This window comes from Salinispora sp. H7-4 (genome assembly GCF_013416675.1).
GTDB classification, from domain to species: Bacteria; Actinomycetota; Actinomycetes; order Mycobacteriales; family Micromonosporaceae; genus Micromonospora; species Micromonospora vitiensis.
Window position 1 is genome coordinate 1 of the sequence record NZ_JABZED010000051.1, and the last position, 57671, is coordinate 57671.

At 68.5% G+C, this 57671-nt stretch carries 47 protein-coding genes and 6 pseudogenes (1 of these 53 running past the window's edge); 27 read left to right on the forward strand and 26 right to left on the reverse strand.

The genetic code is table 11. From position 1 onward, the window contains the following. Window positions 1-378: pseudogene (locus tag H0524_RS20065) on the reverse strand (hypothetical protein); the annotation flags it as partial. A 572-nt stretch (window positions 379-950) separates the two neighbouring features. On the opposite strand from H0524_RS20065, the gene H0524_RS20070 reads away from it, so the two are divergent. The 6 genes from H0524_RS20070 to H0524_RS20095 all read left to right on the forward strand — a co-directional run bounded on the left by H0524_RS20070 (window position 951) and on the right by H0524_RS20095 (window position 7989). Continuing rightward, the gene (locus H0524_RS20070) at window positions 951-1913 is read left to right on the forward strand and encodes a MurR/RpiR family transcriptional regulator (protein ID WP_180200035.1); all 963 of its coding nucleotides are present in this window, start codon (window positions 951-953) and stop codon (window positions 1911-1913) included. 33 nt (window positions 1914-1946) lie between these two features. Beyond that, entirely contained in the window at window positions 1947-3350 is a 1404-nt protein-coding gene (gene ngcE, locus H0524_RS20075; protein ID WP_180200036.1) for an N-acetylglucosamine/diacetylchitobiose ABC transporter substrate-binding protein, read from the forward strand. Between the two features lie 23 nt (window positions 3351-3373). Then, complete coding sequence (locus H0524_RS20080) at window positions 3374-4315, forward strand: carbohydrate ABC transporter permease (protein ID WP_018728627.1); 942 nt, start codon at window positions 3374-3376, stop codon at window positions 4313-4315. 12 nt (window positions 4316-4327) lie between these two features. Further along, entirely contained in the window at window positions 4328-5287 is a 960-nt protein-coding gene (locus H0524_RS20085; protein ID WP_180200037.1) for a carbohydrate ABC transporter permease, read from the forward strand. 83 nt (window positions 5288-5370) lie between these two features. After that, window positions 5371-7149 (forward strand): bifunctional 3'-5' exonuclease/DNA polymerase, encoded by a 1779-nt coding sequence (locus H0524_RS20090; RefSeq protein WP_180200038.1) that lies wholly within the window; start codon window positions 5371-5373, stop codon window positions 7147-7149. A gap of 246 nt (window positions 7150-7395) precedes the next feature. Then, entirely contained in the window at window positions 7396-7989 is a 594-nt protein-coding gene (locus H0524_RS20095) for an NTP transferase domain-containing protein (protein ID WP_018728624.1), read from the forward strand. Here the strand turns inward: H0524_RS20095 and H0524_RS20100 are convergent, their stop codons facing one another. Both H0524_RS20100 and H0524_RS20105 read right to left on the reverse strand, forming a co-directional pair. Next, window positions 7990-8892, reverse strand: coding sequence for an amidohydrolase family protein (locus tag H0524_RS20100; protein WP_180200039.1), 903 nt, complete (start codon window positions 8890-8892; stop codon window positions 7990-7992). It abuts the gene before it with no gap. 5 nt (window positions 8893-8897) lie between these two features. Further along, window positions 8898-9707 carry a metal-dependent hydrolase gene (locus H0524_RS20105; protein WP_180200040.1) on the reverse strand — a complete coding sequence of 270 codons (810 nt, stop codon included), beginning with the start codon at window positions 9705-9707 and terminating at the stop codon, window positions 8898-8900. A gap of 216 nt (window positions 9708-9923) precedes the next feature. Here H0524_RS20105 and H0524_RS20110 point away from each other — a divergent pair, with 216 nt between their 5' ends. Then, a complete protein-coding gene (locus H0524_RS20110; protein ID WP_180200041.1) occupies window positions 9924-10625 on the forward strand; it encodes an HAD family hydrolase in 702 nt (233 codons plus the stop codon). Between the two features lie 37 nt (window positions 10626-10662). Here H0524_RS20110 and H0524_RS20115 read toward each other — a convergent pair whose 3' ends face one another. The 4 genes from H0524_RS20115 to H0524_RS20130 all read right to left on the reverse strand — a co-directional run bounded on the left by H0524_RS20115 (window position 10663) and on the right by H0524_RS20130 (window position 13553). After that, window positions 10663-10932 (reverse strand): hypothetical protein, encoded by a 270-nt coding sequence (locus H0524_RS20115; protein WP_180200042.1) that lies wholly within the window; start codon window positions 10930-10932, stop codon window positions 10663-10665. Window positions 10933-10978: 46 nt separating this feature from the next. After that, entirely contained in the window at window positions 10979-11410 is a 432-nt protein-coding gene (locus H0524_RS20120; protein WP_180200043.1) for a hypothetical protein, read from the reverse strand. Between the two features lie 192 nt (window positions 11411-11602). After that, window positions 11603-12508, reverse strand: coding sequence for a haloalkane dehalogenase (locus tag H0524_RS20125; protein WP_180200044.1), 906 nt, complete (start codon window positions 12506-12508; stop codon window positions 11603-11605). 43 nt (window positions 12509-12551) lie between these two features. After that, window positions 12552-13553 (reverse strand): 2-hydroxyacid dehydrogenase, encoded by a 1002-nt coding sequence (locus H0524_RS20130; protein ID WP_180200045.1) that lies wholly within the window; start codon window positions 13551-13553, stop codon window positions 12552-12554. Between the two features lie 203 nt (window positions 13554-13756). Between H0524_RS20130 and H0524_RS20135 the strand changes: the two genes are divergently transcribed. Both H0524_RS20135 and H0524_RS20140 read left to right on the forward strand, forming a co-directional pair. Then, on the forward strand, window positions 13757-14575 hold the full coding sequence (locus H0524_RS20135) for an HAD hydrolase-like protein (RefSeq protein ID WP_180200046.1): 819 nt from the start codon (window positions 13757-13759) through the stop codon (window positions 14573-14575). Beyond that, window positions 14562-15260, forward strand: a pseudogene (locus tag H0524_RS20140) (2'-5' RNA ligase family protein); the annotation flags it as partial. The gene H0524_RS20135 and the pseudogene H0524_RS20140, both read left to right, overlap by 14 nt. A 33-nt stretch (window positions 15261-15293) precedes the next feature. On the opposite strand, the gene H0524_RS20145 reads toward H0524_RS20140, so the two are convergent. The 3 genes from H0524_RS20145 to H0524_RS20155 all read right to left on the reverse strand — a co-directional run bounded on the left by H0524_RS20145 (window position 15294) and on the right by H0524_RS20155 (window position 18042). Further along, a complete protein-coding gene (locus tag H0524_RS20145) occupies window positions 15294-16571 on the reverse strand; it encodes an MFS transporter (protein WP_180200048.1) in 1278 nt (425 codons plus the stop codon). Next, the gene (locus H0524_RS20150) at window positions 16568-17140 is read right to left on the reverse strand and encodes a transcriptional regulator (protein ID WP_018216140.1); all 573 of its coding nucleotides are present in this window, start codon (window positions 17138-17140) and stop codon (window positions 16568-16570) included. The genes H0524_RS20145 and H0524_RS20150 overlap by 4 nt, the downstream gene beginning before the upstream one ends. Before the next feature lie 194 nt (window positions 17141-17334). Beyond that, window positions 17335-18042: an HAD family hydrolase gene (locus H0524_RS20155; RefSeq protein WP_018728612.1), complete on the reverse strand. Its 708-nt coding sequence runs from the start codon at window positions 18040-18042 to the stop codon at window positions 17335-17337. A 286-nt stretch (window positions 18043-18328) separates the two neighbouring features. On the opposite strand from H0524_RS20155, the gene H0524_RS20160 reads away from it, so the two are divergent. From H0524_RS20160 to H0524_RS20170, 3 genes are all read left to right on the forward strand, one after another. Beyond that, on the forward strand, window positions 18329-19657 hold the full coding sequence (locus H0524_RS20160; RefSeq protein ID WP_180200049.1) for an MFS transporter: 1329 nt from the start codon (window positions 18329-18331) through the stop codon (window positions 19655-19657). 70 nt (window positions 19658-19727) lie between these two features. Continuing rightward, entirely contained in the window at window positions 19728-20333 is a 606-nt protein-coding gene (locus H0524_RS25480; protein WP_180200050.1) for a TetR family transcriptional regulator, read from the forward strand. A 30-nt stretch (window positions 20334-20363) separates the two neighbouring features. Beyond that, window positions 20364-20753: a hypothetical protein gene (locus H0524_RS20170; protein WP_180200051.1), complete on the forward strand. Its 390-nt coding sequence runs from the start codon at window positions 20364-20366 to the stop codon at window positions 20751-20753. 59 nt (window positions 20754-20812) lie between these two features. Here H0524_RS20170 and H0524_RS20175 read toward each other — a convergent pair whose 3' ends face one another. Beyond that, the gene (locus H0524_RS20175; RefSeq protein ID WP_180200052.1) at window positions 20813-22222 is read right to left on the reverse strand and encodes a chitinase; all 1410 of its coding nucleotides are present in this window, start codon (window positions 22220-22222) and stop codon (window positions 20813-20815) included. Window positions 22223-22374: 152 nt separating this feature from the next. Between H0524_RS20175 and H0524_RS20180 the strand changes: the two genes are divergently transcribed. Next, entirely contained in the window at window positions 22375-23769 is a 1395-nt protein-coding gene (locus tag H0524_RS20180; RefSeq protein ID WP_180200053.1) for an MFS transporter, read from the forward strand. 13 nt (window positions 23770-23782) lie between these two features. Here H0524_RS20180 and H0524_RS20185 read toward each other — a convergent pair whose 3' ends face one another. Beyond that, the gene (locus H0524_RS20185) at window positions 23783-25705 is read right to left on the reverse strand and encodes an anthranilate synthase family protein (protein WP_180200054.1); all 1923 of its coding nucleotides are present in this window, start codon (window positions 25703-25705) and stop codon (window positions 23783-23785) included. Between the two features lie 281 nt (window positions 25706-25986). Between H0524_RS20185 and H0524_RS20190 the strand changes: the two genes are divergently transcribed. After that, window positions 25987-27372, forward strand: coding sequence for an FGGY family carbohydrate kinase (locus H0524_RS20190; protein WP_180200055.1), 1386 nt, complete (start codon window positions 25987-25989; stop codon window positions 27370-27372). 75 nt (window positions 27373-27447) lie between these two features. Here H0524_RS20190 and H0524_RS20195 read toward each other — a convergent pair whose 3' ends face one another. Continuing rightward, on the reverse strand, window positions 27448-28821 hold the full coding sequence (locus H0524_RS20195) for a GH1 family beta-glucosidase (protein ID WP_180200056.1): 1374 nt from the start codon (window positions 28819-28821) through the stop codon (window positions 27448-27450). 661 nt (window positions 28822-29482) lie between these two features. Between H0524_RS20195 and H0524_RS20200 the strand changes: the two genes are divergently transcribed. Next, window positions 29483-32374, forward strand: a complete 2892-nt coding sequence (locus H0524_RS20200) for a glycoside hydrolase family 48 protein (RefSeq protein ID WP_180200145.1) — start codon at window positions 29483-29485, stop codon at window positions 32372-32374. Between the two features lie 242 nt (window positions 32375-32616). Here the strand turns inward: H0524_RS20200 and H0524_RS20205 are convergent, their stop codons facing one another. Beyond that, the gene (locus H0524_RS20205; protein WP_180200057.1) at window positions 32617-33336 is read right to left on the reverse strand and encodes a DUF3159 domain-containing protein; all 720 of its coding nucleotides are present in this window, start codon (window positions 33334-33336) and stop codon (window positions 32617-32619) included. Window positions 33337-33743: 407 nt separating this feature from the next. Here H0524_RS20205 and H0524_RS20210 point away from each other — a divergent pair, with 407 nt between their 5' ends. Then, complete coding sequence (locus H0524_RS20210; RefSeq protein WP_180200058.1) at window positions 33744-34784, forward strand: S1 family peptidase; 1041 nt, start codon at window positions 33744-33746, stop codon at window positions 34782-34784. A gap of 132 nt (window positions 34785-34916) precedes the next feature. Here H0524_RS20210 and H0524_RS20215 read toward each other — a convergent pair whose 3' ends face one another. Together H0524_RS20215 and H0524_RS20220 are read right to left on the reverse strand one after the other, a co-directional pair. Further along, on the reverse strand, window positions 34917-35105 hold the full coding sequence (locus tag H0524_RS20215) for a DUF397 domain-containing protein (RefSeq protein WP_180200059.1): 189 nt from the start codon (window positions 35103-35105) through the stop codon (window positions 34917-34919). Beyond that, a complete protein-coding gene (locus H0524_RS20220; RefSeq protein WP_180200060.1) occupies window positions 35098-35964 on the reverse strand; it encodes a helix-turn-helix transcriptional regulator in 867 nt (288 codons plus the stop codon). Before H0524_RS20220 ends, H0524_RS20215 begins: the two co-directional genes overlap by 8 nt. A gap of 217 nt (window positions 35965-36181) precedes the next feature. Here H0524_RS20220 and H0524_RS20225 point away from each other — a divergent pair, with 217 nt between their 5' ends. From H0524_RS20225 to H0524_RS25090, 3 genes are read left to right on the forward strand one after another with little or no spacing between them, the layout of a single operon-like run. After that, on the forward strand, window positions 36182-36406 hold the full coding sequence (locus H0524_RS20225) for a hypothetical protein (RefSeq protein ID WP_180200061.1): 225 nt from the start codon (window positions 36182-36184) through the stop codon (window positions 36404-36406). Next, window positions 36406-36603: a hypothetical protein gene (locus tag H0524_RS20230; RefSeq protein ID WP_180200062.1), complete on the forward strand. Its 198-nt coding sequence runs from the start codon at window positions 36406-36408 to the stop codon at window positions 36601-36603. The genes H0524_RS20225 and H0524_RS20230 overlap by 1 nt, the downstream gene beginning before the upstream one ends. Window positions 36604-36631: 28 nt before the next feature. Further along, entirely contained in the window at window positions 36632-36856 is a 225-nt protein-coding gene (locus tag H0524_RS25090) for a flavin reductase (protein WP_255436089.1), read from the forward strand. A gap of 68 nt (window positions 36857-36924) precedes the next feature. On the opposite strand, the gene H0524_RS20235 is transcribed toward H0524_RS25090, so the two are convergent. Beyond that, window positions 36925-37959: a DUF4034 domain-containing protein gene (locus H0524_RS20235; RefSeq protein ID WP_018728594.1), complete on the reverse strand. Its 1035-nt coding sequence runs from the start codon at window positions 37957-37959 to the stop codon at window positions 36925-36927. A 407-nt stretch (window positions 37960-38366) separates the two neighbouring features. Between H0524_RS20235 and H0524_RS20240 the strand changes: the two genes are divergently transcribed. After that, complete coding sequence (locus H0524_RS20240) at window positions 38367-45212, forward strand: RHS repeat-associated core domain-containing protein (protein ID WP_255436090.1); 6846 nt, start codon at window positions 38367-38369, stop codon at window positions 45210-45212. A 602-nt stretch (window positions 45213-45814) separates the two neighbouring features. On the opposite strand, the pseudogene H0524_RS20245 reads toward H0524_RS20240, so the two are convergent. Continuing rightward, window positions 45815-46516, reverse strand: a pseudogene (locus H0524_RS20245) (ISL3 family transposase); the annotation flags it as partial. A gap of 88 nt (window positions 46517-46604) precedes the next feature. Here H0524_RS20245 and H0524_RS20250 point away from each other — a divergent pair. After that, window positions 46605-47231, forward strand: a pseudogene (locus tag H0524_RS20250) (serine hydrolase); the annotation flags it as partial. Here H0524_RS20250 and H0524_RS20255 read toward each other — a convergent pair. After that, entirely contained in the window at window positions 47180-47740 is a 561-nt protein-coding gene (locus H0524_RS20255) for an AAA family ATPase (protein WP_309225172.1), read from the reverse strand. The pseudogene H0524_RS20250 and the gene H0524_RS20255 overlap by 52 nt on opposite strands. Window positions 47741-47771: 31 nt before the next feature. Further along, the gene (locus tag H0524_RS20260) at window positions 47772-48056 is read right to left on the reverse strand and encodes a DUF4190 domain-containing protein (protein ID WP_180200147.1); all 285 of its coding nucleotides are present in this window, start codon (window positions 48054-48056) and stop codon (window positions 47772-47774) included. Window positions 48057-48371: 315 nt separating this feature from the next. On the opposite strand from H0524_RS20260, the pseudogene H0524_RS25485 reads away from it, so the two are divergent. Then, window positions 48372-48510: pseudogene (locus tag H0524_RS25485) on the forward strand (bleomycin resistance protein); the annotation flags it as partial. Window positions 48511-48600: 90 nt separating this feature from the next. Here H0524_RS25485 and H0524_RS20265 read toward each other — a convergent pair. Together H0524_RS20265 and H0524_RS20270 are read right to left on the reverse strand one after the other, a co-directional pair. Then, window positions 48601-49383 (reverse strand): DUF4239 domain-containing protein, encoded by a 783-nt coding sequence (locus H0524_RS20265; RefSeq protein ID WP_180200063.1) that lies wholly within the window; start codon window positions 49381-49383, stop codon window positions 48601-48603. A gap of 152 nt (window positions 49384-49535) precedes the next feature. Beyond that, the gene (locus H0524_RS20270) at window positions 49536-49916 is read right to left on the reverse strand and encodes a helix-turn-helix transcriptional regulator (RefSeq protein ID WP_018727925.1); all 381 of its coding nucleotides are present in this window, start codon (window positions 49914-49916) and stop codon (window positions 49536-49538) included. A gap of 158 nt (window positions 49917-50074) precedes the next feature. Here H0524_RS20270 and H0524_RS20275 point away from each other — a divergent pair, with 158 nt between their 5' ends. Both H0524_RS20275 and H0524_RS20280 read left to right on the forward strand, forming a co-directional pair. Beyond that, the gene (locus H0524_RS20275) at window positions 50075-50572 is read left to right on the forward strand and encodes a GNAT family N-acetyltransferase (protein WP_180200148.1); all 498 of its coding nucleotides are present in this window, start codon (window positions 50075-50077) and stop codon (window positions 50570-50572) included. Window positions 50573-50587: 15 nt separating this feature from the next. Continuing rightward, complete coding sequence (locus H0524_RS20280; RefSeq protein ID WP_180200064.1) at window positions 50588-51154, forward strand: DUF1697 domain-containing protein; 567 nt, start codon at window positions 50588-50590, stop codon at window positions 51152-51154. Here H0524_RS20280 and H0524_RS20285 read toward each other — a convergent pair. Next, complete coding sequence (locus tag H0524_RS20285; protein ID WP_180200065.1) at window positions 51151-51693, reverse strand: AAA family ATPase; 543 nt, start codon at window positions 51691-51693, stop codon at window positions 51151-51153. The genes H0524_RS20280 and H0524_RS20285 overlap by 4 nt on opposite strands. Window positions 51694-51746: 53 nt before the next feature. Beyond that, window positions 51747-52076, reverse strand: coding sequence for a helix-turn-helix domain-containing protein (locus tag H0524_RS20290; RefSeq protein ID WP_180200149.1), 330 nt, complete (start codon window positions 52074-52076; stop codon window positions 51747-51749). Between the two features lie 152 nt (window positions 52077-52228). Between H0524_RS20290 and H0524_RS20295 the strand changes: the two are divergent. Together H0524_RS20295 and H0524_RS20300 are read left to right on the forward strand one after the other, a co-directional pair. After that, window positions 52229-52471: pseudogene (locus tag H0524_RS20295) on the forward strand (tellurium resistance protein TerC); the annotation flags it as partial. Window positions 52472-52828: 357 nt separating this feature from the next. After that, entirely contained in the window at window positions 52829-54454 is a 1626-nt protein-coding gene (locus H0524_RS20300) for an ABC-F family ATP-binding cassette domain-containing protein (protein ID WP_180200066.1), read from the forward strand. A gap of 65 nt (window positions 54455-54519) precedes the next feature. Here the strand turns inward: H0524_RS20300 and H0524_RS20305 are convergent, their stop codons facing one another. Next, window positions 54520-55101: a TetR/AcrR family transcriptional regulator gene (locus H0524_RS20305; RefSeq protein WP_180200067.1), complete on the reverse strand. Its 582-nt coding sequence runs from the start codon at window positions 55099-55101 to the stop codon at window positions 54520-54522. 151 nt (window positions 55102-55252) lie between these two features. Here H0524_RS20305 and H0524_RS20310 point away from each other — a divergent pair, with 151 nt between their 5' ends. Beyond that, window positions 55253-56182 (forward strand): alpha/beta fold hydrolase, encoded by a 930-nt coding sequence (locus H0524_RS20310; protein ID WP_180200068.1) that lies wholly within the window; start codon window positions 55253-55255, stop codon window positions 56180-56182. Window positions 56183-56304: 122 nt separating this feature from the next. Here H0524_RS20310 and H0524_RS20315 read toward each other — a convergent pair whose 3' ends face one another. Continuing rightward, a protein-coding gene (locus H0524_RS20315) for a ricin-type beta-trefoil lectin domain protein (protein ID WP_180200069.1) crosses the window boundary here: on the reverse strand, window positions 56305-57671 show its 3' portion. Its footprint extends 229 nt past the window's final position; only the last 1367 of its 1596 coding nucleotides appear in the window; its start codon lies off the right edge, out of view; its stop codon occupies window positions 56305-56307.

The window sequence follows — 57671 nt, forward strand, 5'->3', positions numbered from 1 at the left end:
GGGGCGCTGCTGGAACAGGCCCTGCGAGTCGTGGTCGTTGCGGTCACCCAGGTGTCCCAGGTTCTCCAGCTTCGACTCCTGCAGGCTGGTGCCGATCGCCACCACGGCGGCGCGCTCGTCCATGCCGGCGGACTTGGTGGCCTCGATGATGGCCTTCACGTTGCCGGTCTGCTCGTCGCCCAGGTCGATGCGCGACTGCTCACCTTGGGTGCCGTGCGGGATCAACGTGCCCATGTCCGGCTTCTCCGCCTGCGCCACGCCAGCAGCAGCCGCTGCGGGGGTGGTGTCGGTGAGGGTGGCCAGGGGGCCGGCGACGACACCGGTGGACAGGGCCAGACCAGCGATACCAAGGACGCTACGACGCAGAATCGTGTTCATGGGGGTTGCTCCATTCGGGGGTCGACACCCCACACGCCGAAGGGGGTCAGGCGGCACGGGGTGCAAGCACCGTCCGGCGCTCAAAGAAAAGAAAGGGGGGTCGGCGACCGCGGGGCCTCACAGGGCACACACACGGCGCCGGGTCCAGATGTAACGACCGACCGGCCACCAGCATTCCCGGCGACCTCACAGGCCACCGGCATTCCCGGCGACCTCACACCCGGTGGTGTCACCCGCCCGAGCGGGGCACCTCCACGGCCGTACGCAGGATGTAACGCCCCGACGCCCGCCGGGATTCCACCGTCACCGTGCCCCCGGTCACACCCCAAACGGGAATGAATCACGCGTACCATCTGTCGGGCCTGGGAACGGGTCGAATCCCCACGCGTGCCGGCCGAGTTGTCCGGAAGTGATCATGTCTGGTCGGTGCGGTCCGGGGAGAGTGTCGGCCGGTCCGGCGGGTCGGTGCCCAAAGATAACGTTTTGAAAACTTCATCCATGGTCTTGACATGACACGGGGCTCAGTAAGAAATTTTACCAACAGTAAACTTCCTTTGCGGAAAGAGTCTCGGATGGTTGATCGCGAGGTGGGCACCACCGCGGAGACCGCGGTGGCCGACGCCGACGGGTTTGACCGCCGCGGCGTCCGTGCGGATGCTGCCGACGGGGTGCTGGCCCGGGTTCGGGCCGGCGTGGGCGACCTGACCGGAGCCCTGCGCCGGGTCGCCGAACACGTGCTCAGCGACCCGGAGGCCGTCACCCGCGCCACCATCGTCGAGCTGGCCGAGGGCAGTGGCACCTCCCCGGCCACCATCACCCGCTTCTGCCGGGCAATGGGCTTCGAGGGCTATGCGGACCTTCGGCTCGGCATCGCCGCCGAGAGCGGTCGGGCCCGCCTGGCCGGCTGGGCCGTCGACATCGGCCGCGAGATCCAGCCCGGCGATCCGCTGCGCCGGGTGCTCGAACAGATCATCGCCGCCGACACCCGGGCGATGCACGACACCGCTGCCCTGCTCGACCTCGCCGAGGTGGAGCGGGCCGCCGCGGCGATCGCCGCGGCGGGCCGGGTGAACATTTTCGGCGCCAGCGGTAGCGCCCTGGTCGGCGAGGAGATGCAGTTCATGCTGCACCGCATCGGAGTCACCGCCTGGGCCTGGAACGACGTGCACGAAGGGCTGGCCTCGGCGGCCCTGTTGGGGGCCGGCGACGTCGCCCTCGGCGTCTCGCACGGCGGCCGGACCCGGGAAACCATCGAGATGCTGGCGGAGGCCGGCAGCCGGGGCGCGACCACCGTCGCGGTGACCGGCTTCGCCCGCTCGCCGCTCGCCGAGCTGGCGGAGATCGTGCTGCTCACCGCCAGCGGTGCCACCACCTTCCGCCCCGACGCGCTGTCCGCCCGGCACCCCCAACTGGTCGTACTCGACCTGCTCTACATCGCCGTCGCCCAGCGCACCCACGACCGAGCCCACGCGGCCCTGCGGCGTACCGCCCAGGCCGTTGAGGGGCACAAGGCGGCGAAAGCGGCCAGCTCATGACCGTACCCCCGAACTACCGCTAAGGAGAGTCGCATGTCCGTTACCCCCGACCTCAACCGTCGGAACCTGCTGCGGCGCGCCGCCGCCGCGGGTCTGCTGACCATCCCGGCTGCCGGCCTGCTCAGCGCCTGCGCCGGCAGCGAGCCGGCCCAGGACGACAACTCCGGTGCCGCGAAGAGCGAGGACAACCCGTTCGGCGTCCAGGACGGCAGCTCCGTCAAGGTGGTCATCTTCAACGGCGGTCTGGGCGACCAGTGGGCCAAGGAGGACGAGGCCGTCTTCAAGGCCAAGCGCCCGAACGTCACGGTCAACATGTCTTCGACCCAGAAGATCAAGACCGAAGAGCAGCCGAAGATGGCGACCCAGCCCAGCGACGTCGTCATGAACTCCGGCGCCGACCTGATGGACATCAGCACCCTGGTCAACGAGGGCGCGATCGAGCCGCTGGAGGATCTGCTCGCCGCCCCGGCGTGGGACAGCGAGGGCACGGTGGCGGACACCCTGCTGCCGGGGACCGTCAACGACGGCACCTTCCAGGGCAAGTTCTACGTGGTGAACATCGCGTACACGGTCTGGGGCAACTGGTACAACGCCGCGCTCTTCGAGAAGGAGGGTTGGCAGCCGCCGAAGACCTTCGACGACTTCTTCGCCCTCGCGCCGAAGATCAAGGCGAAGGGCATGGCCCCGTACGTCTACGACGCGGTGCACGGCTACTACCCGCGCTGGGCGTTGATGGCGACGATCTGGAAGTCCGCCGGCAAGCAAGCGGTGATCGACATCGACAACCTGAAGGAGAACGCCTGGAAGGCCGACGGGGTGCTGCCGGCCCTGGAGGCGTGGGAGAAGCTGGTCAAGGACAAGCTGCTGCTCCCCGGCCAGCTCGACCACACCCAGTCGCAGCAGGCGTGGCTCGACGGCAAGGCCGCCTTCATCCAGGTCGGCACCTGGCTCAAGAACGAGATGGCGGAGACCATTCCCCCCGGCTTCGAGATGAAGCTGTCGGACTACTGGAGCCTGGGGGCGGGCGACAAGGCGCCGAACGACGTCTACGCCGGTGCCGGCGAGGGCATCGTCGTGCCGTCGAGGGCACCGAACAAGGCCGCCGCCAAGGAGTTCCTGCGGGCGGTGCTCTCCAAGGAGGGCTCGGCGAAGTTCGCCGAGTTGACCAAGTCTCTCGCCTCCACCCGGGGCTCCGGGGACAACGTCCAGGACTCGGCGCTGGCCAGCGCCAACGAGCTGATGAGCAACGCTCCGCAGGATCTTGTCTCGGTCAAGTTCTGGAACTTCTACGCCGACCTGGACAAGGAGAGCCAGAACCTCTCCGCGGAGTTGATGGCCGGCCGGCTGACCGCCCAGCAGTTCGTTGACGGGATGCAGGGCGCCGCCGACAAGGTCGCCAAGGACTCGTCGATCAAGAAGCAGACCCGCTCCGCCTGAGCCGAACGGAAAGAGTGAGTCCCATGCGGCATGGTGTCGCGCGTTTCGTCATGGGCTTCCTGGCCCTGCCGGTCGCGCTCTACCTCTTCTATGTGGTCTGGCCGTTCGCCCAGGCGGCCGGCTATTCGCTGACCGACTGGGGTGGATACTCCGACCGGCAGCAGTTCGTCGGGCTGGACAACTACGTCCGGCTCTTCTCCGACGAGCTGATCAGGAAGGCTTTCTGGCACAACGTCTTCTTCCTGATCACCGTGCCGCTGTTCACGATCGCGCTGGCCCTGTTCCTCGCGTTCCTGCTCAACGTGGGCGGGCGCGAGGACAGGGCCGGCATCCGGGGTGTCTTCGGTTCCGGCCTTTACAAGGTCATTTTCTTCTTCCCGCAGGTGCTGTCCCTGGTCGTCGTCGCCATCATGTGGCAGCAGATCTACCGGGCCGACGGGCAGGGTCTGATCAACGGTGTGTTGATGAAGATCGGGCTGGTTGACCCGGAGAACCCGATCCTGTTCACGTTCGACCCGGAGCCCTTCCTCGGCGTCCCCGCGGTGCTCTGGTGGCTGCTGCTGATCGCGGTCTGGAGCGGCGCCGGGTTCTACATGGTGCTCTTCTCCGCGGCGATGCAGTCGATTCCGAAGGACGTCTTCGAGGCGGCCATCCTCGACGGTGCCGGTCGGTTCCACACGTTTTTCCGGATCACGCTGCCGCTGCTGCGGGACACCGTCTCGGTGGCCTGGATCTATCTGGGCTTCATCGCCCTGGACATGTACGCCCTGGTCTTCGTGATGACACCCAGCCAGGGCGGCCCGAACCACGCCAGCGAGATTTTCGCGTCGGTGCTCAACTTCACCGCCTTCCAGAAGGGCCAGTTCGGCTACGCCTGCGCGATGGGTGTGGCTTTGGCGATCTTCACGATCCTCCTGGCCGCGGCGCAGCTGAAGATCACCCGCCGCGAGCGGATTGAGTACTGAGGAGAGTCGACGATGAGTACGGTGACCCACGACCCCGGTCCCGTCGGGCCGGATCTCGCTCCGCCGGCCGGCACTACGTCGGCCCGCCGCTTCGGGTCCGGCGGCCGACGGCCCGGCGCGCAGATCTTCAACGGCTTCTCCCACCTGTTCCTGCTGGTCTGGGCGATCATGGTCGTCTACCCGCTGATCTGGGTGTTCATGTCGGCCCTGAAGAGCGACGCGGAGGTTATCCGGCAGCCGCTGTCGTTGATCCCGGAGACGCTGCGTTGGGAGAACTTCGGCCGAGCCTGGACCGAGGGGCAACTCGGCGACTTCTTCCTCAACACCGTGCTCGTGCTGGCCGGTAGCGTCACGCTGACCATGTTGCTCGGCTCGATGGCCGCGTACGTGTTGGCGCGCTACGAGTTCCCCGGTAACCGACTGATCTACTACATGTTCCTCTCCGGCCTCACGCTGCCGATCTACCTCGCCGCCGTACCGCTGTTCAAGGGCGTCTACAACACCGGGGTGCTCTTCCCGCCGCTCGGGCCGAACAAGCACCTGATGCTGATCCTGGTGTACGCGGCATGGTCGCTGGCGTTCACGGTTTTCTTCATGCACTCCTTCTTCCGGACGCTGCCGAACGCGATCGCCGAGGCGGGCCTGGTTGACGGGGCCTCACACACCCGGCTGTTCTTCAGCGTGATGCTGCCGATGGCGAAGCCCGGCCTGATCAGCATCGGTATCTTCAACGTGCTCGGGCAGTGGAACCAGTGGTATCTGCCGACGCTGCTGATGCAGTCCGTGGATGGTGAGCCGAAGAATCAGGTCATCGCCCAGGGCCTGATCGAGCTGTCGGTCAATCAGGGGTACAGGTCCGACTGGTCCGGCCTCTTCGCCGGGGTCACCATGGCGATGTTGCCGGTGTTGATCGTGTACATCGTCTTCCAGCGCCAGGTGCAGTCGGGCTTGACCGCGGGCATCAGCAAGTAGCCCGCCGCAAACTCGGCCCACCAGCCCGGCGGAATCCGTTGCCGGCCAGTCTCGCGACTGATGTGTCGCCGGGCTGGCCGGCGATGTCGTACCGGGCGGGCAGAATCGCGATCATGGCGGCGGTGGTGGCGGTGGTGGCGGGTGCGGACCCTCGACTCCCCGCTGCTCCGGGGGCGGGCTCCGGGGTCGGCGGGGGAGTGCTGCAGCCGCTCGACGCTGCCGGAGCGCCGATCGGGCCGCCGGAGCAGGTCGCCGACCTGGCTGTCGCGGTGGCCGACCGCGAGCGAAGGGAGCGCCCCCGCTGGGTCTGGGCGTCCGGCGCGGCGCTCTACCCCATGTTGTTGCGGGCTGGCGTCCGGGTTGACCGTTGCCACGACATCGAGCTGACCGAGGCGTTGCTTCTCGGTCACGCGGGCCGCTGGGGTGAGCCGCGTTCCTTCGCCGCCGCCTGGGCGCGCCTGACCGGCGCGCCGGTGCCGGCCGATCCGCCGCCGCGGTTGGCCGAGCCCCCGGGCTACGGCCAGGGTGCGCTCTTCGAGTCACCGCCGGCTCCGCCGGGTCCCGGCATCACGGCCCTGGCCCGGGTCTACGCCGACCAGCTCGCGCGGGTCGCCGCCACCGCGCAGCCGGGCCGGTTCCGGCTGTTGGTGGCGGCCGAGTCGGCGGGGGCGCTGATCGCCGTCGAGTTGGGGGCGGCGGGGCTGCCGTGGCGGGTGGACGTGCACGACGCCCTCCTCGGTGAGCTGCTCGGTGCCCCCTCCCCGGTGGGTGGGCCGCCGCGTCGGCTGGCGGAGCTGGCCGCCCGGATCGCTGCCGCCTTCGACCTTCCGCGGCTGCATGTCGATTCGCCGCTGGAGCTGGTGCGGGCGTTCGCCCGGGCCGGGGTGGAGGTGCCGAACACCCGGTCCTGGGTGCTGCGCGGCGTTGACCACCCGGCGGCGCCGCTGGTCCTGGAGTACAAGGAGCTTTATCGCATCTGGACGGCGCACGGCTGGGCCTGGCAGGACGCCTGGGTGCGGGAGGGGCGGTTCCGCCCGGAGTACGTACCCGGCGGCGTGGTCTCCGGCCGGTGGGCGACCCGAGGTGGTGGGGCGCTCCAGATCCCGAAGGTGATCCGGCGGGCGGTGGTGGCGGACCCGGGGTGGACGTTCGTGGTCGCCGACGCGGGTCAGCTCGAGCCGCGGATCCTGGCGGCGGTCTCCGGCGACGCGCGGCTTGCCGCCGCGGCCCGGGCGGGTGACCTGTACGCCGCTCTGGCCGCCGATGCGTTCGGCGGGGACCGGGCGCGGGCCAAGGTGGCCCTGCTCGGCGCCATGTACGGGCAGACCGGCGGTTCGGCGGCACCGGCGTTGGAGGTGCTGCGGCGCAACTATCCGGCGGCCTTCGGCTATCTGGAGACGGCGGCGCGCAGCGGGGAGTCCGGCGAGTTGGTTCGCTCCTGGCTCGGCCGTACCTGCCCACCCGGCTCGGTCGAGCTTGCCGAGGTGGATCCGGTCCCGGCCGGGGGAGCGGGGGAACGGTCGGCGCGGGCACGGGCGCGGGGCCGGTTCACCCGGAACTTCGTCATCCAGGCCACCGCCGCCGAGTGGGCCGCGACGCTGTTGGCCACGCTCCGCGGGGAGCTGGCCGGCAGCGACGCCAGGCTGGCCGGTCCCGACGTGGGGCTGGCCGGCAGCGGCGCCGAGCTGGTCTTCTTTCAGCACGACGAGGTGATCGTGCACTGTCGCGTCGAGCGGGCCGCGGCGGTGGCCGCCGCGGTGACCCGGTGCGGGGAACGGGCGAGCGCGTTGCTCTTCGGGCGGACGCCGGTGCGTTTCCCGCTCGATCTCTCCACCGTTGAGTGCTACGCCGACGCCTTCTGACACCGGTCCGCGACGATGTGCGCGGCTGCCGGCCGGAGCTGCTGTTCGGCCCGCCCGGGGGACGCCGTCAGTTGCGGCCGCACGCCTGACTCCTCCTCTTTGTCGGTGATGGTCGGAATATCCGATTCATGCCCGGAACCTGAACGCTGACTGCTCGTTGGGTCCGTTGTGCGTCCCGGACCGGGCAGGTGGCCTGCGCGGTCCGTTACCAAGACGGAGGTGGCACCGCTGAACCGGACCGTAGGAATGATCATCGCCGCGGGTGGCGGGCGCCGGATCGGTGGCCCCGAGGCGCTGCTGTGCCAGGGCGAGAAGCCACTGGTGAGCACGATGGTCGACACGATGACGGCGGCAGGCTGCGAGCAGATCGTGGTCGTCCTCGGCGCCGCCGCCGACCAGGTGCAGGAAACCGCTGACCTCACCCGGGCCACCGTCGTGGTCAACCGGGCCTGGGGAACCGGAGTGGGCTCCTCGATCAAGGCTGGCCTCGCGGCCATCGACGACGACGCCATCGAGGCGGTGGTCGTCGTTCCGGTGGACATGCCGGGCCTGACCGCCGCGGCGGTCCAGCGGGTCGCCGCACTGCCGTACCCGGACGTGCTGGTCTGCGCCACCTACGGCGGACTGCGCGGCTACCCGATGCTGTTCGGCCGCCGGCACTGGTCCGGCATCGCCACGCTGGCCAGCGCGGACGTCGGCGCCCGTCCGTACCTGCTGGCACACAAGGACCAGATCGTCGACATCTCCTGTGACACCGTCGCCGACGGCAGTCGGGTCGACAGCCCGGAATTGATGGCCCTGTACGGGTTGACCGTCCCACCGCAGCGGGTCGGCGCGTAGTCAGCCCGGCAGATCAAACAGGTCGGCGGCGTTGGTCCAGCACACCGCCCGCAACCAGGCGTCGCCCAGGTCGAGTTGGGCCAGCGCGGTGAGCTGCGCGGCGTACGCGTAGGGCAGGTTGGGGAAGTCGCTGCCGTGCAGCACCTTGCCGGCCAGGCCCAGCTCGCGTAGCCGGGGCAGCTCCGCGGCGGGGAAGGGCACGGCCTGGTCGAAGAACGGGGTGAAGGCCATGGTGGTGTCCAGCCGCACGTTCTCGTACCGGTCGGCGAGGTCGAGGAAGGCCGAATAGTCCGGTGCGCCGAGGTGCGCCACCACCGCGGCGAGTCGCGGATGCCGGGCGAGTAGGGCGGCGAAGGGGCCGGGGCCGGTGTGTGCGGTACCGGCCGGCGCGTGTCCGGCGTGCACCACCACCGGCACCCCGGCGTCGGCGAGTAGCCCCCACACCGGATCGAGCAGCGGATCGGTCGGGGCGAACCCGCCGACCTGCACGTGCACCTTGAACACCCGAGCACCGGCGGTGAGCGCCTCGGTGACGTACCGGGGTGCCGCCGGCTCGGGGAAGAACGTGGCCGAGGGGAGACAATCCGGGTTCGCGCGGGCGAAGTCGAGGGTCCAGGAGTTCAGGTCGGCGGCCATCGCGGGCCGGTGCGCGTACGCCAGGGCGCTGAACGCCCGTACGCCCATCCGGCGTAGGTGCGCCAGCCGCTCCGCGTCGCTCCACCGGTAGCGGATGGGCCAGGTGGTACCGAGGAGCGGACCGGCCGCGTCGAAGTACGCCCACACCCGACGCAGCAGTCGGGGCGGGAGGAAGTGCACGTGTACGTCGGCGAGGCCGGGTAGGCCGAGCCCCTGCCAGAACGCCGGGACGTCGGCGTCGTCGGCATCGTCGGTGGTCACCGGCACGACCGTCAGACGTCGATGTTGAAGCGGTCGAGCAGGTGCGGGGCGACCAGCCCGATGGCGGAGAGCACCGAGACGATGGTGAGCGCGGTCCGGACGAAGACCACTTCGGTCTTCCCGCCCGCCCGGAGCGCGATCGAGTCCGGCAGACTGATCATCCGCCACATCCGACGTTTGATCGGGATTGGCCAGAGGATCGGTACCCCGGCCCGAGTGATCATGTCGCCGAGGATGTGGACGAAGCAGCCGACGCCGACGGCCAGCCCGATCATCGGGTAGCCGCGGTCTCCCGGCAGGGTGGCGAAGGTGAACCACGCCGCGGCGAGCGAGGCGAGGGTCACCACGAGCCAGCCGGCGCGTTCGGCCCAATCGTCGAAGAGGCCGCGCAGGGCGAGACCGAACATGAAGAAGAGGATGCCGATCACCGCCCACTTGCCGTACGCGGCGCAGAGCGCGGTGGTGCCCCAGCCGACCAGCACGGTGAAGGGGATGGTGTGGGTCAGGGTGCGGTGCCCGTTGGTGCGGCGCGGGTCCCGCTTCAACTTCGTCGCATAGTAGACGCCGAGCGACACCTTCTCGGTCACCTCGGCGACGAAGAGGGAGAAGACGCCGAAGGTGCGGGCGACCGTGGCGCCACCCTGGTTTCGGGTGACCTTGCCGGAGAGGTCGAGGTCGGGAAAGAGCGCACCTCCCGCGCAGACCGCGGTGCCGACGGCGAGTGCGAGCGGCGACTGCTCGTAGTCGGCGAAGTGGTCCAGCGCCAAGGAGCCGGCCAGCCACACCGTCGCGCCAGACAGCGCGTGCGACGGTCCCATCATGCCCGCTCACCCTCCCCGGATCCCGGACGCCCAGAAGCTACGTCACTGTAGTGCAGTGGGGGCAGCACTCGGGGAGCGCACCCGCCTCCGAACGGGACGGTACGGACCGGAGGGGCTCGGATCCGGCCGCTGCCCGCCTGACGGTGGGGTGCGAAACCAGGTGACCGGGGCGGTGGGGGCCGTTACGGTGGCGCCAATTGTTGACGGGAGGGCGACATGGCAGGTGCACGCCGACACGGGCAGGTGCTCATCTTCGATGCCGACGACACGCTCTGGGAGAACAACATCGTCTTCGAGCGGGTCATCGAGGACTTTCTGACCTGGGTGGCGCACCCGACCCTGGACCGCACCGAGATCCGTACGATTCTCGACGACATCGAGCGGGCCAACGCGGTCGCGCACGGCTACGGCAGCAAGGTCTTCCTGCGCAGTCTCGGTGAGTGTTTCGAGCGGCTGCGGGAGCGGCCGGCCACGGCCGCCGAGCGGCGGGGAATCGAGGAGCTGGCCGTCGCCCTGGTCGAGCACCGGGTGGAGCTGATGCCGGGGGTGGCGGCGGCGTTGGACGAGTTGGCCGGCCGGCACGAGCTGTTTCTGCTCACCAAGGGTGACCAGGAGGAGCAGCAGCGAAAGCTGGACGCCTCGGACCTGCTGCACCACTTCCGGGCCGCGCACATCGTGCCGGAGAAGGACGTGACCACCTACCGGTGGCTGGCCAACGAGCACGATTTCGCACCGTCTCGTGCCTGGATGATCGGGAACTCGCCGAGGTCAGACATTCTGCCGGCCCGCGCGGCGGGGATGAACGCCGTCTACGTTCCGAACGAGAACACCTGGGTGTTGGAGCACGACGCCCTGGACCACGACGATGCGGCGGTGCTACACCTCACCGCCTTCCCCGACCTGCTGCACCACTTCTGACATGTGAGCGCTCCGCCGCTTCTGGTGGGCGGAGCGCTCACACGTCCGTGCCGCGGACGATTGCCACCGCCACCCGACAGAACTCGTCCATGTCGGGCTGGAACCCGGCCGCGATGTCCGGGTGCAGACCGGCGCGGGTCTCGTCCAGCAGCCGCTGGCAGACCTGCTCGACCGGCTCGCCGGCGTAGCTTTCCCGGACCCGGTCGGTGGCGGCCTGCAGCGCCGAGGTCAGCTGCTCCTCCAGTGGGCCACGCAGCTTCTTCTGTACCGGGTCCCGGGGCTCCAGCGTGACGTGTGGCTCGGACATCGGCGCTCCCTTCCTCGGCGACCGGGTACCCCGCCGTCGGCGTCGGCTACACCGCGGTCGGTACGGCGGCGACCCGCACCTCGTACGAGTAGTCCTCCGCCGGCTCCTCCCGGTACGTCATCGTTCTGATCTGCCGGTCATCGTCGTAGAGTGCGACGTCCACCAGGACGCCGAGGTGGGCCAGACCGATGCTGGCCACCCGCTTCTTGTCCTGGAGCACCGCACACACCCCGCCGAGTAGCGTGCTGGCGTCGGATGTGCGGTGCCCCGGCGGGCAGCGCAGCACGAGGTCCACTTCGATCGGCCCGGACAACGGGGTCCAGCCGGTCTGCTGAGCCGCCGCACAGGCCGCTTGAAGTAGGGCGCGTACCCTCGTCGCCTGCCGATGTCCGGCGGCGAAGATGGACAGCGCTTCGGTTTTGACCGGTGGCAGGCCGCTCACCTTGACGGTCAGGGCGACAGCGCGGGTGTCCTGCACAACGGCACCTCCTTGTTGCGGACGATCCTGCCCAATCAGCGACGCAGCGGTGTGGGTTCGCTGGAAAACCGGCCGATCGGGCGGGCAGGGTTGGCCGAGGCGTGTCGACGTCGCTGGCGAACGCGCAGGTAAGGCTAGTCCACCTGGTGCGCTCTGGGTAACTGTTCGCTCACTCGATGAGATGCTGCCCGGCTAGGAGGCGGTCGCGGCGGACCGAACGAACTCCGCGATCACCGTGCCGAGCTGCTCTCCCGCGTCCTCCTGGAGGAAGTGCCCGGCTCCCTTGATCACCGGGTGGTCAAGTCCGGCAGCACCCGGCACGGTGCGGCGCAGCACCGGCGCCATCCCCCCGGTGATCGGATCCTGGTCGCTGAACGCCACCAGGAACGGGCGCTCCCAACGGGAGAGTTCGGTCCAGGCGGCGCGGTTGGCGGTGCTGGCCGGATCGTCCGGTGCGGTCGGCACCAGGGTGGGCATGGTGCGGGCGCCGGCGAGGTAGGACTCGTCCGGGAACGGCGCGTCGTAGGCCGCCAGCTCCGCCGCGGTCAGCTCGCTCTGGCAGCCCGACTGCACCAGCCGGGACACCGTCAGCTCGGGGGCCGTCTCGACCATCCGCCGGAACTGCCACCAGAGTTCCGGCATCGGCTGGTCACCGGTGGGCAGCCCGGTGTTGGCGGCCACCACCCGGGTGAAGCGGTCCGGGTGCTCGCCGACCAGGCGGAGCCCGATCAGGCCGCCCCAGTCCTGCCCGACCAGCGTCACTCCGGTCAGGCCCAGCTTGTCGAAGGCGAAGCTGCGGATCCACTCGACGTGTCGGGCGTAGGTGTGCTCGCTGCGCTCGGCCGGCTTGTCGGACCGGCCGAAGCCGATGAGATCCGGTGCGATGGCCCGCAGTCCGGCGTCGGCGAGCACCGGGATGACCTTCCGGTACAGGAATGACCAGCTGGGTTCCCCGTGCAGCAGCAGCACCGGTTCCCCGTCCGCCGGGCCGGCCGTGACGTAGGCCATCCGTAGGCCGTCCAGGTCGACGTAGTGGGGCTCGTAGGGAAAGTCGGGCAGGTTGGTGAACCGGCTGTCCGGAGTGCGTAGTGCAGACATGGCAGTCAATATCGCACAGTGTGCCGGTGTGCGGTTAGCGCGTTCAGCAGACCCGGGCCGACGGGGAGGCGGCGTCCGCTCCCTCCCGCTCGATGGTGGTGAGGCTGTCGATCGTGGTGGCGGCGATGTTGCGCATCGCGTCCTCGGTGAAGAAGGCCTGGTGGCCGGTGATCAGCACATTGGGGAAGGTGTTGAGCCGGGAGAAGTCGTCGTCATCGAGGACCCGGTCGGAGAGGTCCTCAAAGAACAGGTCGGTCTCCTCCTCGTAGACGTCCAGACCGAGATAGCCGATCTGGCCGTTCTTGAGCCCGTCGATCACCGCCCGGGTGTCCACCAGCGCCCCACGGCTGGTGTTGATCAGCATTGCTCCCCGGCGCATCTGGGCGATCCGTTCGGGGTTGATCAGGTGTTCGGTGTCCGGGGTCAGCGGGCAGTGCAGGGTGATCACGTCCGAGTCGCTCAGCAGGCGCGGCAGCGGCACGTACTCGATCCCGGCCGCCGTCACCGCGTCGTCCGGGTACGGGTCGCTGGCGATGACGCGGCAGCCGAACCCGGACAGGATGCGGGCCACACAGAACCCGATCTTCCCGGTGCCGACGACGCCGACGGTCCGGCCGTGCAGATCGAAGCCGAGCAGTCCGGTGAGCGCGAAGTTGTGCTCCCGGACCCGGTTGTAGGCCCGGTAGACCTTGCGATTGAGGGCGAGGATCAGGGCAACAGTGTGCTCGGCCACGGCGTACGGGGAGTATTCCGGCACCCGGACCACGGTGAGGCCGAGCCGGCGGGCGGAAGCCAGATCCACGTGGTTGAAACCGGCGGAGCGGAGCGCGATCAGGCGGACGCCATCCGCGGCCAGCCGCTCCAGCACCTCGGTGCCGAGGTCGTCGTTGACGAACGCGCAGACCGCCGCTGCGCCGCTGGCGAGCTTGGCGGTCTGCGGGGTCAGTCGGGGCTCGAGGAATTCCAGTTCGTGGCTGTCGGCCGAGTTGGCCGCCGACAGGAATTCCCGATCGTATGGTTTGGTGCTGAATACCGATACGCGCATGTGGAACCTCCGGTGACCACCGTACGACTTGCCTGGTTCGCCGCTTACAGCGGGTAGTCGACTGGGATTTGCGGCACTATACGGAATAGAGAAGACTTATTCGTACAAAATTGGGGTTGTGGGGTAGCGTGACCTGCCGTTCCGGCGACCGCGCCGGCGGCAAGTCGGTCGGTAGCTGGCAGGACAGGTGCTACAACGATTACGTGACAGCAAGCGGCGAGCGAACGGCCTCCGTCGAGCACGGTGACCACACCGGACGGGAGTCCGTTCGCGGTGCGCCCGGCGTCGCTGGCCCGCTGCTGGTGCTCTGGGACATCGACGGCACCCTGATCGACAACGGTGGGGTGAGCAAGGAGGCGTACACGTTGACCTTCACCCGGCTGACCGGCCGGCTCCCGGAGCACCCGATCGTTCCCGCGGGCAGGACCGATCCCGCCGTCCTGCGGCTGCTGCTGCGACAGCATGGGATCGAGGCCACCCCGGACGTGATGGAACAGGCGGTTGGCGTCATGAACAGGGTGTTCGAGTCGCTCCGGTCGCGGTTGGCGGAACGTGGACACGCCGAGGTGGGGGCACCGGCGGCCATTGCGGCGTTGGCCCGGCGGAGCGACGTCGTCCAGTCCGTGCTGACGGGAAACACGTGGCACAACGCCCAGGTCAAGGTCTCCGTATTCGGGTTGGCCGGCGCCCTCGACTACGAGGTGGGTGCGTACGGCTCGGACACCGAGGTGCGTGCCGACCTGGTGTCGGTCGCGCGAAGGAAGGCCACGGCGAAGTACGGGATCTCATACCCGCCGGCCCCCACGGTGCTGATCGGGGACACCCCACGTGATATCAGGGCTGGCCGCTCCAGCGGCGCGTTCGCGGTGGCGGTGGCCACCGGCAGGTACGGTGTCGAAGCACTGGCCGCCAGCGGCGCCGACGCGGTTCTTCCCGACCTCCGAGATACCAGCGCCGTGGTCGATGCGGTGCTCGGGGCGTGGCGCGACCGGTCAGGGAGGCCCACCGATGAGACCGGTTGAGGGCGCCGAGGACAGCCCGGACGAGTACGGGTACATCCGGTCGGATTGGCACCGCTATCGGCAGCTGGACCGGCTCGTCAACCACTGGGAGCGGCCCGGCTGGGAGGCGGGCCGACGCTTCTACCACTGGATTGTTCGGTTTGACGAGCGCCCGGCGGTCCAGCGGCTCGCCGAGCGCTGTCAGGCCCGGCTGGGGCACCTGGAGACCCTGGATCTGGTTCCCGTCGCGAGTCTGCACCTGACCGTGCAACGGGTCTCCAACACCGACGAGATCACCAGCTCGCAGGCGCTCGCGGTGGTCGCCGCGGCCAGCGAGCGGTGTGCGTCCATCCGGCCTTTCGCCGCGACTGTCGGCCCCCTCACCGGGTCGGCGAACTCAGTTTTCCTGAGCGTGGGTCCGCACCGGCCGTTCCACCTCCTCCGGCTCGCCGTGGTCGCCGCGATTGCGCACGTGCGAGGCGCCGGGGCCGTACCTGCCCAACCCGCGAGCTTCGATCCACACGTCAGCATCGCCTACAACCGTCGACCCACCGTCGCGAAACCGGTCATCGAGGAGGTGGCGACCGTGCGGTCGATCCCGCCGGTAACGGTCCAGGTCGAGACCGTCAGCCTGGTCGAGCTGCGGCGGGAGGGCCACACCTACCTCTGGCGGCAGATCGCGGCCGTTCCGCTGGCGGCGCGGGGACAGCGCGCCGAGGCTGCTGCGCGCAGCAGGCTTTCACGCCGAGGCAGGGGATCGATGTAGTAACGCGCTGGCTTCGGTGCCGCCGCCGGTCCCGCCCGACAGGCGCCGGGCCGGCAGGGTCAGGACCAGCACGACCGCGAGCACCGGAATCGCCGCAGCGATGAGAAAGGCCGTGCCGGCGTTGGTGTGGCTGACCAGCACGCCGCCGAGAGCGTAGCCACCGGCGCCGCCGAGACCGGTCGCGGAAGCGAGCCACGTGAACGCCTCGGTCCGGGAGCGCGCGGGCGCGAGAAGACCGCAGATCGTGGCCAGCGTGGTCGCTGCCGGTGAAATCGCGAGTCCGGCCAGGAACATCAGGGGATAGAGGACCGCGAGGCTCTGACCGGTCAACAGGGTGCAGAATCCGAGGCCGGTCAGGCCCAGTAGGACTGCGCACTGGCGCCGGATACCTCCGGGCCAGTCCCGGGTGCCGAACGCGAGCCCTCCCACCACGCTCCCGGCCGCCCAGACCGCCAACAGCACTCCCGCTGCGGACGTCGACCCGAGTTCGGTGGCCCGGGCGATGACCCCGACCTCGATGAACCCGACCGCCGCCATCTGCATCGCCACGACGGGCAGGAGGGGAGCGAGGGCCAACAACCCGCGGTCCAACAACCTGCGGCTTCGGGTGGTCGCCCGACTGTGCTCACCCGTCGACCGACCCGCCATGGCGGTGAAGAGCCCGGTGCCGACCAGACTCACGACGGCAGCGATAAGCAGCGCGGTTCTGGGCGACGCCACCACCACCAGTGCGGCGACGAGTGCGGGACCCGCGATGAACATGACCTCCGTGCCGATCGTGTCCAGGCTCAGGGCGCTGGTCCGCTCGCTGGGCCTGCCGAAGCTGCGGATGAACACGGAGCGGATAGCCGCACCGAGCGGTGGGGTCGAGCCGCCAGCGACCGCTGCGAGCAGCCAGATGAACGGCGCGGGCAGCACGACGAGGGCGATGATGCCCGCCGCGTTGATCGCCGCCGCGATGACCAGGATGTACGGCCCCCGGCGGTCGACCATCCGGCCGATGACGAGGAAGCCGACACTCGCGGTAGCCGCATAGCTGGCCACCACCGCGCCCGCTGCCCCCAACCCGCCGAGGTGGTGTTGGGCGAACAGGAGCAACGCGAGCGGGACCATGGTCTGGGTGAGGCGTGCGATCAGCGAGCCGAGGAACGCCCACCGAACCGTGCGGTGCGAGACCACCACGAGGTACCGACGCATTCCGACGGGGACGGCCACCGGCGGCGCGGCGGTCTGGTCCGGGGCGGTACTCATGCCTGCCGTCCCCCGGGCATGGTTTGCGGGAACCCGTAGAGGATCAGTCGGACGGGCTCCTGCGCCTCCGAGGACGCCAGTTCGGCGCGGCGCACATGCTCCCGGGTGATCGACTCCACTGCCAGCCCCCAGGCGTGCAGTTCGGCGGGCGACATCAGCGCGGTGCGGCTGTGCATCGTCACCGACGAGTTCCACCCGGCGTGACGCTCGTCGTGCCCGGCCACGAACTCCTGCAACAGGGCCTGGTCCCGGTGCAGTCGGACGCGCATGAACTGCTCCTGCGCCGTCTCCATTTCCGGGTCATCCGTCGGCACGTCCGCCAGGGGCACGTCGGTCTCCCCGGTTGCCCGCCGCCAGGGGCGCTCCCGAAGGCTGGCGCCCTCCACCACGGCCGGCTCGACCAGGCCCTGCGCGGCGAGGATGCGCAGGTGGTAGGAGCAGGTCTTCGGGGTGAGGCCGAGCAGCGTGGCACTTTCACTCGCCGTCAGCGTGTCCCGCACCCGAAGCAGGTCGAGGAGAGCCAGGCGGGTCGGATGTGCCAAGGCCCGCAGCCCCTCGAGCGTGGCCACCGATCGTGTTCTGGAAGACATGTTCCGGAACACTACTTCCGATCTCGCCGAGGCGACAAGTTCGCCACGAAGAGTCGCCGCCAACCGGTCTGCAGCAGGTCCGGGGCTACTCACCATTTCGTCGCGGGCCTGGCCTAGCCCGGTCAACGGTCACGTGCTACGTGACGTACCGCCCCCGGCGACCCCTGGGGATGTCATGAGAGTCCGCCGTTCCCGACCATCTGGAGGACTGTTCCCAGGCCGTGAACCGGGCCTTTGGTCTGCGGCAGGATCAACGTGCGAATGTTCAGGGAAACTCCGCCGACGTCGTCCCTGGGGCTGTCGCCGACCATCAAGGTTTGGCTGCCTGGAACGTTGAGCAGTTCCAGCGCGCGGGCAAAGATCGCCGGGTCGGGCTTCACCAGGCCCACCTCGAAGGACAGCACCACGCCGTCGAGTAGGCCACTCACACCAGCCCGGTCGAGGAACGAATGAATGTCCAGCCCAATGTTGGATAGCACCACGGTCCTGATGCCGCGCGACCTGAGTTCTTGAAGTACGGGGAGGGTGTCGGCGAACGGCACCCACTGATCCGTCATTACTGCATACAGTGCGGCGATCAGATCGGGTTTAATGCCGGGATGCAGTGAGACCGTCCGGTTGAAGACGTCCCAATGGCGCTCCCGGCTGAGATCGCGTTCGCTTCCCGGGTCGATCGTGTGGGCATGCTGCCAAAGCTGGTCAAGATGCGCACACAGGCCCGTGATCTGGCTGGCGCTCAGATCCGGCGCCGCGTTTCCCTCCTCCGCCAGATGACGGAGAGCGGCCTCGACCCAACGACTGGCGTCGCCGCCCTGGACCAGCGTGGAGTGGAAGTCAAAGATGACCCCCTTGATCGGTTCGGGCGCCTTGTTGATAAGCATGCCGCAGCCTATCCGCCGCGCGCCCTCGGCTCCGCGTCAGACTTGGTCCATCTCCCCTCAGGTGTGAGGGCGGGCGAGGGGCGCGGCGAGCGGCGGGGCAGGAGCACATACCGCGCGGTCGGCGCACCGCAGGTTCGACAGCGGGACAGCCACGACACAATCGCCCGCTGAGCGTACTTGTTAAGGGCTGTCTGTTGCACTCTCTTGGTATTAGCGGCATTGTCGCATTCAATTTTCGCCGGTAATCTCCTTGGCGGCGGAAATTCCGGAAGGGGATCGATTAATCGTGCGTGCGCTGCTGGGTAATCGCGCCTATCGTAGGCTTTTCGCTGCCCAGGTAGTTGCGCTCCTCGGCAGTGGTTTGGCGACAGTGGCGCTCGGGCTGCTCGCCTATGACCTTGCGGGCGCGCGGGCCGGAGCGGTCCTCGGTACCGCGCTGACGATCAAGATGGTCGCGTACGTGTGCGTGTCGCCGCTGGTGGGAGCGGTGTTGGACCGGGTGCCACGGGGCGTAGTGCTGGTGGGCGCCGACCTGGTCCGGTGCGGCGTCGTCCTGCTGCTGCCGTGGGTCGACGCGATCTGGCAGATCTACCTGCTCATCGCGGTGCTGCAGGCCGCGTCGGCCACTTTCACGCCCACCTTCCAGTCTGTGCTTCCGGATGTCATTCCGGATGAGGAGGACTACACGAAGGCGCTCTCCGCGTCGCAGCTTGCCGTCGCTCTGGAAAACATCGCCAGCCCGGTCATCGCCGCCGCGTTGCTGCTCGTTCTGAAGTTCAATCTTCTGTTTGTGGGGACCGCGGTGGGATTTCTCGTCTCCGCGCTGTTTGTAGGCGCGGCAACGGTGCCCAGGGCGCAACGTAGCAGCCGGGTCCGGTTCTCCGAGCGCCTCTTCGCCGGGGTGCGGATGTTCGCGGCCGCGCCACGGTTGCAGGCGGTGCTGGCGCTGAACATGGTCGTCGCCGGCTCTGGTGCCATCACCCTGGTCAGTACGGTCAACGTGGTGCGCGACCTGCTGAACGCCACTGAAGCGCAGGTTCCACTCCTGCTCGCCGTCTCCGGCCTCGGCAGCATCGCGGCGGCGCTCGGCGCACCGCTGCTGTTGCGCCGACGCGAGGATCGAGGTGTGCTGCTCATCGGTGCTGGCACGGCTCTGCTCGCCCTCGCCGGAGCGCTGCTGCTGTCGACGGTGCCGTCCTGGCCGTTGGCGATGGGTGTCTGGCTGCTCATCGGTTTCGCCGGCGGCCTGATTGTCGTCACGGTCAACCGGGTGCTGCGCGCCTCCTCGGCGGCCGCCGACCGGCCGGCGTTGTTCGCCGCCCAGTTCTCCCTGTCCCACCTCTGCTGGCTGCTGACCTACCCGCTCGTCGGCTGGGTCGGGGCGGGGGCCGGCTTGACCACGGCGTGGGCGCTCCTGGCGGGCTTGGTGCTCGCGGCGGGACTCTCCGCCCGCCGGCTCTGGCCCGCTGGCCTTCCCGAGGTGTTCCGGCACCAGCATGGCGTCGACGCCGACCGCGCGCACCTGGTCGACGCCGAGTGGAATGGAGTGGCGTGGGTGCACAGCCACCGGGTGCTGATCGACGTCAATCACACACGCTGGCCCCAGTCGGCGTGAGTAGTTAATACGGTCATGATGATCATTGGGATAGCTGGACATTAATCGAACGTTCGTTTAGCCTTGCAGCGTGTCCGATGAATCGTCGCCGAGAGGCGACAGGTCCGCCACGAAGAGTCGCATCCTTGCTGCCGCAATCACGCTCTTCGCCGATCAGGGCGTAGCGGGCACCGGGGTCCGTGCCATAGCGGCGGCAGCCGCCGTCCACCCCTCACTGATCATTCATTACTTCGGTACGAAGGACGGGCTGCGGGTGGCCTGCGACAAACATGTCGCGACCTTCGTGCGGGAGCACAAGCAGCAGGTGATGCGGGCCGGGAGGTTCGACCCGGCGGAGCTGCGGGACCTGCGGGACGGGCCGCCGCTGCTGCGCTACCTGGCCCGGGCGTTGGCCGACGGTTCCCCACACACGGCCGCGCTGGTTGACGAGATGGTCAAGGACGCGGTCGGCTACCTCGCCGACGGAGTCGCCTCGGGCCTGATCCGACCGACGGATCACCCCTACGAACGGGCAGCGCTCCTGGCGATCTGGTCCCTGGGCGCACTCGCACTCCACGAACATGTGCAGCGGCTGCTCGGCGTTGACCTAACCTCCCTCGATGGTGCGGCAGCGGTGGAGTCAACCTACGGGCGCGTTGCGTCGGAGCTACTCGGTAACGGGATCTTTCGCACCTGATCAATTGCTCACACCCCTGAGGCGGCGAACATGGACCTGACCCAGACGCTCGGAAGAATCCTCTCGCTGTATCTGTTGACCTCCGGAGTCGCGTTTATCGTGGCCACCCAGTTCTATCTGCGACTCACCCAGCGGGCCGACCGGTCGGATCTGATGGCGGTGAACATCTCCGGCATGGTGCACCTCTTCGTCGGCTTCGGCGTACTGGTCACCCACTTCGAGTGGGGCGGCGTGCCAGAGGCGCTGGTGACCCTGCTGGGAGTCTTCTTCACCCTGCGCGGGATCAGCTACTACTGGATCCCCCAACTGGTGCTCCGGTCGGCGGAACAAGGGCGCGGGTCAGCCCAGGGGCTTCGGGTGATGGGGGCTGGTTTCATCGGCTACGGTGCGCTCCTGGGCTACCTCAGTTTCTTCGGCTGAACCGGTACGGGAAGCGTGTTGGGTCGGTGCCGCCCGATCTGGCGGCACGACTCCGTACGTCAGGGCAGGGTGTCCAGGTGCGGGCCGACCGTCTGCGCGAAGCTGTTGCCGTTGGTCACGTCCCAGTTCACCGACCAGGTCATCGCGCCACGCAGCCCCGGGTAGGTGCGGGGTGGCTGGAAGCTGCCGCAACTCGTCCCCCTGGTCAGGCAGTCCAACGCGGCGTTGACCACACCGGGTGCGACGATCCCCCCACCGGCCGCCCCGGGACCGGCGGGCAGGCCAAGCCCGACCTGGTCCGGCCGCAGCCCCGCCTCCAACTGGATGCAGGCCAACGCGACGATGAAGTTCACCGTTCCCTGGCTGTAGGCGAACTGCTGGTCGCAGCCGAGCATCGCGCCGGAGTTGTAGAACTGGGTGTTCACCACCGTCAGGATGTCCTGGATGTCGAGCGCCAGCTTGAAGTAGCTGGTGGTCGGGTTCTGCATGTCGATGGTTTGGGGCGCCATCGCGATGATCAACCCAGCCCCGACCTGGGCCCGCAGGGACCGGAGGGCCTGCGCCATGTAGGTGGGATTGAGGCCGTTCTCCAGATCGATGTCCACCCCGTCGAAGCCGTACTGCTGGATCAGGGCGTACACGGAGTCGGCGAAGGCGACCGCGGAGGCCGCGTCGTTGACGGTAACCCGTCCGGTCTCGCCGCCGACCGAGATGATGACCTTCCTGCCCTGGCTCCTGAGCGTCTGTACGTCGGCCGAGAAGTCCGCGTCGGTGTAGCCGCCCAGGGCGGCGGAGAGGCCCGGATCAACGGCGAAGGTCACCTCGCCGGGGGTGGCGGTCGCCTCGGCGAAGGCGACGGCGACCACGTCGTACTCGGCGGGGACCTCCCGCAGGCGCAGCTCGACCGCCGGGTTGTCGAAGTTGTGCCAGTAGCCGGTGAGGATGTGCGCGGGCAGGTCGGCACCGGGGGGAGCGGTGGTGGGGGGTGGGGTCGTGGGCGGCGCGGTGGTCGGTGGGCTGGTGGTGGGCGGCGCGGTGGTGGGAGGTGGTGGAGACGCGGTGGGCGGCGGTGCACCGCCGCACTTCGCGCCGTTGAGTTGGCAGTTGGTCGGCGCGCCGGGTCCGCTGCCGATGAAGCCGAAGGAGACCGAAGCGCCCGGCGCGATGGTGCCGTTCCAGGACTGGTTGCTGAAGGTGTACCGCTGGCCCGAGGAGTGCAGCAGCGCCTCCCAGTAGGTGCCGACCGCCGTGCCGGCGGGCAGGTCGAAGGCGACGCTCCACCCGGTCACGCTGCTGCTGCCGCCGTTGGTGATCGTGTACTTACCCTCCCACCCGGTGCCCCAGTCGGAGACCTTGGCGAAGGTCGCGGTGGGGCCGGCGGCGTACGCCGGTTTCGCCAGCCAGGCCGCGCCGAGCGCGACGGTCAGGACGGTGACCAGGGGCAGGATCAGGGAACTGGGACGCTTCATGGGAGCCTCCACGCCCGGACAGGCATCTGTCGGTAGCTACGTTGTCACACCGTCCTATTATTAAGACTATTAACTATTCATGTCCAGGGTGGCTGTCGCGCTAGCCGCAGGTGGGGTACGCGGCAATGGAACAAGGAAGACATTTCGTGTAAATGGTACGGTTTGGTGTGTCGTTCCGTCCGCGTCTGCCCCGGCCCCACGGCCAGGGTGACGCCTCGGCGGGGGAGGCGGACCGGCCTCGGCGTGAGCTGACCATGATCGCGGCCGCTGCCTGCATCTTCCTCGTGCAGCTGGACTTCTACGCGTTGAATCTCGCCCTGCCGACGATGGCGGCGGAGTTGGGGACGACCATCACCGATCTGCACTGGGTGGTCAGCGGCTACATCCTGGCCCAGGCGGCGTTTCTCCTTCCCGGTGGCAAGCTCGGCGACATCCTCGGGCGCCGCCGCATGCTGCTGGTCGGCCTGCTCATCTTCGGGGCCGCTTCGCTCGGTGCCGGTCTGGGCTCCGACCCGGCGATCGTGATCGCTTTCCGGACCGTGCAGGGGATGGGATCGGGCATCGTCTTCCCCCTCGCCTTCGCGGTGATCACCGAGGCATACCCGGGGAAGCAGGCGAAGCGGGCGATCGGCAACGCCTACGGCATCGGGGCGGTGGCGCTGGCGCTGGGGCCGCTGCTCGGCGGCGGGGTCACCGAGTGGCTCAGCTGGCGCAGCGTGCTCCTGGTGAACGTGCCGCTCTGCGTTGTCGCCATCGTTGCCAGCGTCGCCTGGCTGCCGGAGTCGCGGGACCCCACGGTGTCGCGGGCGATTGACCTGGCTGGTCTGGTCGTGGTGGTGCTCGGGATCCTCGCGGTCACCGTGGCGGCCGACCGGATGAACGCCTGGCGGCCGGTGGTGGCCACCGCCCTCGCCGTCGGCGGGCTGGTGCTGCTGGCCGCGTTCGTGCTCCGGGAACGGGCCACCAAAAGTCCACTGGTCCGGCTGGATCTCTTCCACGACGCCAAGTTCGTGGCGGTGACCCTGATGGGGCTGGTCGCCAACATCGCCTTCGTGGTCACGATCTTCGCCACCACGATCCACCTACAACAGGTCCGGGGCTACTCGCCGTTCGTCGCGGGCCTGGCGGTCCTCGCCGCCTCGATCAGCGGTGGCATCGCCGGTCCGTTCGCGGGTCGGCTCAGCCAACGGGTCGAGGTGCGTCGGTTGATCGCCGCGGCCACCCTGGTCGGCGCAGTCGGCCTTGTCGTGGTGGCCTTTGGCGGTGAGATCGTGCCGTACCTGATCGGTCTGGCCGTCGCCGGGTTCGGCTATCGGACCGGGCTCACCCTGACCAACCTGGGTACGCAGGCCATGGTCCCGGCTGAGCGGGCCGGCGAGGCATCCGGGACCACGCTCTCGATCCTCTTCGCCGGCTCGGGTATCGCGATCGCGACGGCCGGCACGCTGATCGAGCAGGGCAACCTCGCCGACGGCATCATGCGGGTTCTCCTGGTAGTCGCGACCGGTAGCGCCGTGGCCGCGCTGCTGCTGGTCCGGATCCCCTGACCCGCCCGACCGCTCACCGGGTGGCCAAGGGTGACTCCGGGCACTGGCGGCTCGCCGCGGGCAGCAGGTCGTCCAACAGGTCGGCGAGAACATCCACGCCGTCCGGGCTGAGCACCGACTCGGGGTGGAACTGCACCCCGGCAACGCTGGCGCCGCGCAGCGCGTGTACCGCACCGCTCGTGTCGTCCCGGGCCACCTCCACCGGGCCGTACGGGGTGGGCAGGCGATCGGTGTCCGCTCGGGCGGTGAACGTCGAGTAGAAGCCGACCCGCCGCTGGACGCCGAAGATGTCCACCTCCCGCTGCAGCCCCTGGTACGGGGCGTCCCGGCGGTGCAGGGGTAGCCCGAGCAGCCCGCAGAGCAGCTGGTGGCCGAGGCAGACCGCGAGGGTTGGCTGGCCGGTGGCGAGGAGTTCGGTGAGCAGCCGGCGTAGCGCCGCCATCTTCGGTTGGGTCAGCGCTGCCGGGTCGCCGGGCCCCGGGCCGACCACCACCAGGTCGTATCCGTCCCGCGGGCCGGGTGCGTCCCACGGCCGTACGGTAACGCTGAGGCCGAGTGCCCGTAGCTGATGGCCGAGCATGCCGGTGAAGGTGTCCTCCCCGTCCACGATCAACGCACGGCGGCCGGTGAGCCCGGGACGGCCGGGGGCGTCCGCCGGCCGCTGGTCCAGCCAGAACCGGGCCAGCGGCGCGTTGCGGGCGGTCAGCGCCGCGCGTACCTCCGGGTCGTCGGCGAGCCGGGGCACCGCCCCCGCGGCTGCTGCGGGCGCCTGCGGGCCGAGGCCCAGCGCGGCGAGCACCGCGGCGGCCTTGGCGTGGGTCTCCGCGACCTCCCCGGCGGCGACCGAGTGCCGGACCAGGGTCGCCCCGACCGACACCCGCAGCGCACCGGTGGGGGAGAGCTCGGCGGTACGGATCAGGATTGGGGCGTCGAGGGTCTGCCGGCCGGTGTCGTCCCGACCGAGCAGCGCCAGCACCCCCGCGTAGTAGCCGCGTCCGGTGCGTTCGTGCCGCGCGATGACCCGGCACGCGTTCTCCATCGGGCTGCCGGTCACCGTGGGGGCGAACATCGTCTCCCGCAGCACGTCGCGGACGTCCTTGGAGCCCCGCCCGGCCAGCAGGTACTCGGTGTGGGCGAGGTGGGACATCTCCTTCAGATACGGGCCGACCACCTGGCCGCCCCGCTCGGCCACCGAGGCCATCATCTTCAGCTCCTCGTCGAGGACCATGTACAGCTCCTCGATCTCCTTCGGGTCGGCGAGGAAGCGCAGCAGGTCGGCCCGGTCAGCAGCGGCGCCGGTGTGGCGGAAGGTGCCGCTGATCGGGTTCATCAGGACCAGCCCGTCGGCCACGCTGACGTGCCGCTCCGGGCTCGCCCCCACCAGCGTCCGCCCGCCGGTGTGCACGACGAACGTCCAGTAGGCACCGCGTTCGCGCAGCAACAGCGAGCGCAGCGCCGCCAGCGCCGCCCGCAGCGGCGTACCCTGCACGGTGGCGTGCAGGGTGCGGTGGATGACGAAGTTGGCACCTGCTCCCTGGCCGATCTCGTCGGCCAGCACCCGGTCAACGGTGGCCGCGTACTCCGCGTCGGAGCTGTCGAAGCCCGCGTTCCGGGTGACCACCGCGGCCTCCGGCAGCGCCGCCAGCGCCGCCGGGAGGTCAATCTCCTCGTGCCGGTCGATCTCCAGGCACTCCAGCGGGGTGCCGTCGTCAACGCAGTCGAAGCCCCGTTCGGTCACCTGCCGGTAGGGCACCAGCGCGAGGGTGGCGGGCCCTGCTGGTCCGGTCGGCAGCGGGATGTCGGCGAGTCGTTCCACCACCCGTACCGACCCGGTGTAGAGGTCGAGGTGGTCGGCGCCCTCACGGCGGACGAGCGCGAACGGGCCGGGGTCGGTGCCGGCCGCGACGGCGGCGAGTAGCGGGGGAAGGTGGGTCATCGGGTCTCCTCGGTCCGGTGCCACCCGACGGGCGGTCCGGTGCCGGTCCGAGACCGACGGCCGCCTCGACGGGCGGCCGCGTGAAGCTACGCGCGGAGAGTGGCCGCCGGGTCGGCGGGCCACCAGCGGTGCAGGTGCGCGAGCATGCGCACCACCCTACGCGGTCGTCGCCGGGGGCGGTAGCGGGAGCTCCACCCCGCCGGGCCGGAAAGCGTGACCGACGATGACCACAGGGCGGAAGCGGAAGCTTCACCCCGCCGGGCCGGATAGCGTGACCGACGATGACCACACTCGCGTTGGAACTGGGCACCTCCTCGGTACGGGGCCTGGTGCTCGACGAGGCAGTCCGGCTGCTGCCGGGGGCGTTGGCCCGGCGGCGGGTGAGCCCTGTCATCGGCGGGGACGGCGCCGGCACCCTGGACGCGCAGAGCTACCTCGCCTGCCTGGGGCAGTGCCTGGACGAGTTGGCCGCCGGCGGGCACCTGGACGGCGTCGACCTGGTGGCGACGTCCGCGCAGTGGCACTCGGTGGTCGCACTCGACGCCGGCGGCACCCCGATCGGCCCGGCGCTCACCTGGCTGGACACCCGACCGGTGCCGCCGCCCGGGCAACCCGGCCCGGGCGACCCGGAGGCTTTCCACCAGCGCACCGGCACCTGGTGGCATCGCTGTTACTGGTCGATCCGACTGCCCTGGCTACGGGCGAGAGCCGGTGGTCCCGCCACCCGCTTCGCCGGGTTGGCCGAGTACGCCCTCGGGGTGCTGCTGGACCCGGTCCCGATGTCGGTGTCGCAGGCCTCCGGCACCGGCCTGCTCGACCTCGGCACGATGGACTGGGACCCGGAGGCGTGTGCGTTGGCCGACACCGGCCCGGGGGAGTTGCCGGAGTTGGCGCCGGTGGACTGGCATGGTCGGCTGCGCTCGGAGTACGCGCGCCGCTGGCCGCCGTTGGCCAGGGCGCGGTGGACGGCCCCGATCGGGGACGGGGCCGCCTCGAATATCGGCTCGGGGTGCGTTGATCCGGGCCGGGCGGCGGTGACGGTGGGCACCTCGGCGGCGGTGCGGGTGGTGCGGGCGGTCGCGCCGGGGGAGCCGCTGCCCCGGCTGGCACCGAGCCTCTGGCGGTACCGGGTTGACCAGCGGCACATCGTCACCGGGAAGGCGTACTCCGCCGGCGGCAACCTCTTCGCCTGGGCCAATCGGGAGCTGCGGCTCCCCGACGGGGCCGAGCTGAGCGCGGCCCTGGCCCGGGTGCCCGTCGTCGGCGGGGGGCCGGTGGTGAACCTCCGTTTCGGGGGCGACCGGCCACCCGGGCTGGCTCCGGCGGGCTCCGGAGTGTTGGCCGGGCTCGGCTTCGGCACCACTGCCGTGGAGATCCTGGCCGGCCTGATGCGGGGTCTGAGTGACCTGGTCGCGGTGGACCTGGTCGCCCTGGAGTCGGAGCTGGGCCCGCGGCCGGTCGAGGTGGTTCTGGGCGGTGGAGCGATGGCGGCGTCCGAGTGGTGGCGTCGGGCCTTCGCCGTGGCCCTCGCTCCCCGGTCGGTCTGGCACCAGCGGAACCCGGAGATCGGCGCGACCGGCGCGGCGCTGGTGGCACTCGGTCGGATCGGCGACGCGGCCGGGGTGGCCGACCTGGACCGGACCGGCGAGCTGACCGCTCTTTCCTGACCTCCGCGTCACCGGACTCCGCGCCACCGTCGCTGTGGTACCGGCCCGAGTGGGGGCGTGGGCTGCGCTGCGCGGTCAGAACCCGCCCGCCGCGATCGCCTCGCGGTACCAGTGTGCGCTGCGCTTGGGTACTCGGCGTTGGGTGGGGTAGTCCACGTAGACCAGCCCCCAGCGCTGGTCGTAGCCCTCGGCCCACTCGAAGTTGTCCAGCAGGGACCAGACGTGGAAGCTCTCCAGTGGAACGCCGGCGGCGATGGCGCGGTGCGCGGCGGCCAGGTGATCGCGGAGGAACTGGATCCGCCGGCCGTCGTCAACCGTCCCGTCGGCGCCGAGGGTGTCGGGGGTGGGCAGGCCGTTCTCGGTTACGGTCAGCGGGATCGGGCCGTAGTCCCGGGTGATCCGGGTGAGGATGTCGTACATGCCTTCGGGGTAGATCTGCTGCCAGGACGCCTCGGAGGTGGGCCAGCGTCGCACGGTGGTGCCCGTAGCCGTGACGTAGTACGGGGTGTAGTACTGCACGGCCAGTAGGTCCACGGGAGCGGAGATGATGCCGAGGTCGCCGTCGTGGATGCCGCGGATCATCCGGTGGCCCGGGCCGAGATCGTCGAGCACGTCCTGGGGGTACTGGCCGGTGAGCGTCGAGTCGAGGTAGAGCCGGTTCTCGTAGCCGTCGTAGCGCCACGCGGCCTCGGTGGTGTCGGGGGAGGAGTCGGCCGGGTAGCACGGGTGCAGGTTGAATGCGGGCCCGATGCGCCCGGTCCCACTGCCGGCTCGGTACGCCCGAACGGCGAGTCCATGCGCGAGCTGCAGGTGGTGCGCGACCAGATATGCGGCCTGCTGGTCCTGGTGACCGGGGGCGTGATGGCCGGAGAGGTAGCCGTTCTGCACCACGGTCTTCGGTTCGTTGATGGTGAGCCAGGTCGGCACCCGGTCCCCGAGGGCCTGGAAGACGTGTTCGGCGTAGTCGGCGAAGCGGTAGGCGACTTCCCGGGATTCCCAGCCGCCCCGGTCCTGGAGGGCCTGGGGGAGGTCCCAGTGGAACAACGTCGCCACCGGCTGGATGCCGCGGTCGTGTAGTCCGTCGAGCAGCCGCCGGTAGAAGTCCAGCCCGCGCTGGTTGGGGGCACCGGTGCCGTCGGCCTGGATGCGGGGCCAGGCGATGGAGAACCGGTAGCTGCGCAGGCCCAGCTCGGCCATGAGGTCGAGGTCCGCGTCGTAGCGGTGGTAGTGGTCGGCGGCGATGTCACCGGTGTCGCCGTTCCGGATGCGTCCGGGGGTGTGGCTGAAGGTGTCCCAGATCGACTCGCCCCGGCCGTCCTCCTTGGCCGCGCCCTCGATCTGGTAGGCGGAGGTGGCGGCTCCCCAGCCGAAGTTCGGTGGGAAGCGCAGGACGCCTGCCGGCGGGTACGCCGAGCTGTCGGGCTGCGCGGGGTGGGGGAGGGTCGACATCGGGGGAGTCTCCTCTGCTAGTTCTGAATCGGACCGGGAGCGCTCCCAAGGACAGAGTACGCCTTCGGTCCTCCCGGCGGGAGCCCGGAGGCGAGGGGATTCTGGGCAGGGCGGGGGGCGGTACGCCCCGGTCGCACTGTCGCCGGGGTGCGGGATGGGGGCGGGGGAGGGCAGCCCCCGCCCCCATCGGTGCTGGACACGCCGGGTCGGACGGTGGCGTCTGGCCCGTGCGTGTCACCGGGGAGCCGGGTCACGCGAGTGGCTTGTGGATTCACCTCCTTCCACTATGGAAGTGGGAGTCGAGGTGGAAGCGCTCCCAATTTTCTGGTGCGACTGTAACGGCTCGTAACTGCTTTGTGAAAGCGTCTTAACAAAATTGAAACATGCGACTGGATTGATCTGTCCCTCCTTGTGGGAGCGTTTCCAGGCGTGGCAAGCTGATGGGTGAGCCGCCGTCGCGGGAGCGCGGGGCCGAGGGCAGCCGGGACATCCGGTGCGGCACCCGAGGTGGACGGGTGCCCGTCCACGCCACGTCACCGGCCCCGGCCCTGGCCGGGGGTCCTTCACCCCGGGTGCCTCGCCCGCCGCAGGAAGAACGGCCAGGCGCCCCGCCGGAGTCTCGGCTCCGGCCTGGCCCGAGGAGACACCGCGCATGAGACCCATGAACCGACGCCGCGGCGGGGCGATAGTCACCGCGGCGCTACTGGCGGTAGCCGGCGGGGCGGCCCTACCCGCGCCGGCCGCGTCGGCCGCGCCGACGTGCGACGTCAGCTACACCACCAACGACTGGGGCAGCGGCTTCACCGCGAACATCACCCTCACCAATCTCGGCGACCCGATCACGGGCTGGACCCTGCGGTTTGCCTTCGCCGGCAACCAGACCATCACCCACGGCTGGTCGGCGCGGTGGAGCCAGAGCGGCAGCGACGTCACCGCCACCAACGAGTCGTGGAACGCTCACCTCGGCACCGGCGGCACCGCGCAGATCGGCTTCAACGCCGCCTACAGCGGCACCAACGCCGACCCGGCCTCGTTCTCCGTCAACGGTGTTCCCTGCGGTGGTGCGCAGCAGCCGCCGACGGTGACGCTGAACGTGCCGGCTGGGCCCTTCGAGGCACCGGCCGACGTGCCGCTGACCGCCACCGCCAGCGACCCGGACGGGAGCATCAGCAAGGTCGAGTTCTACCGCAACGGTCTGCTGGTCAACACCGACACCACCGCGCCGTACGGGTACACCCTGCCGGGGCTGCCGGCCGGCTCCTACACCGTGCAGGCCAGGGCGTACGACGACACCGGGCTCAGCGCGGTCGCGGAGCGGTCCTTCACCGTCGCGCCCGCCACCGGCCCGCAACTGGTCGCCACCCCTGCCACGGTGGGCGTACCGGAGGGCGGCAGCGCCGCCGTGACCCTGACGTTGAGTGCGGCGCCGGCCGCGAACGTCCTGGTGAGCCTCGGCCGTACCGGTGACTCCGACCTCACCGTCGCCCCCACCTCGCTGACGCTGACCACCGGTAACTGGAACACCGGTGTCGACGTGACCGTGTCGGCGGCCGAGGACGCCGACACCGCCGGGGGGAGTGCGACGATCACCGCCTCCGCCGCCGGCCTCGCCGCCCTGGCGATTACCGCGACGGAGATTGACAACGACGTTCCCGGCGGCGACAACGAGTACATCGCCCGGTTCCTCACCCAGTACGGCAAGATCAAGAATTCTGGGTACTTCAGCCCCGAGGGGGTGCCGTACCACTCCATCGAGACCCTGATCGTCGAGGCGCCGGACCACGGCCACGAGACCACGAGTGAGGCGTTCAGCTTCTGGCTCTGGTTGGAGGCGCAGTACGGCCGGGTGACCGAGGACTGGGCGCCGTTCAACAACGCCTGGACGGTGCTGGAGAACTACATCATCCCCTCCTCCGCCGACCAGCCGACCGCGGGCGCTCCCGGCACCGCGCAGTACGCCGCCGAGTACGACCTGCCCAGCCAGTACCCGGCGCAGCTGCAACCGAATGTCCCGGTCGGCCAGGACCCGTTGCGGGCCGAACTCCAGTCCACCTACGGCACCGGTGACATCTACGGCATGCACTGGTTGCTCGACGTGGACAACACCTACGGCTTCGGCCGGTGCGGCGACGGCACCACCCGGCCGGCGTACATCAACACCTTCCAGCGCGGGCAACAGGAGTCGGTCTGGGAGACCGTCCCGCAGCCGTCCTGCGAGACCTTCACCCACGGCGGGCAGTACGGCTTCCTGGACATCTCCGTCCAGGAGCAGAACGCGCCGGCGAAGCAGTGGAAGTACACGAACGCGCCGGACGCCGACGCGCGGGCGGTGCAGGCCGCCTACTGGGCGCTGACCTGGGCCACGCAGCAGGGCCGGGCCGCGGAGGTGACGGACACCGTGGCCAAGGCCGCCAAACTGGGCGACTACCTGCGGTACGCGATGTTCGACAAGTACTTCAAGCAGATCGGCAACTGTGTCGGGGCGTCCGCCTGCCCCGCCGGCAGTGGTCGGGAGTCCGCGCACTACCTCCTGTCCTGGTACTACGCCTGGGGTGGCGCGTACGAGCAGGGTCAGAACTGGTCGTGGCGGATCGGCTCCAGCCACAACCACTTCGGCTACCAGAACCCCTTCGCGGCCTGGGCCCTGACCACCGTGCCGGAGCTGGAGCCGAGGTCGCCGAGCGCGACCACCGACTGGGCCCAGAGTCTGGAGCGGCAGCTGGAGCTGTATACCTGGCTCCAGTCCGCCGAGGGTGCGATCGCCGGTGGTGCGACCAACAGCTGGGGCGGTCGGTATGGCCAGCCGCCCGCGGGCACACCGACCTTCTACGGCATGTTCTACGACGAGAAGCCGGTCTACCACGACCCGCCGTCGAACCAGTGGTTCGGCATGCAGGTCTGGTCGATGCACCGGATCGCCGAGTTGTATCTGGAGACCGGTGATGCCCGGGCCGAGGCGTTGCTGGACCGCTGGGTGCCCTGGGCGATCGCCAACACCACGCTGGGGGCCGACTGGTCGATCCCGGCCGAGCTCACCTGGACGGGCCAGCCGAACACCTGGAACCCGACCAACCCGGAGCCGAACACCGACCTGCACGTCGAGGTGACCGACACCGGCCAGGACGTCGGTGCCGCTGCCGCCTACGCCCGGACCCTGACCGCGTACGCGGCGAGGTCGGGGAACGTGGCCGCGAAGGACACGGCCAAGGGGTTGTTGGACGCCCTGCACGCCGCCAGTGATGCCCTGGGTGTGTCGACGGTGGAGGCGCGGGGCGACTACGAGCGCTTCGACGATGTCTACGACGCCAGCACCGGGCAGGGCCTCTACCTGCCGCCGGGCTGGACGGGCGCGATGCCCAACGGCGACGTGATCGAGGCGGGTAGGAGCTTCGTCGAGATCCGGTCGTTCTACCTCAACGATCCGGACTGGCCGAAGGTTCAGGCCTATCTGGACGGCGGCGCGGAGCCGACGTTCCGCTACCACCGGTTCTGGGCCCAGGCCGATGTCGCGATGGCGTACGCCGACTTTGGGCGGCTCTTTCCGAACGACTGATTCCACAGCTTAGCGACGTAATGGACATTTACCCCTCGGATTGCTGGACGGATACGAGAGGAGGCGGGGGCGATCCGGGGGCCCCGACTCGGCCCGGTTCCGCGACGCCCGATTGGCCGGAGTGTGCGCAATATGCAAACTGGCCAAAAATCGGGTGCCCCGGGAGCGCGGAGCTGAACTCGACGGGGTAATGTACGTCACCGGAGAGGCCGCTCCCCCCGTGGCGGCCTCTCCCTTTCTGTCTAGCCCGGGTTGCCCGCCGACTCGTGCTGTGGCGCCTGTTCGGCCTGCGCCGATGCCTCGCCCGGAAGTGCCGGATGCCGTAGCCCCGGATGGCCGGCCGGCAGTGAGCGGCGCACCACCACCCAACTCACCCCGAGCACGGCGGCGACCAACGGCCAGCTCAGCGCGACTCGGGCCACGCTCAACGCGACCACCTGGCCGCCGAGCCACAATGGCAGGAAGACCGAAACCCGCAGCAGGAAGCTGGCGGTCCAGACCCAACTGCCGCGCCCGTAGGCGCGCAGGAGCGCCGGGTCCCGGCGCCAACGGGTCCGCTGTCGCAACACACCGCCGACGACCACTCCCAGGAGTGGCCAGCGGATCACGATGCTGACCATCCAGGCGAGTGCGCTCGCCGCGTTCGCGAGGAGCTGTACCAGGAAGAAGTCCTCGGCCCGTCCGGTCCGGAGCGCGACCAGCGCGCCGACGCAGACGGCGAGTAGACCCACCAGCACCGACCTGGGTCGATGCCCACGGCGCCAGCGCCAGCCCGCCACGGCCGCGCCGGTCACCAGTGCCGCGCCGACCCCGATCTGCAGCGACTCGCCGCCGAGGAGCCAGCCGGCCGCGAACGCCACCGGCGGCACGGTGGCGTCGATCGCGCCACGTCGCCCGCCGAGTAGGTCGGTGAGGGACTCCGGCTCTGGCGTCGGCGTCTGGTGCTCCGCTGTGCTGCCCACTTGCTCCCCTCCCGTCGCGGGACCAGCGCGGTCGACCGGGTTTCGGTGGCGAATCGGTAGACCGACCTCCAACCTAGTACGGCTGCGACAATGGGCGACCAGGTGGTGACTACCCTTTCGTCACCTATTGCCCGCACTGGGGCGGAGTTCCTTTTTCAGACCGCAAGCGAGTGCCAGTGCAACGACGTGCATCATGGTGATTTTGGCCACGCGCCTGCTAGAAATCGGACAAAAGGGCGCTTTAGGTCGGGCAAAACCGAAGTCTCAGTGCGCCTTGCCAAACAATCGAAACATGTGAATACTTCGTTGCACCCTGGGCCGCTTCCCCCGATCGGCCCGGGTCGTTCCACCGGCCCCGCCACCATCGGCGCGGGCCCTTCCTCCCAAACCCCCAACGGAGGCGTCACATGCGACCCACGAGATTTACATTACGTCGTGCCGCGGCGGTAGCCGCGGCCGGGACCCTCATGGTCGGAGTACTCGTCGGCAGCCCGGCGCAGGCGGCGGCCCCCGACGCGTCGCCGGAAACCGCCGCCAACCTGGCCGAGCAGCTTGGCGACCGGGCCGCCGGCGTCTACGCCGAGGCCGACGGCACCGTCGTCGTCGCGGTGACCGACGCTGCTGCCGCCCGGCAGGTAAGCACCGCCGGTGCCACCCCGAAGATCGTCGAGCGTGGTGCCGCCGAGTTGCAGCATGCCACCGCAGAGCTGGAACGGTCAGCCAACATCCCCGGCACCGCCTGGTGGACGGACCCGGAGACCAACCAGGTCGTCGTCTCCGTCGACAGCACGGTGACCGGTGCCAAGCTGGCGCAGGTCGAGGACGTGGTGGCCCGCAGCGGCGGCGCGGTGCGCATCGAGCAGGAGGCGGGTGTCTACAGCACCCAGATCACCGGAGGCGAGGCCATCTGGGGCGGCGGCGGTGTGTGCTCGCTCGGCTTCAACGTCCGCAGCGGCAACAACTACTACTTCCTGACCGCCGGGCACTGCACCGACGTCATCTCGAACTGGTACTCCAACAGCTCGCAGACCAACTACCTCGGCTCCACCGCCGGGTCCAGCTTCCCCGGCAACGACTACGGCATCGTGAGCCTCAGCGGCTACGAGCCGGGCTACGTCTACCTCTACAACGGCAACTACCAGGACATCACGTCCGCCGGTAACGCCTTCGTCGGCCAGTCCGTGCAGCGTTCCGGCCGGACCACCGGTCTGCACAGCGGCTCGGTCACCGGCCTCAACGCCACCGTGAACTACGCCGAGGGCACGGTTCGTGGCCTGATCCGCACCAACGTCTGCGCGGAGCGGGGCGACAGCGGCGGCTCGTTGTTCAGCGGCTCCACCGCGCTGGGCCTCACCTCCGGCGGTAGCGGCAACTGCTTCTTCGGTGGCACGACCTTCTTCCAGCCGGTCGTTGAAGCCCTGAACGTCTACGGCGTCAACGTCTACTGATCCAAAACCGACTGCGGCGGGGCGCCGGACGCCATCCGGTGGCCCGCCACAGCCGACGATGAGCAGCTCAGATAGTGCGGCAGAAGGCCCGGCTTCCCCACGGGAGGCCGGGCCTTCTGCTTTGGCTGCTGGTCAGCGCTGTTTGGTGTAGGTGACGAACCGGCGCCATGCCGCCGGGCCGAAGGTGAGGGCGGGCCCGGTCGGGTCCTTGGAATCCCGGACACCCACGACACCCGGAAGGTTGTCGGCCACCTCCACGCAGTTCCCGTGGCCCGAGCTCCGGCCGGACTTGCGCCACATCGCGTCACTGAGCCTAGTCATAGTACTTCTCCTTGATCGTGAGTAGGGCTTTCCGGGAGTTGTCGGTGTCCAGCGCCTGCGCGGTCAGCGAATTCCAGGCGTCGGCGTACGCTCGTACCTCCGCTATGCGATCGAGGTAGAGGGCGCCGGACAGCCCCTCATTGTAGACAGTGGTTGGTTCGGCGGGCCGAAGCCCGACTTTGGGGAAGTCCAGGATGACAAAGCTTCCCGAGGTCACCATCTGGCTGAGCTTGCTGCCAAGGGGCATCACCCGCACGGAGATGTTCGGGGCCGTGCTGGCGTCGAGCAGTCGATCGATCTGCGCACGCATCCCGGGCACGTTCTTGTGTAGGAGCGCCTCTTCCAGGACGACGTCCAGGGTTGGGGCGGCGGGCCGCTTTCGGTGCAGCAGGCGCTGCCGCTCGGCGCGTAGTTCCACGAGCTTCGCCACCTCCTCCGGAGGGTTGCCCGGCTCAGTGCGGATGGCCTGCTCGGCGTACGTCGGCGTCTGGAGTAGCCCCGGCACGACAGCATGCTCGTAGGTCCGGATCCGGCTGGCCGCCGACTCCAGCCCGACATACAGCTCGAACCAGTGCGGGATCGTCTCGCCGTAGGAGTGGTACCAGCCCTTGCTCTTCGACTCCTTGGCGAGACTCTTCATGACTTCCGTCATCTCGGCTGACGTTCCATACAGCCGGCACATCTGATCAACGTCCAACACGCGGATGGGCGCCTGCCCCGACTCGATGCGATACATCTTGGCGCGGGACCATTCAAGATCAGCGGCGGCGGCTTCCAGCCCTACGCTGGCCTGTTCCCGTGCCTGTCGAAGCAGCCTGCCAAGTTGCCGCCTCGGCACTGTCGATCCGACGTCGGTCATTGGTGAGGTCTCCCTGTCTCATCCTGATGCGCTGGCCGGCAAAGTCGTGAGATGGCATTTTGCATCATTCCCTAAAAGCATCGTCCTGCATAGAGGTTCTTAGTCCGAGACATTGCATTCGAGATCGATTGCGCTGATCGTGGGCGACAGGGCAGTGGGGATTCCGCCGCCCGGGGTGGAGCAAGCACCGCTGTATGCCTTTCCAACAGGAGCATTCATGAGGACAGCTACTAAACACCTATCACTCGACCGGCTGCCGCAGCGCGCCCGCCGAGCCGCGCCGCCCGACCCGACCCGTGGCGATCAGCTCGCGGTCGTGACCGGATTCGATTCGGAGCAGCGGCTGCTTTCCGGCCGTGTCGTCGGCTGCGCTGGTGTCGGCTGTGTGCGTCCGAGCGAGGACGTGCTTGCGGCCGTGCTGGCCGGGCTACGGAGGTTGTGATGGTCGACGACAACAAGCCTGCCGAGGTGCGGGCCAACCATGATCCGCACGGCGCGCCGCCGTTGGCCGATGGTGATCGGGTACGGCGAGCCGCCCCGTCGGTGCCCACCCCGCCACCGACGACCAGGCAGAAGGCGGTGGCGATCCTCATCGTGGTGATCGTCGTCGCCGCCATCGTGATCGGGGCACTGCGGTGACCGCGCTAGCGCGGATTCGGGCCTCCTGATGGCGAACGAGCGGCACCTGCCGATGCGGCCCTTGTGGGGATGTGACACCTGTCAGGCTGAGTGGCCCTGCCTCTCAGCTCGCCGCGCCCTGCGGGCTGAATACCACGACAACCGCGTCGCGTTGCGGGTCTACCTCGCGGCGCTGATGGCAGAGGCCGACGTGCACCTGTCGCAGGTCCACCGGAACGCGGATCTGCATCGCCGGTTCCTGGCGTGGGTGTAGCCGCGCGGAGGCCAGGTGTCGGCTCCGCCTGAAAACTTCAGCCGGCGTTGACACCAGGCCAGGGCAGGTCAAGCCCGGCGTGCTCGGCGGCGCGCTCGGAAGAATGCGCTGGTGGAATTCTTGTCGTCCCACCAGGCCCAGGGAACGGGGGCCATGTACCGGCCGATCGAGGCGAAGACCGGCGCGGCGTCGGCGTCGCGCCCGGTACGGGCCAGCCCGTAGGCCAGGAAGTTCACGTCCGCGAGCCACTCGCCGTGTCGGCTGGCCGGCTGGTGAAACCAGCGGTGCAACGCGCTATCCAGATCAGACTGCATGGTCGGGTCCAGCCGCCATCGCTGGTCGATCTCCTCAGCGGTGCCACTGTATTCACGATCTTGTTCCCAGAGCGCCCACTCACAGGCAGCTCGCACCGGCAGCAGGTGGAGCGGCGAGCCGGGTGGGGCCGTGGCCGCGACCGACCGCGCGAAGTCGAACATCGCCTCGTGCGAGCCACCCCACTTTCTGCAGTGGGAGGTCAGCTGGGAAACATGCCCGTCTCGATTCCAGGGGTCCCGTCGGATCAGCTCCGCCCACACCTCATCGAGGTCTTCCCGGGGCGCGCTGCGGTCGATCATGATTCGTAGCCGGTGCGCCCACGGGGTGGGGTCCTCGGGCGCGAGGTGCGAGGCCAGGTCGAGGGCCCGTTCGGCCAGGCGCAGGAGGCGGCCGAACTCGGCCCACTGCTCCGGGCGGACGGTGGAGGCCCAATGTCCGCCGCGTATCTTCCAGGCTCGTTCCCGCAACGACCCCGCACGTACGAGCTGGGCATCCGGATCGTCGGGGCACCGTACGGCCCACTGGTCCACCCAGGTCCCCCCGGTATCGATCTGGCCCGTCTGGGGATCGGGCTTTGGGCCCGACCCCTTAACGGTCGACTCCGCCAGTACCTGGACGTACCGCGCCCGTCGGTCGTAGTCGTCTGATGTGGCCTTCAGTGCCTTCCGGGCCGGCTCGATGTTGTCGTCATATCGTGCCTGATCGCATATCTTGCGCAACTCGGTGTCGTCCTGTGCCAGGCGGTAGTCGATCTGAAGGGTCAGCAGTCGCCACAGGGTCAAGATCACGGCGTGATGGTACTGCTGCCGGGGTGTCTGCCACAGGGCTGCAAGGGCTGGCGGAGGTCAACCAAAGCGCTGACCCCGGTCACCGAATCCTACCGGAACCGGACAAACCCGATGGACGATGCGTTGGAGGCCTTCACCATGACCTTTAATAACCGATTCCCATTCGCTGAATCTTACTAGCCAAATCACCGAAAACGCCCTTGACGCGACAGCCCTGGCGGATTTCGTATTAGGAGCTAATGGCAAAGAAAACGTGCTGCAGGAACCCTGGTCTCATGTTTCCTTGGCGGGATGTTTAGAGTGTTGATCACTTTATTGTCGACACGGGGGTTGCCATGTTTGCTGTCCGTGGTCGAGGTGGATGGGCTGACCGTTCTCGCTTGTTGGGCAGGGCGAGGGTAGGGGGCTTGGCTGCGGCGGTGCTGGTGGGGTTGTTGCCGGTGGTGCAGTTGGGTGAGCCGGTGGCGGCGGACCCGGTGGCCGCGCCGGATGGGTCTGTTTCGGTGGCTGGTGTTGGTGTGCCGGAGGCGGATCAGGGGCCGGATCCGGACGATCGGCAGGCGGTGACGGAGCCGTTGCCGGCGGCGGAGTTCCCGGCAGGGGGCGAAGCGGTTCTTGACCTGGAGGGTGGCGCCGCCGACTCGAAGACGTTCGGGCTGACGGTCGAGCGGGCCGAAGGGCCGGCCGGGCTGCGGGTCGAGCGGGCCGAAGAGTCGGCCGAAGAGCCGGCCGGTGTCGGTGCCTTGGACGACAGCGTGGCTGTGGACGAGGTCGACACGGTACGTGTGCGGTGGTTCGACCGGGCAGCGTCGGAGGGGTTGGGTAGCGCGGGTCCTCTGTTCACGTTGCGCCGTGCGGACGGGGGAGCGGCCTCGGGCGCGGTGCGGGTGGAACTTGACTACTCTGCATATGCGCAGGCGTACGGAGGGTCGTTCGCGGATCGGTTGACGTTGGTGCGGTTGCCGGAGTGCGCGGCGACGTTGCCCGAGGTGGCGCAGTGTTCTGCGAGGCCGCAGTGGGTGTCGTCAGTGAACGATCCGGCCGCGGAGACGTTGACGGCGGTGGTGGACGTCGGTGGTGACCTGAGGGGTGCCGGTAGGTTCACGGGCGCGTTCGCGGGTGAATCGGCGGACAGCATGGTGGCCCCGGCAGGTGTTTTCGCGGTGATGGCGTCTGCTTCGGGTGGGTCAACCGGGTCGTACACGGCGACGGATCTGAAGGAATCAGGTTCGTGGCAGGTGGGGGCGAGTGCCGGGTCGTTTTCGTATTCGTACCCGTTGCCGGAGCCGTCGTTGCCGTACGGGCAGACATTGGGGTTGGAGGTGTCCTACAACTCGTCATCGGTGGACGGCATGACGCATGGGACGAACAACCAGTCTGGTCCGGTGGGGTTGGGGTGGACTCTTTCGCCGGGGTTCATCGAGCGGGAATACAAGCCGTGTCCGGCGCATCCGAGTGAGATGTGCTGGGAGTCGCCGGATGACCATGATGGTGAATCCGACACCAACGACCAGGGCTCGGCGTTGATGACGATCTCGCTGCACGGGCAGTCGACGAAGCTTGTGAAGACCACGAGCGGGGTGTGGAAGACCGTTGACGATCTGGGCTGGCGGGTGGAGTTCCTGTCCGGTGGCGCGGAGAACGACGGCTACTGGAAGGTGTGGACGCAGGACGGCACGGAGTACCGGTTCGGGCATGAGCGGGACTCGGTGTGGAAGATGAGCTTCCTGGGGGACGAGGCGGGGGAGCCGTGTCATGGCTCGTACCCGAGTTCGTGTCGGGACCCGTGGCGATGGAACCTGGACCGGGTTTCGGATCCCAACGAAAACGACACGACTTTGGTGTGGAAGCGGGAAACGAACCACTACAAGCGGGCGTTGACCGGGTCGATCCTGGAGTATGACCGTGGCGGCTACCTGGCGGAGGTGCGGTACGCGAAGAATATGAGCGAGGAGGGTGCGATTCCGGTTGGTCGGACGGTGTTCAGCTGGGCGAGCCGGTGCGTGGAGCGCACTGCCGAGGAGGACCCGCTCAACAACACTCCACCGTCCTGTCCGTCGACGTCGTCGAGCCCGTCGTCATATCCGGACGTGCCGACCGACCTTTCCTGTGGGTCGTCTTCGTGCAGCAACTACACCCAGTCGTTTTTCTCGACCCGAATTCTGGACCGGGTCACGTCGTATCAGTGGAACGCGGGTTCGGGTGCGTGGAACAACGTCGGCCGGGTGCAGCTGCGCTACAAGGTGGTCAACCCGCCGGGGTTGACCGACCGGGTGTTCATCCTGGACTACATCCGTCCAGTTGGATTAATCGGCCTGGACACCAACAAGGTTGATCTGCCGCCGGTGAACTTCGACTACGTCGACGGGGTGCAGCCGAACTACCGTGATGGTCGGGTCGACTACGACGAGGCTGGGTTGGGCGTGTCGGCGATGCGGATGCCGCGGCTCCTCGTGGTCCGCAACGGTTTGGGCGGCCGCACCGAGGTCACGTACGGCACGCAGCGACCGTGTCCGCAGGGCGGGTCGAACAAGTCTGGCTACGACACCTGGCACGACGGCAAGGTGGGCGACTGGGACGTCAACACGCAGGACTGCTATCCGATCTTCCATACTCCGCCCGGCGCGGAGGCGGGTTTCGGAATCTTCCACAAGTACCTTGTTAAAAAGGTTGTGGTGAAGGATCAGGTGGGTGATTCCCCGGACCAGGTCACCCAGTACGACTACTCGGTCGGCACGCCGGCGTGGAAGACCCTGCGCAGCCCCCTGATTCCCAACGAGCACGAGACGTGGAACCTGTTCGCCGGCTACGACCAGGTCCGCGTCGTTCAGGGCACCGGCACGGACCCGTCAACGTACACGGTGTCAACGTCGACGTACTTCCGCGGCATGTACCACGACTTCTACGATCCTGGCAGCGGTGGCGGGATCAAGGAAACCAAGATCACCGACTGGGCCGGTAACACCTACCACGACCACTACGCTCGAGCGGGACTGGCGCTGCAAACCCGGCAGTACCGCATGACCACGTACAACGCCAACCCTGCCAAGGCCGGCTACGCCGAGGTCGCCAGCACCCGCTACGACCATGAGATCCAGGGCAGCCTCGACGGCCCCGGCTGGTGGAACCCCCGCCAGGTGAACCCGGGTCTGGAAAACCACCGGGTCCGTCTCGACGACGGCAGCTGGCGGGAAACCTCACAGCGCACCATCTACGACTCCACATACGGGCTGCCGATACGGTTGCAGCAGTACAACCAGGTCGGCGTCGACGACAACACCTGCACCTCGTACACCTACGCCCAGCGCGACGAGCCGAACTCCTGGTATCTGATCGACTACCCGGAACGGGTGGAAACCTGGTCCGGCGACACCTGCGGCTCGGGCACACTGCTGTCCCGCACCGTCACCTTCTACGACTCCTACACCGTCGAGGGCTCCCAGAGACCGTTCGACGGCAACGTCGCCGAGGTTCACACCTACCACGACCCCACCAGCTACGTATCCAGCGGCCGTAGCACCTACGACAACATGGGACGCCTGGTCACCTCGACCGACGCCACCGGGCTGACCACCACCACCAGCTACAGTCCCGCGATCAACTGGCCGGACAACGGCATCACCAGCACCGTCGGTGGCGGGTTCAACCACACCACCACCACGCACATCAGCCGATACACCGGCGAACCATCCAAGCTAATCGATCAAAACGGTAAGGTCACCGAACTGCGCTACGACCCGGTCGGTCGTCTCGCCGAGGTGTATCTACCCGGGCAGGCCAAGTCCTCCGGGGTGCCGTCACTACGGTTCGACTACCACCTCACCTCCAGCGGCATCGGCCAACCCACCGCCGCCGCGCGGATCCGGACCGAGACGCTGCAGTCGCACAACGGCAGCCCCGTCTATCTGAGTTCCTACCAGTACCTCGACGGGCTCGGCCGGGCCAGGGAAAGCCAGCAGCCCGGCCCGAACGGCGGACGGGTCGTCACCGCCACCACCTACGATCCACGCGGCAACATCGCCGCCACCACCCAACCGTTCCACAACAGTGCCGACGCCGGGAACGGACTGGTCAACCCCGACCTCACCACCGTCCCCGCAGTCCAAGAGACCCGCTACGACCACCTCAACCGTCCCACCACCGTGGTGGACAAGAAACTCGGCGCCGGATGGCGGCAGACGACGAACACCTACTACGGCGACCGCAACATGGTCGTCCCGCCGTCCGGAGGCACCAAGACCGTCAGCCACCACGACGTGCGCGGCAACACGACACGCGTAGACCAATACGCCTCAGCCTCCGACCCGGACGCCTACCAGAGCACCACCTACACCTACGACCGGCTCAACCAACTCACCGCCCTCGTCGATCCTGCCGGTAACACATGGACCAGCACCTACGACCTCGCCGGCCGCCTCACCGGCAAGACCGACCCCGACGCCGGTGCCAGCAGCACCCACTACGACACCGTCGGTAGGGTCGCTCACACGATCGACGCCCGCGGCCAAAAGATCTCCACCGAGTACGACGGCATGTCCCGCACCAAAGCCCTCTGGAGCGGCGAGGTCAACACCGGTGAGCGCCTGACCAGCTACCTCTACGACAGCATCGCCAAGGGACAGCCGACGGCCACCACCCGTTGGCACAACGGGAACGCCTACACCACCGCGGTCACCGGATACACCGACCGCTACCAGCCCAGCGGCACCACCGTCACCATCCCCACCGCCGAAGGTGCCCTCGCCGGCACCTACACCAGCAGCACCGCCTACGACCTCACCGGAAAGACCGTCCGGCAGACCCTGCCGGGAATCGGAGGCCTCCCGGCGGAAACCATCACCACCGAATACGACACCAACGGCTACCTCCAATCCACCACCGGCCAGATCGCCGGCGCACCCGACATCCCATACCTCGCTGAGACCGCCTACTACCTCCACGGACCCGTTCACCACACCCTGCACGGCAACCCAGGCAGCCAGATCCGGCGAACCAACACCATCGACACCGGCACCGGTCGACTCGACAACCACGACGTGGCCACCGAAGACCCTGCCACCCCCGGCACCTTCACCAGCCGGTTCACCAACAACTACACCTACGATCCAGCCGGCAACATCACCGCGATCGCCGGCCAAACCGACGGCATCACCGACCAAACCGAATGCTTCACCTACGACCAACTCCGCCGACTCACCCAGGCCTGGACCCAGAACACCGCGACCTGCACCGACCCACAACGCAGCGGTGCTGACCCCTACCACCGCTCCTGGACCTTCGACGACCTCGGCAACCGGCTCACCCAAACCGACCACAACGACACCACCGGCAACACCACCTGGACCTACAACGTCGGCACCAGCCACGGCACCACCGCCCACCAGGTTGCCTCCATCACCGCCACCGGCCCCCAAGCCGAAACCCCCATCCGAGCATTCACCTACGACGACGCCGGCAGCACCCTCACCCGCACCACCCCCACCGGCGACACCCAAAACCTGACCTGGAACCTCGAAGGCCGCCTCGACAACCTCACCGACAACAACGGCACCACCAGCTACATCTACGACGCCGCCGGCAACCGGCTCATCACCCACGCGCCCGACAAAACCACCCTCTACCTCGGCGGCACCGAACTCGAACTCCCCACCGGCAGCACCCAGGCCAACGGCACCCGCTACTACAACGGCAACGCCGTACGCACCACCAGCGGTCTCACCTGGACCATCAACAACCACCAAAACACCAGCCAGATCCAAATCGACGCCGACACCCTCACCACCCAACGCCGCCGCACCATGCCGTACGGCGAAAACCGCACCACCCCACCGACCCCCTGGATCGGCACCAAGGGCTACGTCGGCGGCACCACCGACCCCACCGGCCTGACCCACCTGGGCGCCAGAGAATACGACCCCACCCTCGGCCGCTTCATCAGTGTCGACCCCATCATGGACCTCGCCGACCCTCAACAATGGCACGGCTACGCGTACTCCAATAACAATCCCACCACCTTCAGTGACCCGAGTGGCCTCAAATTTCTCGAGGGGGAACACGAGAGCGACGGCCGGGTCGCCTTCAAATGGCATGGCAAGACCCAAATTAGCGGTAGGCCGCCTTCCCGTCGGAAGAGTCCCAAGACGTCTTTGATCGCTGGGAATGATATCTTTCGACTCACCAAGAATTCGTCGGGTGAGCTGGAGCTGAACGGGGTTCCGATTCCCGCTGGGCCAAGCGAAGACGTGATCATTAATGAGATCGTCAGCTATTGCAATGATCCCCGCGGTGGTGTCGCCAACTGTGAAAATGCTCTCGCATGTTCGTACGTGTACGTCGAGGACTGTGCGGACCAGTGGGCGCATGGCGCTCTCGATGTCATGCGAGGCGCCATGGGCGGTGAATTCGGCGCAGCGTACGACGAGGCCCTTTACGGCACTCTTGAGCAGGCCATACAGGAAGGTTTTATTCGGTATGGCTGGGATAGTGAGGGTCGGCTCGGTGGCGGCAGCTACATGGGTAGACCTTTCCGAGGCTGCGGCCTCCGGAGCTTCGCCGGCGACACCGAGGTGCTACTCGCTGACGGGAGCACCAAGCCGATCAAGGACATCGAGGTCGGCGACCTGGTGTGGGCCACCGATCCCCAAACCGGCTACGAAGGTCCACGCGAGGTAACACATCTCTGGGTCCATGAGGACCAACTGGTCGATCTCAGAGTCGATGGCGGCGACGTCACGACGACCGAGGACCACCCGTTCTGGAACGAAACTGACCGCCAGTGGCAGGACAGTCAGGACCTGGACCCCGGCGACCTACTCCACACCGCTGCCGGCCAGACGCTCGCCGTCGTTGGCCTCGACTGGGTCACCACCCAACGCGGCATGGCCTACAATCTCACCGTCGCCGACATCCACACGTACTATGTTCTCGCGGGTGACACCCCCGTCCTGGTGCACAATACGGGTGGCTGTGACTTTGATCTAGAAGGAATTCAGCACGCTAGGGATCGGCACCTTAAGGATGGCAAGGACTGGGATCCTAATGCGGGTTACTTCGGCAAAGACGAGGACTTCGGAGCTCTTGCTCGGGGCTCGGCTGGCCAAATCGGTATCAGGCAGGAGAACGGAAATATTAAGTATGTCATCAACGCGGGGCGTGTTGTCGGCATAGATAAAGGGAAAGAAACCACTTTCTATACTGTTATTCGCGATCCATATGGCGGCGATCTGGTTACTATGTTCCCGGGGCGGGGGTAGAAATATGGGCACGTCGGTGGTGCTGAAGGACCAGCTAGGGCGGGTTGTTGCGATCGCCGAGCGACCGTACCCACGCCTCGTGGGCTGGCGTGAAAGGGCCGATTTCCCAATGCTTGGCCATATTGATCCTTACGGCAATACGATATATAACCGTGGCCAGATGGAAAGTCTGGCTGCTGAGCTTGACAGGCTCCAAATTAGTAGGCCGGATCTCCTCTCGGAGAACGATGGTTTCGTCCAGGAGCTACGTTCGCTGTGTTCGACTGGTATTCGGAAGCCGCATAGCTACTTGTGGTTTGTTGGCGATTGAGGAGTAGCCGCGAAGTTGGCGGAGTGGTGCTATTGGGGACACCCTCTGGTGCTACTCCGCTGTGCGTTGGCAGTCGCTGAAAGGTGCAACCGTGCGTCGGCGTCGCCGTCAGAGGCATTTGGACATGCATGCAGATAGATGTCACGGGTCTGCGCCATAGTGCGAGGTCACAAGCGCACGGCGTAGTACGGCAGCTGGGGGACTGCGTAGATTTCGGCTCTGTCTCACATTCGGTGGTGATGGAGGGTGCTGGTCAGCCGAGCAGGATTCGATGGCGCAGGAGAGCGAAGCCCGCTCGTCCGTACATCTGTCGCCAGCGGTCGGCGACCTGCAACGCCTCAGGTAGGGCGCGGCGGACCGCTTCGGCGTAGGCGCCCGAGGAGTCCCGGCACACCACCTCGACACCGGGATGCTCACGCAGCCATGTCTCTAACGTGTGGGCCTTGCGGTCGGGCAGCACGTCGATGCGTTCACGGGTGACCGCGTCGATCAGGACGGTGGCGTAACGGCGACGGCGGCACAGCGCGAAGTCGTCGACCCCGAGCACGCGGGGAACCCGCCGCTCGGGCAGCGGAACGCGTAGCAGCGCCCGCAGCGCGGTGTGACGGGACATGACGACCATCGCCAGGACCGACAACAGGCGAGCACCGCCCCGGCCAGCCAGATGACGCACCACCGCAGCGACCTGGGCGCTCAGCCGGGACGTGCGACGCTGGTAACGCTCCAGAACACCCGGAAGCTGTTCCCGGAACGTGCGACGACAGCCCTGCGTCGGGCACACCAGACGCCGCACGCGCACCCGCACCACTACCGGCCGGGCATCGACCGGCACATCCGCCAGAGTCCGCTGGTGATACCCGTGCACCCGGCCCGTCACCGCCTCACAGCCCGGACAGGCCACCGTTCCTCCAGGAGTCCGAGCCCGCACCAGGATCCGCTCGCCCTCGTCCGTGACCTCATCGATCACCAACGGGGACAGCCCCGAGAACACCATCTTCGTAAGATCATCGATCTTGCACACATGACCTCAACGACATCGACCGCCCTCGGTCACCACCGAATGTGAGACAGAGCCGAAAACCGCCACAGTCCCCTACCAGGACGGCGACGCCTGGACGGTGGCCGACGTCTCCCGGCAGAACCTGTCCGTGCTGCTCGGTGCCGGCGGCGCCATCTCCACCACGCGGGATCTCAACGTCTTCTTCGCCGCCCTCAACGGCGGCGCGCTGCTACCCGCCCCGTTGCTGGCCGAGATGCGCAAGCCGGTCGGCCCGATCAACTACGGTCTCGGCGTCTTCGTGCAGGATCTGGGTCCGGCAGGCATCATCTACCACCACAACGGCGGGGCACCCGGCGGCTACGGCGCACTGATGTACAGCACCCCCGACGGCCGCCGGACCATGACCGCCGGGTTGACGACCGGTGACACCGCGACCAACCCGGCCGAAGCCCTTCCCCCGGCTCTGGACAACCTGGTCAGGACAGTCTTCGCCGAATCCACGGCTCGCCCTGATCGGCCTCGGACCCGGTGCGGCCCACCTGAAGCCCCACCGACGGCGCGCTCCGGCAATACGCCGGAGCGCGCCGCCCTTCCGTATCCGCCCCTGCCCACGGCGCGCACGTGCTGCGGTCCCTACTTCTGCCGTTGCTGCGGGGCCTACCTCGTGGTGTCCACAAACGAGGCGATCTCCGGGAGTGGCGGATGGTAGCCGTCTGTGGTGTCGACCTCCAGGAGTGGAGCGTCCAGCGCGACACGATCAAAACTTGCGTGACGAAGCGGGTGGTCAGTGGGGTCCTGCAGGTCGGCGTGGGCGCGGCGGAGCGGATTCGACTCCCATCGCCGTTGAATCCGGGTCCATGCCGTGCTCGCGTCAACCACGCAGTGCACGACCCGAAGCTCCGCGACCTCCCCCAACGGTTGCAGGCCCGGCCGCCAGAGCCGATCCTGGAACGCGGCCTCCGCGACGGTCGTCACCCCGGCGCGAAGCAGCAACTCCAACACGCCGAAGAACGTCGGTAGGGTCCGCAGCGCCAACGCGTCGGCCGCTCCGGCCGTAAACCGGCCGGAGGCGGACGTCGACGCGTGCACCATTCCTTCCTTGATCTCGTCCCGGCAGATCGCCGGAGCGCCGATCGTTTGGGCAAGTGCGTGCGCGAGGGTGGTCTTCCCCGAGCCGGGAGGTCCGCTCACGACGACCAGAGTGGGGCGGGTAGTCACCGTACGGTTATAGCGTTGTCGGCGCTTCGCCTCAGGTTTGTACCCCTGGATCGGAGCTGAGGACGAACGCAGCCACGCCGCACCAGACGACGAGCATCAGTCCGTAGAGGGTGGTGAAGATCCAACCAACCACGACACCAGCGGTGGCCAGCTCTACCCCGCGTTCACCTGTCTGGGCGATCTGGTCCTTGGCCTTCTTGCCAAAGTAGATGCCCAACGGTGGGAACACCATCGCGCCGAAGACCAACGCGAGAATCGCATAGGTGTTGAGTGGCGCAGAATACGGATGGGGCGGATACGGCGGCTGGCCCGGCATCGGGTTCGGCGCCGGCGAGGAGTGCTGAGGCGGCGGTAGGTCTGTCATGTGTTGCCCTCCTGAGGGTGGTGGAGAGTGGGTGCGGGCGGGAAGCAGCTGCAACCGGCCAGTCAGGGTACCTGCCCGTGTCACGGCACGAAGCGGCGTCCAGGGCTGGGCCGGCTACCGGCCCTGCTACACCCCGCGGGCAGGCACCGCGCCACCCGCCTGCCCCGTCGATGAAGGTCATGTCGGGAGGCGGTCCACAGCAGACCCATACACCCTGCTTCTGAGGCGGATCAAACGATAATCATGCCTGAATGGCGCGCGGAGTAGCACCGTAGGGCGGTGGCTGCCGGCGCGGAGATCCTGCTCGAACCCGGAGGTGAAGCCGCACGATTCCTACGAGTTCATCTGCCGTGACCCGCAGGGGCAGGTGTGGACCTTCGCGACTTATCGCACCAGCCTCGGTTGAGGGATCGTCGCGTTGTCTGTGCCGGCAGCTTCTGACGAATGCTCCTGGCCGCGGCGTCCTCCTCGGCGGCAGCCGAGCGGCGCGTGACGGTTAGCTGAATGTTTCTCCGGCTTTGAGATAGGGGTCGACCGAAACGATCATCGAGCCGCGGAACGGCTCGTCGATGCCCTCGACCACGAAGAGCAGGAGGCTGATCATGGCGGCGACGGCACATACGAGAATCATGAGGGCACGTCGGGTCCGGGTGGGGATCAGGCAGGACAGCAGAATGACGATCAGTGCGCCGAACAGAAGGGCGAACCACAGCGTCGTCGGAAGCGCGGCAGTGGTGTAGGTGTAGCGGAGTTGGCGCGCTTCGCTCCACTTTTCCAGCTCCGCCAGGGCGAGACTGTTGAGCTGCCCGTCCTTCGTTGATTCTGGATTGAAGGTCAGCAACACCTCGTGGACGTTGTTCTCTGCCTTGAGTTCGCCATCCGCGCTGAGCCCTCGCTGGTAGGCGGGCCAGGCTTCGTCGACCATGAAGTCGACATGGGCGTGTAGCAGGCCCTGCAGTTGGGTCCGGGCGGGCTCGGGATGCTTGGACACCGTGCGGTAGAGGGCGCTCAGGTCCGCCGCCTCGGTAGCGACCGCGAGGCCGGCCTGGGTGTAGGTCCCGTACGCGGAGAAGGCGGTCAGGGCGAGCAGGAGCGCGTAGAAGGTGCCGGTGATCATGATGGTGTGCGTGATGAAGCTCAGCCACTTCGGCTCGGCGCGGAACGTCCGCCTGGCCCGCCCGTGTAGCAGGAGCGCACCCAGCACCGCGATTCCGACGAAGAGCGTCAGGAAGATGAGGAATAGCGCCCAGCCGGGTACCAGGTGGCTCCAGTCGCGCACGATGGCTGCTCCTCATTCGAAGGGTTTTCATGCCCAGATGAGAAGAGTGTGACAAGTTCGGTGACTCTGGTGGCGGGGGTTTCGCGACTGGGTGACAGCGTTGTCGGGTGGAATGGTGGTGGAGTCGAACTGTGTGGGGTGGTGCCTTCGGCCTACGGGGCTGTCGTTCCACCTCCGCTCGCGAGTAGCGCCGCCAGCTGGCTGAGGACGGCCTTCCTGGCCCGGTAGTACACCCAGGTGCCCCGCCGCTCGGCGTCCACGAGCCCCGCCTCGCGCAGGGTCCGGAGGTGGTGCGAGATCGTCGGCCCGCTCAGGTCGAAGGCGGGGGTGAGGTCGCACACGCACGCCTCGCCGTTCTCGGCCGAAGCGATCATCGACATCAGCTGGAGCCGCACCGGATCCCCGAGTGCCTTGAACGCCGGAGCGAGTGCGGTGGCGACTTCCGCGGGAACGCGCTGCTGCGCCAGGGGTGGGCAGCAGGGGGTGTCGCCGCCGAGGACGGTGTGGGGGAGTGATGTCGCTTGCTTCGGCATTCGTCTAGTTTGACACTTCTCGAATCAGCCTGCAAGTGGTCAGCCTGCCGGCGGATCAGTCTGCACGCGTTGGTGCGATAGACGTTAGCAAGGTGCCTACGGGATGATCCGTGGTCCGAGGCCTGATCCGTCGGGCAGACCGGGTCGAGGGGGTGCTGATGGACGATGTCGCTGTCCGGCCCATGCGGCGCGATGACGCGGAGGCCATCCTGGCGATCTACCAGGCGGGCCTCGACTCCGGCGACGCCAGCTTCGAAACCACAGCCCCGACCTGGACGGAATTTGATGCCGGCCGGCTGCCCGAGCACCGCTACGTCGCCGTTGACGACAGCGGCACGGTCCTCGGCTGGGTCGCCGTGTCGGCGGTCTCCACCCGCCGCGTGTATGCCGGAGTGGTGGAACACTCCGTCTACGTCGACCCGGCGCGACAGGGGCGCGGCGTCGCCCGGCTGCTGCTCACCACGCTGATCGCCGCCACCGAGACGGCCGGGATCTGGACCATCCAGTCCGGCGTCTTCCCGGAGAACGTCGCCAGCCTGGCCCTGCACACCCGAATGGGTTTCCGGGTCGTTGGCACCCGGGAGCGGGTCGGCCGTCAGCACGGCCGGTGGCGCGACGTGGTGCTGTTGGAACGCCGCAGCCCGGCCATCATCTGACAAGTCGAGGGAGCTATGGCCAGACACATCGTCCTGTTGCGGGGGATCAATGTCGGTAGGCACAACCGGATCGCGATGGCCGAGTTCAAAGCCCTGCTCACCGACCTCGGCTACACGGAGGTGCGGACCTTGCTCAACAGCGGGAACGCCGTGGTCACAACGGCGGACGCGGACTCGGCCGCAGTGGCACGCCGGATCCGGAAGGGGATCAGCGACTCGTTCGGCCTGTCGATCGCCGTCATGGTGCGCAGCCGCGCCCTGGTTGAGGCGGTTATCGCGCGCAACCCCATGCCCGAGGAGGCGGAGCGCGCGCCGAGCTACTTTCACGTGGGATTCTGTGACCCCGCGCCGCCGCAGGAACGCCTGGACTCGATCGACGCCACGACGCTCGGCGCGGATCGAATCATGGTCCGCGACGGTACGTGCTACCTGTGGTTCGCTGACGGGCCCCAGAACTCCCCCCTCGGCAAGGCGATCCGCGCCCACAAGCTCGGCGCGAACATGACGCTGCGCAGTTGGAACACGGTGCGGAAACTGGTCTCCCTCGCCGGCCCGGTCGGCGCCGCTCCCGATCCCGGTTAGCCGAGTTGCGCGACGGCGCCGAGGACCAGGTCGGTTCTGCCGTCCAGCGGGCCGTTGAGCTCCAGCACCGGCGTGTCCGGCCAGGCGTCGAGCGGGTCGGCGTAGACGAGTTCCAGCAGTGCGTCGTTCATCCGTGCCCGGAGGCCGGGCCATTCCGTTCCGGGGAGCCGGCGCTCCGTCTCGGGTGTGATCACCGTGATGACCAGCAGGTCGAGGTGGGTGAAGGCGGCTCGGAGGGGCGCCTGACCCGCCGCCTCCGACGGGTCCGCACCGGCCGCCACCAGGTACGCCAGGTAGTCCAACGGGGTGCGGTCGAAGATCGTGGCGGACGGCGACGGCGGCGAGCAGAGACTTCGGGCCGATCGTGCCATCAGCATCCGGTGGTCCGCTGGCGACGGTGGGTACTGGAACTCGTACCCCTCCTCCTCGAGCAGGTGGTACGGCTCGTCCACCGCCACATGGCCGGGCAACCGGGCGCACAGCGCCTCGACCAGTGTCGTCTTTCCGGTCCCGTGCGTCCCGGAGACCCCGATCCTCATTCGTACGTGCTCCTCGTGTCCTGGCCAGGGTGGTGGGCGAGGGGTGGATTGGGTCAGGGGTTCGGTGCGTCGGTGAAAAGTTCGATCAGTTCGCCGATGCGGTGGTCGGCCTCCGCCGGGTGCCGGAATGGGCCGGTTGGGTTGACGGTGTACGCGTTGCGCCGGCCAACCCGCTCTCGGTGCAGGTAGCCGGCGGCTTCCAGGTCGGCGACGATGGCCTGGGCGGCGCGTTCGGTGATGCCGACAGCGGTGGCGACATCGCGCAGTCGCGTCGTCGGTTCTCGGGCGATGGCCAGCAGCACATGTGCGTGATTGGTCAGGAAGGTCCACCCCTTCGCCCCGTCCGCCGTCCTGGGCTGGGCCGCCTGCGCCATGATCACCATCCCGTCGTTGTCCGGTGTGTTGCCCGCCAATATATGCACCGCAAGACACGAATGCAGCATCGTGGCCACAGCTCGGCCGAGTTGACATGGGAACTATACTTCGTGAATACTGGAGCGTAATTCGAGGAGGAGTACCCGATGCGCGACGCGCCGTCGCCGGGTTGCTGCGCCGGTTCGTGTACCTGCACTACGGCCTGGCCGTGCTGCTCGCCTTCGCCAGCGTCAAGCTGATCCTCTCCGAGACCCCGGTCGGCAAGCTACCCATCCCGGTCACCCTTGGCATGATCGTGGCGACCATCGCGGTCTCCATCGGGTGGAGCCTGCACCGCACCCGCGCGAACACCAGCACGGCCGCCGAAGACCGGCCCGAGGTCAGTGAGTCGGCCGACACCTGAGCCAGGGCACACCCGCGGGGCGGACCACGCCGCGGCGGGCCGTCGGTGCAGCGGGAAGCACCGACGGCCCGCCGCTGTTAGGATGTGGGCATCGAATCGGGTCGGCACCCAATGGGCCGGCATCGAGTTGGGTCGGCCTCTGATCGGGCCGGCATCGAATCGGGCTGACGCGGTCGCCGTCGGGCCGGACCAGGGAGCGCAGACGTGGTAGGTGACGACGACATCTCCGGGTGATCTCGGAGTGTCCAGCCAGCGAGCAGGTGCACATCTGTGGCACCACCGCCCTGGCTGTCCCGTCGTCGTTAAACCTGCCCTGGGCAGCCCCGGCGCGCCCACCTCACCCGCGAGGTTCTGTCGATGTCCGACGCTTCTGTCGTTTGCACCCGTCTCTCTTTTGCCTGGCCCGACGGCACCACCGTCTTCCAGGACCTGTCCTTTTCGGTCGGTGCCGGGCGTACCGGCCTGGTCGCGCCCAACGGGGCCGGCAAGACCACCCTGCTCCGGCTGATCGCCGGCGAACTCGACCCCACCGCCGGCCACGTCACTGTCAACGGCACCCTCGGCTATCTGGCGCAGAACCTGCCGCTGGCCGGTGACGTGACCGTCGCGGAGGTGCTCGGCGTCGCCACGACCATCGCCTCCCTGCACGCCATCGAAGCTGGCGACGCTCGCGAGAAACACTTCGCCGCGGTCGGTGACGACTGGGATGTCGAGGAGCGCAGCCGCGCCGAGCTGGACCGGGTCGGGCTCGGTGAGCTCGCCCTCGACCGCCAGCTGGGTACGCTCAGCGGTGGCCAGATCGTCGCCCTCGGGCTGGCCGCCCAGCTGCTGCGCGGCCCCGACGTACTGCTGCTCGACGAGCCCAGCAACAACCTCGACGTCGACGCCCGGCACCGCCTGTACGCCGTCCTGCGGGACTGGTCCGGGTCCTTGCTGGTGGTCAGCCACGACCGGGCACTGCTGGACCAGATGGAGCGGATTGCCGAGTTGAACACGGGTGAGGTCCGGTTCTTCGGTGGGAACTTCACCGCCTATCAGGAGGCGACGCAGGCAGCCCAGGAGGCCGCCCAACGGCACGTCCGCTCCGCCGAACTCGAGGTTAGGCGGGAGAAGCGGGAGATGCAGCAGGCCCGCGAGCGGGCCGAGCGCCGCTCCAACAACGCCGCGCGCAACGTCAAGAACGCTGGACTACCCAAAGTCATCGCCGGTGGCCTCAAGCGGCGTGCCCAGGAGTCGGCCGGCAAGGCCGACGAGACGCACGCCGCTCGGGTCGCCGACGCGCGCGCCCGCCTCGACGAGGCCAGTCGCGCGCTGCGCGACGACGCGACCATCAGCGTCGAACTACCCGACACGGCGGTGCCCGCCGGGCGTACCCTCGTCGCCGCGAAGGGGCTGCGGGTCCGCGGCCTCTTCGCCGGCGAGGGCATCGACCTGACCGTCCGGGGCCCGGAGCGGATCGGGCTCACCGGCCCGAACGGCGTCGGTAAGTCGACCCTGCTGCGCCTGCTGGACGGCTCCCTGCCCCCGGACGCGGGAACCCTGCGGCGGGCAGACGGTCGGCTGGCGTACCTGTCGCAGCGCCTCGACCTGCTCGACCCCGAACAGACGCTGGCGGAGAACTTCGGCCGGTACGCGCCGGACCGACCGCAGTCGGAACGGATGAACGTGTTGGCCCGGTTCCTGTTCCGGGGAGCGCGGGCGCACCTGCCGGTCGGGGTGCTCTCCGGAGGGGAGCGGCTGCGCGCCACGCTCGCCTGCGTCCTGTACGCCGAGCCGGCTCCGCACCTGTTGTTGCTCGACGAGCCGACCAACAACCTCGACCTGGTCAGCATTCGACAGCTGGAGACCGCGCTACAGGCTTACCGGGGGGCGTTCGTCGTGGTCAGCCACGACGAACGGTTCCTCACCGAGATCGGGGTACGGCGGTGGTTGCGGATCGACGACGGGCAGCTACGGGAGTTCGCTGTCCCCGATGGCAACTGACACCGGGTGGCCGGGCGGCGCGGGGCAGCGCTCCCGGGGTGCGGTGGTGGGCGGGAGTGACCAGGTCAGGGGCGCAGCCCGGCGATGAGCAGCGCAACCAGGCGGCGTGCGTCGTAGCGGGGGTCGCGACCGGCACCGATGCACAGGTTGCCCACGCCGCGCAGGAGTTCGTAGGCCGCCACGTCGGGGCGTACCTCACCCGCGGTGGCCGCGGCGTCGAGTAACCGGGTGCAGACGGGGACGAGGCGGTCGAGAAAGTAGGCGTGCAGCGCCTCGAAGGTGGTGTCGTCGGACTGGAGCGCTTCGGCGAGGCCGTGTTTGGTGACCAGGAAGTCGACGAAGAGGTCGATCCACTGCGCGAGGGCGGCGGATGGGGTGTCGCTCGACGCCAGCAGCGTCGGGCCGGCCTCGGCGGCGGCGTCGACCTGGTGTCGGTAGACGGCGATGACGAGGTCGGCGCGCGTCGGGAAGTGGCGGTAGATCGTGCCGACACCCACCCCCGCCCGGGCGGCGATGTCGCGTACCGGCGCGTCCACGCCGGCGTCGAGAAAGGCGGCGGCGGCGGCGTCGAGCAGGCTCTGCTCGTTGCGTCGGGCATCGGCCCGCTTCCGCGCGGACGGCTGCGGCCCCTGGTCGGATGTGCCCACGATGCTGTTACCTCCATCACAATCAATGGCATGCGGAGCCACGTTCCGTATTGTTGGGGCAAGCGGAATGCTGTTCCGCTTGATTGTGTGTCGGACCGCCCGCTCAGGTCCACGTATGCGCCTCACCCAGCACTTTCAAGGAGCTCTATCCATGTTCAACAGCGACGTAGCGGCAGGAGCGCCCACCCCGATCGTCTCGGTCAGCCCGGTGACCCTGCCGGCCGCGGACCGTGGCGAGGACCTGCAGATCCGGATCTCGGCCCCCGTGGCGGGACGCGAACTACCCATCCTCATCTTCTCGCACGGCTTCGGCAAGTCGATGCGGGCATACGCCCCGCTGGTCGACTACTGGGCGGCCCACGGCTTTGTGGTGGCCCAACCCACCCACCTTGACTCCCGCACGCTGAACCTCGCGCCCGACGACCCCCGGCACCCGGAGATCTGGCGCTTCCGCGTCGCCGACCTGAAGCGCACGCTCGACCACCTCGACCTCATCGAGGCCGCCGTTCCCGGTCTCGCCGGACGACTCGACCGTGGCCGGATCGCCGCGGCTGGACACTCCTGGGGTGGCCAGACGGTCAGCATGCTGCTGGGCGCGCGGGTCCTCGGAGCTGATGGCCTTCCCGGCGAGAACATGTCCGACTCGCGGGTCACCGCCGGTGTGCTGCTCTCCACGACCGGCACCGGCGGGGCCGACCTGAGTCCGTTCGCGGTCGAGCACTTCCCGTTCATGAGCCCGAGCTTCGCGGAGATGACAACGCCGGCGCTTGTGGTCGCGGGGGACAAGGACCAGTCGCCGCTCTCCGTACGCGGGCCGGACTGGTTCACCGATCCGTACCACCTGAGCCCGGGCCCCAAGAGCCTGCTCACCCTGTACAGGGCGGAGCACTCCCTGGGCGGAATCGCCGGTTACACCGTCACGGAAACGACCGACGAAAGCCCCGAGCGAGTCGCCCTCGTCCAGCAGCTCACCGCGGCATACCTGCGCAGCGCGCTCTATCCCGGCGACGACACGTGGGCGACCGTCCGTGCCGCGCTGCGCGGCGACATCGATCGGCTGGGACAGATCTCGGTCAAGTGACCGGGTCATCCCCACGGTGATTCCCCCACGCGGAACTGCGGTGAACGTGTCTGCGTTCACCGCAGTTCCGTGCTCCTATCGACCACCGGTCGCAATCTCAGCGAGCCGGAGTGCGGATTTGCTCACCCGAGGCGCCACCGTTGATTGGCGCCACCATGGCACTGGTAGGTCTGCAGCCGCGCACCGTCGGCGCTGCTTCCATTCTTGACATCAAGGCACTTGTTCGCCTGGGGGTTGACGAGTTCTCCCGCGCTGGTGAGCACCCACTGCTGGGCCGGGTTGCCGCTGCAGTAGGCCAGTTGCACCACTGCGCCGTTGTCGACCGACCCCCAGGCCACGTCCATGCAGAGGCCGAACGCCCGGATCGTGCCGTCGCCCGGGAAGGTCCAGTCCTGGGCGTTGGTGCCGTTGCAGCGCCACAGGTTCAGGTACTGGCCGTCGGCCCCGTTGGCGCCCGGCACATCAACGCACTTGTTGGCGAGCCCGATGATTCGGTGTGTTGATCCGCCGCCCGACGTGGTCAGTGACAGTCCGTAGCGGGACAGGATCTCGTTGACCGGCTGGTAGACGGTGCTACCACCGGTGGTGCAGTTGCCCGAGCCACCCGAGGTGACGCCCTGTGCCTGGGAGCCGGCGACGAAGGACCCGCCGGAGTCGCCGGGTTGGGCGCAGGCGGTGCTGCGGACCATCCCGTAGACGGGTCCGGCGGCGTAGTTGACGGTGACGTTCGTGGCGGTGATGGTGCCGCACTGCCAACCGGTGGTCCGGCCGGACCGACAGACCGCGGCACCGACCGCGGCTTCCTGCGAGCCGGTCACCGTGACCACATTTCCGTCGTAGGTGGACACCCACGGCCGGGGGATCCAGTTGGCGTTGGTTTCGACCCAGCCGAGGTCGTCGCCGGGGAACGAGGAGCCGCGGATGACCCCCTGCGCGGCCCCGGAGCCGGTGGTGGGCTCGCCAGCGTTGCCGCAGTGTCCGGCGGTGACGAACCCGCCAGCGACCGCGAAGCCGATCGAGCAGATGAGGCGGCTGTTGATGACGTACTGGTCGCCGCCGCGGATGTCGTAGAGCGGGCGGTACGCCTCGGTGCTGGCCACCACCGACAGCGCGTCCTCGGGCAGCCCGGCCGTGCGGGCGAAGGTGGTGGCCGCCGCGGCGTTGCTGGCCTCGATCGACACCGTGTTGCTGGGCAGTGCGATGTGCCAGGCGTGTACCGCGGAGCCGGCGACCGCCGCCCGCCGGTCCAGCTTGGCGGTGAGCTGTCGCAGCTCGGTGAGGTTGCGGGTGACGATTCGGGGCTTCGCCCCGGCCGCGCGTACCTTGGTGGCGAGCGCGGGGTCGGTCAACCCGACCACCGTGGTGCGTCCGTCGGGGCTGACCCAGGTTCCGGCGTACGCCTCGGCCAACTCGGCCCGCATCCGCGGCTCGATCGAAGCCGCGGTGGCATCAACGGTGAGTCGGGTGGCCAGTTCCCCGGCGGTCAGGC

Bases quoted from the DNA above. Each gene is read 5' to 3' on its own strand.
- H0524_RS20190 (WP_180200055.1), top strand. From the start codon at position 25,987: ATGACCACACTCGCGTTGGAACTGGGCACCTCCTCGGTACGGGGCCTG.
- H0524_RS20145 (WP_180200048.1), bottom strand. From the start codon at position 16,571: ATGAGTACCGCCCCGGACCAGACCGCCGCGCCGCCGGTGGCCGTCCCC.
- H0524_RS20185 (WP_180200054.1), bottom strand. From the start codon at position 25,705: ATGACCCACCTTCCCCCGCTACTCGCCGCCGTCGCGGCCGGCACCGAC.
- H0524_RS20270 (WP_018727925.1), bottom strand. From the start codon at position 49,916: ATGCCGAAGCAAGCGACATCACTCCCCCACACCGTCCTCGGCGGCGAC.
- H0524_RS20195 (WP_180200056.1), bottom strand. From the start codon at position 28,821: ATGTCGACCCTCCCCCACCCCGCGCAGCCCGACAGCTCGGCGTACCCG.
- H0524_RS20220 (WP_180200060.1), bottom strand. From the start codon at position 35,964: ATGACCGACGTCGGATCGACAGTGCCGAGGCGGCAACTTGGCAGGCTG.
- H0524_RS20180 (WP_180200053.1), top strand. From the start codon at position 22,375: ATGGTACGGTTTGGTGTGTCGTTCCGTCCGCGTCTGCCCCGGCCCCAC.
- H0524_RS20090 (WP_180200038.1), top strand. From the start codon at position 5,371: ATGTCGTACCGGGCGGGCAGAATCGCGATCATGGCGGCGGTGGTGGCG.
- H0524_RS20275 (WP_180200148.1), top strand. From the start codon at position 50,075: ATGGACGATGTCGCTGTCCGGCCCATGCGGCGCGATGACGCGGAGGCC.
- H0524_RS20110 (WP_180200041.1), top strand. From the start codon at position 9,924: ATGGCAGGTGCACGCCGACACGGGCAGGTGCTCATCTTCGATGCCGAC.
- H0524_RS20230 (WP_180200062.1), top strand. From the start codon at position 36,406: ATGGTCGACGACAACAAGCCTGCCGAGGTGCGGGCCAACCATGATCCG.
- H0524_RS20310 (WP_180200068.1), top strand. From the start codon at position 55,253: ATGTTCAACAGCGACGTAGCGGCAGGAGCGCCCACCCCGATCGTCTCG.
- H0524_RS20130 (WP_180200045.1), bottom strand. From the start codon at position 13,553: ATGCGCGTATCGGTATTCAGCACCAAACCATACGATCGGGAATTCCTG.
- H0524_RS20260 (WP_180200147.1), bottom strand. From the start codon at position 48,056: ATGCCGGGCCAGCCGCCGTATCCGCCCCATCCGTATTCTGCGCCACTC.
- H0524_RS20215 (WP_180200059.1), bottom strand. From the start codon at position 35,105: ATGACTAGGCTCAGTGACGCGATGTGGCGCAAGTCCGGCCGGAGCTCG.
- H0524_RS20080 (WP_018728627.1), top strand. From the start codon at position 3,374: ATGCGGCATGGTGTCGCGCGTTTCGTCATGGGCTTCCTGGCCCTGCCG.
- H0524_RS20175 (WP_180200052.1), bottom strand. From the start codon at position 22,222: ATGAAGCGTCCCAGTTCCCTGATCCTGCCCCTGGTCACCGTCCTGACC.
- H0524_RS20085 (WP_180200037.1), top strand. From the start codon at position 4,328: ATGAGTACGGTGACCCACGACCCCGGTCCCGTCGGGCCGGATCTCGCT.
- H0524_RS20115 (WP_180200042.1), bottom strand. From the start codon at position 10,932: ATGTCCGAGCCACACGTCACGCTGGAGCCCCGGGACCCGGTACAGAAG.
- H0524_RS20155 (WP_018728612.1), bottom strand. From the start codon at position 18,042: ATGCTTATCAACAAGGCGCCCGAACCGATCAAGGGGGTCATCTTTGAC.
- H0524_RS20285 (WP_180200065.1), bottom strand. From the start codon at position 51,693: ATGAGGATCGGGGTCTCCGGGACGCACGGGACCGGAAAGACGACACTG.
- H0524_RS20300 (WP_180200066.1), top strand. From the start codon at position 52,829: ATGTCCGACGCTTCTGTCGTTTGCACCCGTCTCTCTTTTGCCTGGCCC.
- H0524_RS20210 (WP_180200058.1), top strand. From the start codon at position 33,744: ATGCGACCCACGAGATTTACATTACGTCGTGCCGCGGCGGTAGCCGCG.
- H0524_RS25090 (WP_255436089.1), top strand. From the start codon at position 36,632: ATGGCGAACGAGCGGCACCTGCCGATGCGGCCCTTGTGGGGATGTGAC.
- H0524_RS20290 (WP_180200149.1), bottom strand. From the start codon at position 52,076: ATGGTGATCATGGCGCAGGCGGCCCAGCCCAGGACGGCGGACGGGGCG.
- H0524_RS20070 (WP_180200035.1), top strand. From the start codon at position 951: ATGGTTGATCGCGAGGTGGGCACCACCGCGGAGACCGCGGTGGCCGAC.
- H0524_RS20105 (WP_180200040.1), bottom strand. From the start codon at position 9,707: ATGATGGGACCGTCGCACGCGCTGTCTGGCGCGACGGTGTGGCTGGCC.
- ngcE (WP_180200036.1), top strand. From the start codon at position 1,947: ATGTCCGTTACCCCCGACCTCAACCGTCGGAACCTGCTGCGGCGCGCC.
- H0524_RS20280 (WP_180200064.1), top strand. From the start codon at position 50,588: ATGGCCAGACACATCGTCCTGTTGCGGGGGATCAATGTCGGTAGGCAC.
- H0524_RS20200 (WP_180200145.1), top strand. From the start codon at position 29,483: ATGAACCGACGCCGCGGCGGGGCGATAGTCACCGCGGCGCTACTGGCG.
- H0524_RS20225 (WP_180200061.1), top strand. From the start codon at position 36,182: ATGAGGACAGCTACTAAACACCTATCACTCGACCGGCTGCCGCAGCGC.
- H0524_RS20170 (WP_180200051.1), top strand. From the start codon at position 20,364: ATGGACCTGACCCAGACGCTCGGAAGAATCCTCTCGCTGTATCTGTTG.
- H0524_RS20125 (WP_180200044.1), bottom strand. From the start codon at position 12,508: ATGTCTGCACTACGCACTCCGGACAGCCGGTTCACCAACCTGCCCGAC.
- H0524_RS20095 (WP_018728624.1), top strand. From the start codon at position 7,396: ATGATCATCGCCGCGGGTGGCGGGCGCCGGATCGGTGGCCCCGAGGCG.